A 57,671-nucleotide genomic window follows, 5' to 3' on the forward strand; every position below is an offset into this window, starting at 1 on the left:
AAAATGGCGTTGTCCAGCCGATTGACGGCGGCATTCACGACGCGAACGAGGTGATTTTCCGGGATATCTTCTTCCAGATCCATTGGCAAGCAAAGTTGGTCCATGGTATATTGAATGTACAAAGAAACCTCTCCTTTGAAATGGTTGTGTGGTAACTCCATTTTAACAAAAGAGAGGTTTCTTTTTGTGATTTTAGAAAGATTTGAAGAAACTTTTCCCGCTTAAACAGCGGAGAGGACGGAACGATTGTGAAAAAGCGGCAGCGGTCGCCTTGGTCTCCGGATTTTCACCGCTAAGGGGAATGAAAAAAATCTGGAGACCACAGCGATTGAAACAACGGTCCGTTCGCGCAGCGTCCACCCAAGTGCTCACGTTGATCCTACTCCAAAATAAAAAGCTGTCCCAAGCAGCCATTTCATGGCTTTTGGGACAGCCCCTTGCCGTTGTACCTATCTTCGCCTATTCACTTATCCATGCCTGGACTAACTTATCTGAGCAGAGCAGCAATGAAGGCCGCCTCTTCTTCCGTCGGTGAAACCAGCGGCAGGCGGACCGAGCCGACATCCATCCCGCGCAGTCCGAGCGCATACTTCACGGCCGAGGGGTTCGGCAGCGGCTGCGGACACTCGAACAGTCCCTTGAAGACCGGAAACAGCTGCCTGTGAAGCTCGCCTGCACGGCGGACATTCCCGGAGGTGAAGGCCTCGATCATCTCTGACATCTGCGCTCCGACAACATGGCTGGCCACACTGATAATACCGTGTCCTCCCACAGCAAGCGTCGCGAGACCGGCGGAATCATCTCCGGTGTAGACATGGAAGTCTTCAGGACAAGCTGAGGCAATCCATGTAATCTGGTCTACCGAAGCACATTCCTTCGTAGCCACAATATTAGGGATCTCCGCCAGACGCAGGGTGGTAGCTACACTCATGCTTACTGTCGTTCGTCCTGGCACATTGTACAAGATGCATGGCAGTGAAGTCGCAGCAGCAATGGCAGAGAAATGCTGGTAGAGCCCTTCCTGATTCGGTTTATTGTAATAAGGGACGACCAGAAGCACACCGTCCACGCCGATTTTCTCGGCTTCCTTAGTAAGCTCGGTGGAATGTCTGGTGCTGTTGCTGCCGGTGCCGGCAATAATTTTACAACGTCCGGCTGCCTGCTGCTTCACGAAGGAGAACAGCTTCAGCTTCTCCTTATCGGTTAGGGTCGGCGATTCGCCGGTGGTTCCGCAGACTACGAGCGCAGCGGACTTTTGTTCCTCGATCAGGTAATCGACCAGCCTTGAAGTTGCTTCCCAGTTGATTTCTCCTTCCCCGTCAAACGGGGTAACCATTGCGGTGATCAGTCTTCCGAAATCCACTTTGAATTCCTCCTTGTCAGCGGTGCAATTCAAACTTGGCATGCAGGGCGCGAACCGACTGCACCATATCTTCTTTTTTCACGAGAACCCAGATCGTTGTGTTGGAATCAGCAGACTGCAGAATCTGGATGTTCTGCGAGCTGAGCGCCTCGACGATATGCGCCATAATTCCCGGAACACCGTTGATGCCCCCGCCGATGACGGAGACCTTGGCACAGCCGGACAAGCTCTTGGGACGCAGGCCCAGCTCCTGCAGCGCAGCAATCGCCTGCTCCGATTTGTCATCGAACACGGTATATACGGCCTCGGTCGGTGTCACATTGATGAAGTCCACGCTGATTCCGTTATCGGCCATGCTTTTGAAGATCTGCAGCTGCACCCCGGTTCCATTGCCCTCCGGACATTCCACCGAGATCTGCGTAATATTGCTGACATAGGCAACCCCTGTGACGAACCGGTCCACCACTCCATGGGATACATCACTGAAGCCCTCGGGATGGGTCACAAGCGTCCCTTCCGCTTCGGAGAAGGTCGAGCGTACACGCACCGGAATCTGCGCCTGCATGGCAATCTCCACAGCCCGTGGATGAATGACCTTGGCTCCCTGATACGCCATGTTACAAATCTCGGTGTAGCTGACATAAGTAAGCTGTCTTGCATCTTCAACAATCCGCGGATCAGCGGTGAGTATTCCGTCCACATCCGTATAGATGTCTACCATATCCGCACGCAGCGCAGCCCCAAGGGCTGTAGCTGAGGTGTCGCTTCCTCCGCGGCCCAGTGTGGTGAAATCACCCGCTTCAGTCTGACCCTGGAAACCGGTTACTATTACTACTTTATGCTCACGCAGTTCCCGTAGAATGCGTTCTGTGCGCACGTCCAGGATTCTGGCATTGCCATAGCTGTTGTCGGTCAGGAATCCGGCTTGCGCTCCTGTCAGCACCGTCGACCGGATACCCTCCTGCTCCAGCAGACCGCACAGATTGGCCGCCGAGATGATCTCCCCGCAGCACATCAGCAAATCCCGTTCCCGGTCCGGCAGTGAATTCCCGCTCTGAACCGCCAGATCAAGCAGTGTATCGGTAGCATAGGGCTCCCCCTTGCGGCCCATAGCCGAGACTACGACCACCAGGCTGAACCCGCTGGCCAGTTCCCGTTTGACATGACGGATTACGTGTTCTCTGGCCACTGGTGTGGAGAGTGAGGTTCCGCCGAATTTTTGCACCAAAATACCCATGTATAATTCCTCCATTGCTTCTCTCAGCAGACTTACTGAACCCTACGTGAAATAAATCACCCCGCGAGGCAGAAGTGTTCGTAGCCGCGATAACCTGACTCTTATTATAGCGTAAAATTGTTCGTGCCGCCCCCGGGATGAGGACGGCAGAAATGAAGCTTATGGGTCCGTCAGCTAAAATTCGCTCTTCCGGGCCAATCTTGTACTGATTATATAAGCTATGCAGAATGAAATCGTTGTACTAACATAGGCTGTAACTGGTGACCCTGCAGGGCGGCGTAACAGGCTTCGGGAATGAGATCCATCTGCGCCACCAGCGAATTCGGCTTCCCCTCGGGATTATCCTGTCCGAACGGGACGAAATAAATATGTTTGGCTACCAGGAGCTTCGCAATATTCGCAGCGTTAAGCCCAAGTCCGTCATTCGTCGAGATCGCCAGCACCAGCGGACGCCCGTTGCGCATCTGCGATTTGGCTGCCATCAGCACCGGACTGTCCGTCATCGCGTTCGCCAGCTTGCTTGTTGTGTTCCCTGTGCAGGGAGCAATCGTCAGCACATCCAGCAGCTTGGAAGGACCCAGCGGCTCCGCTTCAACAATTGTAGAAATGATATCATTCCCTGTTATATCTTTCAACTGTTTTAACCAATTTTCCGAGGTTCCAAAGCGGGTATCCGTGTTCAGTACCGAAGCAGACACAATCGGCACCACATTCGCTCCTGAGTCCATGAACCGCTGAATCTGCGGCATCACCTCAGCGAAGGTGCAGTGTGAGCCGGTAATGGCATAACCTACTGTTTTTCCGTGCCAATCCATTCATTCATCCCCCCTGATTAAAGTCTCGTCCGATATCGACTGTACCAGCGCACCTGCCATAATGATTCCGGCGCTCTTGGGGGCAACAATCCCGGGCAGGCCCGGTGCCAGCATCGCCTTGATCCCGCGCTTCTCGGCATAACGGAAGTCGCATCCGCCCGGTGCGGACGCCAAATCGATGATCACGCAGTGCGGCTGAAGCCGGGACAGGACCTGTGCGTTGATAATCATAGCGGGTATGGTGTTGAAGATCAGATCCGCCTCAGGTGCATGCAGCAGCAAATCCTCTGTCATAAAAGGCTTCCAGCCCATTTCCTCCGCCCTTGCAAAGTGCTCCTGCTTCCTGACGCCTACTTTGACCGTTGCCCCCATTCCCTGGAGGGTTCTGGCCATGGTGAAGCCGGTCCGGCCCATCCCCAGCACCATCGATGTGGAGCCGTGTATGGTAAAGTCCGTGTTCTGTACGGCCATCACCAAAGCTCCTTCCGCTGTCGGAATAGAGTTGTAGATCGCCACATCGTCCCTGTTCAGCAGCTCCACCAGCTTCAGCGAATGACCGGCACACAGGCCGCGCAAATAGCTTTTAGCCATGCCGGTGTATACCAATGCCCGGGACGGCAGTGCCGCGATATGCTCCTCCCGCAGCTGGAGGCGTTCCGAAGAATACAGCGCATTAATGTAACCCTCATCATCGCAGCCGACCGCCGGCAGCACCAGCACATCCGCTTCACCCAGCAGCTCGGGCGACAACAGTTCCAGGCTTACCCCCGGGCATGGGGCATCCCATGTATCGAATCCGGCAACGCTTACGGCCGCATCCAATTCCACACATTTCCGAATCACTTCAATTTGTCTCGCGTCCCCGCCCAGGAACACGATCCTGATGCCAGTAAGCATAGGGATGACGCTCCTTTCCACAACCACATTCGACTATAGAGCATCTTATGCCGGAAGCCGCCGATGGGTGAAGAGCGGAGAGGAATTCCTGAAGCACCGATATTAATCACAGAGTTTGCTGATATTTCAATCTATAATCAACTAAAAATGGATATGAAAGGAATGCTATGCGGAATAAATTCATTCGTTACATTGTAGCAGTCATCGCAGTTGCAGCAATTGCTACAGCAACAGTCTACATGAATCGGACCGGTATTAGCGGTCCAAAGAGTGAACAAGCAAACTCTTTCCCCGGCAATAAAGTAGCCATTTCTGCACATGCCCCTAGTCCTGCCATGACAGAGCTAAGTCCGGAGCAAATGAAAGAGGACCTCGATAAGCTTGTACATACACTTGTCCAGATGCACCCCCGTCTGATCAACGGTTGGACCAATGATGAGCAATCCGTTATTGACACTGCTTACGCCAACATTAAGCAATCCAAGACACGCGGTGAATTCTATTTCATTGCAGACACTATAGTCATGCTGCTTCATGACGGGCACACGACGCTCTACCCGCTCCCGGAGGTAAATATCCTTGATTTGCCTTTATTTTGGAGCCGGGAGGGTCTGCTGGTGAAGGATAGACGGGGAGCCTTTCAGCCAGGGGATCGGATTACAGCCATTGGAGGACGCAGTGTCAAGGATCTCGAAGAGGATCTGCAGCAGCTTATTCCGGCAGAGAATGAGAACTGGGTAAGAACACAAGCAGCCAGCCTGCTCCGGTCAGAATGGTTCCTGCAGCATTTAGGACTGGTCACCGAAGGTACAGTCTTGATAAACGCAACAAGGGCCGGACATCAAATTTCGGAGAGCATCCCCTTGTCATCAGACAGCGGACAGAAGGAATACAATCCGTACCCGGCACATTCTGCTGCGTTCACTTTTGAAATCAAGCCTGAGCAGTCCCTGGGAATCTTTCAGATAAATGACTGTGTGTATTCAAAGGATTATAAGTCAATGGTAAAACGTTTCTTTGACGAGGTCTACATACAGGGAATCAGCAATATAGCGGTTGATTTAAGGAATAATGGAGGTGGGGATTCCAGGGTGGTTGAAGAATTTCTCGCCTACACGGATGTCAGGAGCTACCGGAGTTTTGGAGGTGAGCTCCGCTTCTCCCCACAAGTTAAGCAGCAATTCCCAGACTTTCCGGACGACGGTACAGGCAGGAACGAACCTGCTCCCGTCCAAAATATCCGGCTGACCGATCATCCCTTCAACGGGCGCATCTATGTACTGACTTCTCCCCGTACCTTCAGCTCGGCGAACTGGTTCGCTCTGATCATACAAGACAACAAACTCGGTCAAATCATTGGTGAGGCGAGCGGAAATCAGCCGTCCGCTTACGGAAATGTTATCGGCTTCCAGCTTCCGGCATCGGACATCGGCTTTCAGGTCTCTTTCCAAAAATTCACCCGTCCTGATCCTTCCCGCGACCCGGCCACAGCCGTGATTCCTGATATTGAAGCCTATACAACTGCTAATGATATTATTGAGCGCAGGGATGCCCAGATGGAGAAGCTATATGAGGTCATTGTAAAGAAATAGACTGGGGGCTCTTCCAGCTAAACGATATATTTCAAAAAAAGCTTGCGGAAAGCGCACCTTAAGGTGCGTGTCCGCAAGCTTTTTTATAATTCCTATTTACTATTTGCCAGTATGCCCGAAGCCGCCGGCTCCGCGAACCGTGTCAGACAGCTCATCCACTTCCACCAGAGTCACTTCAGGCACAGCCTGGAATACCATCTGGGCGATCCGCTCGTTACGGGCAATCGCAAACGGCTCCTGTCCCAGATTGATCAGCAGCACCTTAATCTCGCCCCGGTAATCCGCATCGATGGTGCCCGGTGTGTTCAGGCAGGTGATGCCATGCTTGAGGGCCAGCCCGCTGCGCGGACGGATCTGCGCCTCCAGCCCGCCTGGCATCGCCAGGGATATACCGGTGGGGATCAGCGTCCGCTCGCCCGGAGCAAGCACCACAGGCTCTCCTACAGCGGCATACAGGTCATATCCCGAGGCCTGCTCGGACATTTTGCAGGGTAGCAGCACATCCTCATTCCCCGGTAGTTTGTTAATTTGAACGTAATGAGGCAAGATCATCTCTCCTAACATTGGCTATCGCTTTATCAGTGGAGCCTACCATCGCCAGGGACAACGGCTGTGCGAACATAAAGTCCAGCAGAGCATTGATATCATCCATGGTTACAGCTCCGATTTTAGCTATCATTTCATCCAACGTATCCTGACGGCCGAGCATCAGCTCATTTTTGCCCATCCGGTTCATCCGGCTGCCCGTGCTCTCCAGACTGAGAATCAGGCTGCCCTTGAGCTGCTCCTTGCCTTTACGCAGTTCGTCCTCGCTCAGACCGTTCACGGCCAGATCACGCAGCATCTCTTTGATCAGCTCTGTAACTTCCTTGGTCTGCTTCGGCGCTGTCCCGGCATACACCGTGAACAAGCCGCTGTCAGCCTGGGCGCTGTGGTACGAGAAGACAGAATAGGCCAGACCGCGCTTCTCGCGGATCTCCTGGAACAGCCGCGAGCTCATGCCGCCGCCGAACGCATTGTTGAGGAGTGCCATCGGATATTGCAGCGGCCCGCCGCTGCGGACGCCCGGCAAGGAGATGCAGATGTGATTCTGCTCGGTCTTCTTTTTGTGGAACACCAGCTCCCCCTGATATGCAGGCTCAGTCAGCACCGGCGCTTCACCATGATTCGTGAAGGAACCGAAATGCTGCTCCAGCAGCGGAATCAGACCGTCGTTAATATTACCGGCTACGCTGATGACTGTATTCTCGATGGTGTACTGCTCCTTCATGTAAGCACGCAGATCATCCGGCGTCATCTCCAGCAGGCGTTCCTTCAGCCCGAGAATCGTATAGGCCAGCGGGTGCTCACCGTAAGCGGCAGCACACATCAGCTCATGGACAAGATCATCCGGCGTGTCCTCGCACATGGCGATTTCCTCCAGGATTACATTCTTCTCCTTGGCCAGCTCCTCGGCATCCATCCGTGAGCGGAAGAACATATCTGCCAGCACATCCACGGCAATCGGCAGATGCTCATCCAGCACCTTCGCATAAAAGCATGTATATTCCTTCGAGGTAAACGCATTGACGTTCCCGCCAATGGCATCGAACTGTTCGGCAATATCCTTGGCGCTATAGCGGTCAGTCCCCTTAAAGAGCATATGCTCGATGAAATGGGAAATCCCGTTGTTCAGCGGGTTCTCGTTGCGGGAGCCCGTCTTGACCCAGATTCCGAAAGATACGGACCGGCCGGTCGGGATCTTCTCGGTCACCACCCGGAGTCCGTTCGATAATAATATTTTGTCCAATGTGTAATCCTCCTGGCACAGCCCCTGGTTCTGTCTGTATTTGTTATTCGCGCCTCTTATCCTATCAGAAATAGGGCGTTCACTCAACTTCCGCAGTCATGATACGCTCAGCGGAGAGTGTCTGACTGACGGTTCCCAGCTGCAGGCCCTTGGCTCTGATTCCCCGGATCATCCCTCTCAGCGCTTGCGAGGAGGATGCTGTCGGATGCATCAGGATTAACGTTCCCGGCTCTACCCGGCTGCTGATCTTGGCAACAACGGATTCGGGGGACGGATTGCGCCAATCGACCGTATCCAGCGTCCACAGCACCGTCTTCAGTCCCAGTGAGGCGGCGATCTCCACCGTCTGCTGGTTAAAGTCGCCTGACGGCGGAGCAAACCACTTGTTCGTCACACCCAGGCTTTCCTTCAGCAGCTTCTGCGTCTTCTCAATTTCGGCAGTAGCACGTGTCCGGCTTAGACTACTCATCTTAGGATGCGTATACGCATGGTTCTCCACCTCATGCCCGCGCTTCAGCATCTCTGCTGCAAGCTCCTTGTTGCGGCTTAACCAGCTTCCGTCCAGAAAAAAGGTAGCCTTCACCTTCTCTGCATCCAGAATGTCCAGCATCGGACGGATATACTCATTCCCCCAGGCCACATTAATCATCAGCGAGGCCATCGGCTTCGCCGGATTCCCCCGGTAAATCGGCTGCGCTCCCAGATCATCCAGTGATACCTTAGGCTTAATCTGGCGGTACAATAGCTTAAGGCCTGCTTCGGGTCCCCGTAAAAGCGCGCTCCGGTAGGTTGCCTCTACATCGACCTCTAGCCCGTTATACCCTGGTATGGCTTTCCATACCCGGTCCACAACAGCATTCACCGGCTGCGCATTCAGCGCCTCGGCACGGCGGGTAATCTGCGCGCGCAGATCATCCTCCGCCTGATTCATTGCATAGCTCATCACGGTGGCCTCCGCCTGAGGCTTAAGCCCGGCAATCATCTCTTTCACGGGTCCATTCGTGCTGCCAATTCCAATGACTACTGCGATGCAAGCCAGCACTAGCGCCGCCTTGTCCGTCTTCATGACGTTATACCTCCCCGGCACAAACGGTCTGTTCCGTCTCCGCACCAGGGTCAAGCCGTGCGGGGACGCTTTGTCCCAGCCTATGTATGAAGGGTGAAAATTATGCATACTGCATCAATGCTGCCTTCAAGCGGGTATGGTATAACCGTCAGTCAGGACGGTACTGCTGCATATACTTTTCCAAAAAAAAGAGGCAGAACCGTCCTGCTTCTGTCTCTTCTTCATCTCTATAGTTGGAATATCGGTGAAGCGGCGGCGTAAGAATTACGCCTTCGCTCCGCTCTCAGAAGTCAGAACTGCTTTGCGCGACAGGTTGACGCGGCCTTGCTGGTCGATTTCCGTTACCTTCACGGTAATGGTGTCGCCAATCGCCACAACATCTTCCACTTTCGCCACACGCTCAGTGGACAGCTGGGAAATATGCACAAGTCCGTCTTTGCCAGGGATCAATTCAACAAATGCGCCGAATTTCTCAATGCGTCTAACCGTACCCACATAAATCTCACCAACCACTACTTCCTTCACAATTCCTTCGATGATGCCACGGGCCTTCTGGATCATAGCTTCGTCAGAAGAACCGATAAATACGCGGCCATCCTGTTCGATGTCGATCTTCACGCCGGTTTCTTCAATGATCTTGTTGATGATTTTACCGCCGGCACCGATCACATCACGGATCTTGTCCGGATTGATATTGATGATAATGATCTTCGGAGCATATTTAGACAGGCTCGGTCTTGGAGCAGCAATCGCTTCATTCATTTTACCCAAAATGAACATCCGGCCTTCTCTGGCTTGCTCAAGCGCTTCATGCAGAATTTTGCGGTCGATGCCGTCGATTTTGATATCCATCTGAATCGCCGTTACGCCTTCTGCTGTACCTGCTACCTTGAAGTCCATATCGCCGAGGTGATCTTCCATGCCTTGAATATCGGTCAGGATGGACACATGCTCCCCGTCCTTGATCAGACCCATCGCTACACCAGCTACAGGAGCCTTGATAGGTACCCCTGCATCCATCATCGCCAGAATACTGGCACAGATACTTGCCTGGGAGGTGGAGCCATTGGATTCAATCGCTTCGGATACCAGACGGATGGTGTACGGGAATTCAGTCTCACTTGGAATCACCTTGGACAATGCGCGTTCACCGAGTGCCCCGTGGCCGATCTCGCGGCGTCCCGGTGCTCTTAGCGGACGGGCTTCCCCAACGCTGAACGGAGGGAAGTTGTAATGGTGCATGAAGCGCTTGGTTTCAGCCGGATCAATACCATCCAGAATCTGCACATCGCCCAGTGCGCCCAGTGTACATACGCTGAGGATCTGTGTCTGGCCGCGTGTGAACAGACCGGAACCGTGCGTACGCGGCAGCAGCGCTGTATCACATTCGATCGGACGGATCTCGTCCAGCTTACGTCCATCCGGACGAACCTTGTCATGTGTAATCAGACGTCTTACTTCATCCTTCACGATATCATGCAGGGCTTCCTTAACATCCTTAAGAAGCTCTGGGGTTTCTATGTATTTCTCTGCGAAATACGCCACCGCTTCATTGTTCACCAGATCAATAGCATCCTGACGGGCATGCTTCTCGGCAATTCTTACGGCTTCCACCAGACGACTCTCTGCAAAAGCACGAACCTCTGTATTCACATCCGCATTAACCGCATGCAGCTTCACAGCCATCTTCTCTTTACCGGCAACGGCTACGAGCTGTTCAATCACAGCCACAATCTTGCGGACCTCGTCATGTCCAAACATGATCGCTTCAAGCATCACTTCTTCAGTCACTTCATTGGCTTCAGCTTCCACCATCATGATGGCATCCTTCGTACCGGCCACAACCACATAAATATCGCTGATTGCCTGCTGGGCTTGATCAGGGTTGATGATGAATTCTCCGTTAATCCGGCCGACAGCCACGCCGCCGATTGGTCCGTTGAACGGCACATCGGAAATACTAAGCGCAGCGGAAGTACCGATCATGGCAGCAATATCAGGCGCACAGTCCTGATCCACGCTCATTACCAGGTTCAAGACTTGAACGTCATTGCGGAATCCTTCCGGGAACAATGGACGAATGGGACGGTCTGTCAGACGGCTGGACAGAATCGCTTTCTCGCTCGGACGTCCTTCACGTTTGATGAATCCGCCAGGGATTTTGCCTACTGCATATAATCTTTCCTCATAATTCACTGTAAGCGGGAAGAAATCCAGATCTTTAGGCTCACTGGATGCTGTAACCGTACACAATACTGAAGTATCTCCGTAACGCACCATCACGGCTGCGTTCGCTTGTTTGGCCAGACGGCCTGTTTCCAGCACAAGGCGTCTTCCGCCCAGCTGCATTTCCACACGTTGTTCCATAAAACCCCTCCTTGAATGGTAATAATACGTTCCTGTATGTTCTACAAGCAAAAACGGCTTGTCCTCCGCAGAAGTGCTATAGCCGTTTTTGCGAATGCTATCAACTTGTCAACTGTAAAAGTTTACCCTAAATTTTCAAAAAGCAACCCGGCTGTCCCGCTGTCGCTCGTAAGAAGGACATACGGTATACAACCAGGCTGCTTTTGGGCTTAGCTTATGGAAAATTAACGACGCAATCCCAGTTTTTCGATCAGGGCGCTGTAACGTCTGATGTCTTTGTTCTTCAAATACGCCAGCAGTTTACGACGTTGTCCAACCATCTTCAGCAGTCCGCGGCGGGAATGATGATCCTTCTTGTGCGTACGCAAGTGGTCAGTCAAATTAACGATGTTCTCCGTAAGGATAGCAACTTGCACCTCAGGGGATCCAGTATCGGATTCATGAGTTTTGTGCTCGTCGATCAATTGGTGTTTACGTTCTTGAGTCAATGCCATCCTGTTCACCTCCTTCATTATAATCGCCAGTAGCCTCGTCACCGTCGGTGAGAACAAGTAACCAAGCTAAGGTTCACATGCTGTCATTCCAGCAACGTTAATCAGTATAGCACCTTCACAGGCAAAAGTAAACGGCTTGTCCGGAAAGATTAGGAATGATATCCCAGCATCCCTTTGGCCGTCTCAGCATCTGCGCCGATCTGTGCAATTAAGGCCTGGATAGACTCAAATTTGCGCTCTGAGCGGATATAGGAGACCAGCTCCACCTTAAGCTCCTGCCCATAGATATCTGAGGCAAAATCAAACAGGTGTACCTCAAAGCTCGGAGTGGTCACGCCTTCGTGAAATGTTGGCTTCACGCCGACATTCATCACCCCGTACAAGACCTCGTCCCGGTAAAAGACCTTGACGGCGTATACGCCCTTGGCCGGAATCACATAGCGGTCTTCGAGCTGCAGGTTCGCGGTCGGAAAGCCGATGGTCCGGCCCCGCTTCTCCCCGTGACCGACGATACCGCGCAGGTGATAACAACGTCCAAACCAGGCATTGGCCTTATCCAGTTCCCCGCTCAGCAAGCTCTTGCGAATACCCGAGCTGCTGACCTTCTCTCCTTCAAGCAGGAACGGGGCGACCGTCTCTACCTTCATCGCACCCTGTCCCAGCTCCGCAAGCGTGTCCGCATCTCCCCCGCCCATGTAGCCGAAGCGGAAGTCGAACCCAACAACTGCAGTTATAATCTGCAGCGGAAGCAGCATTACAGAGACAAAATCCGCCGGACTCACCCGGGAGAGCTCTTCATTAAATTCAATTATATATAAAAGCTCAACACCCATCCCGGCAAGCAGCTCCTGCTTATCCTTAGAAGGGGTCAAATATCCCTCATAATCCCCCTTGCCCATAACATCCTTGGGATGGGGGTAGAAGGTCATCACCGCAGCGGGTACACCTGCCTCACGGGCAAGAGCAACAGCTGATGTGATGACACTGGCATGCCCGAGGTGCAGTCCATCGAACTGTCCCAGAGCAACTACTTGAGGCTGCGCGTACTGTGCTGCCGCCTCAGGCAGCATCGGATAGCTTAACGTTACGGTTCTCACGCTGTTTCTCACCTACATTCGCGAATAAATTAAAGTTTAGACCTGGGCAAACACCTTGACAGGTGCAATAGCTCCGGTAGCCTCCAAAGCATAAATACCGAGGAACTCCCCTTGCTGATCATAGAGACGGAAATCTCCGGCCTGCTTCACTTCCGGCATTACAAAACGGGACGACAGACGCTGCCCCTGCAGGGCTGATTTCTTCTTCTCTGCCGCAACGGTATGTCTGGGCAAATGTGAAATCGCCTCGTCGACAGCAATCAGATGCTCATCCAGTGTGCCGCCTTCCTTGTGTTCGGCAATTTGCTCCAGAGTCAGGCAATGACTGGCCGAGATCCCGGCCGACATCGTCCGCTCCAGCTTCACCATCACACCGGGAAGACCAAGCTTACGTCCGATATCTACACAGAGGGTGCGGATATAGGTTCCCTTGGAGCATAACGCCCGGAAAGTGATCTCCGGATAATTGCCGTTCCAGACCATTTCCTGCATCTCAATCTCATAAATCTCCACTTCACGGCTCTTGCGCTCTACGGTCTTGCCTTCCCGGGCCAGCTCGTACAGACGCTTGCCGTCCACCTTCACTGCGGAATACATCGGCGGTACCTGTGAGATCACGCCCTGAAAGGAGTTCAGCACAGCCAGCACTTCGGCTTCTGTGATATGAACCTCCTCCACAGATTCCGTAATCGTGCCGGTCAGGTCCTCTGTATCGCTGGCCATTCCCAGCCGCAGTGTGGCAACATATTCCTTGGGCAGTTCCTGGATATACTCAACTACTCTAGTAGCCCGTCCCAGACAGAGCGGCAATACACCAGTTACCTGAGGATCAAGTGTCCCGGTATGTCCAATCCGCTTCATGCCCAGAATGCGCCGCGCCTTGGCCACAACATCATGTGAAGTAAACCCAGCCGGCTTATATACAGCCAGAACTCCTGTAAGCTCACTCATAAATGACGTTTGACCTCCTCAAGCACCTGTGCCACAGCTTCTTCCAGACTTCCATTAATACGCGCGCCCGCTGCACGGGTGTGTCCGCCGCCGCCGAAGGCTTGCGCAAGTAGCGCCACATCCACCTTACCTGCTGAACGCAGGCTGGCCTTCACCGCATGGTCATCAATGACCTTGAACAGAATGCCTACCTCTACCCCGCGGATATTACGGGGATAGTTGACAATCCCTTCAAGATCCTCATTGGCCGCTCCAGAGTCCAGCATATCCTGAGGTGTAACATACACCCAGGCTATATCTCCTTCAGGACTAAGCTGTAATGTGCTAAGTGCGCGGTTGAGCACCTTAACCTGGGGAAGCGTCATCTCTTCCAGCAGGGTCTCTGCCAGGTCCGGTCCATTCACGCCCAGTGCCAGCAGCTCGGATACCGCCGCCATCACTTTAGGAGAAGTATTGCTGTAACGGAAACCGCCGGTATCCGTTAACAGCCCAGTATAAATGGCTGTGGCAATATCAATATCCCACTCCAGTTCAAAGGTCTTCAGCAGATCGAACAGAATCTCTGCTGTCGCTGCCGCATCCGGCTTGATGAGATTCACCGCGCCATAGCCGTTGTTCGTTGGATGATGGTCTATATTCAAGATCAGGGCATCACTGGTGAAATGCTGCTGGGTCAGTCCTACACGCTGGAAATCCGCACAGTCAACACATATCACATGGCCGTACTGGCGGGGCAAAGAACCTTCAGACAGATTGACAATCTGATCGGCATGCCACAAGTATTCCATCCGCTGCGGAATCTGGCCTTCATTCAGCATCAGATATTTTTTGCCCAGACATGAGAGAAGCCAGCCCACCGCGAGGGTGGAGCTGACTGCATCTCCGTCCGGCTGAACATGCGACACTACAAGATAATCGTCGTGTTCCAGCAGAAACTTACGCGTCTGCTGGAGACTTTGTTCATAGCTCTGCATTCGCCGTCTCCTTTATGTTCCGTAGCCTATTCGTTTTTGCCGATTTCGCCGAGCAGCTTCTCAATATGACTTCCGTAAGCAACGGATTCGTCAATCTTGAAGATCAGCTCAGGCGTATGGCGCAGGCGGATCGCTTTGCCAAGCTCCGAGCGGAGAAAGCCATTAGCTTTCTCAATCGCTCTAAGCGAGTCTGACTTCTGCTCCTCGTCCCCGAATACGCTCAGGTATACCTTGGCCTGTGACAGATCGTTCGTCACATCTACGCCAGTTACAGTTACGAACCCGACACGCGGGTCCTTCAGTCCGCTCTGGATGAGCTGGCTCAGCTCTTTCTTAATCTGCTCGCCAACCCGTCCCGCTCTGATTTTAGACATCTTATTTCACCTCTTCGCTTAGCGCTCTACCGTTTCCATGATGAATGCTTCGATGATGTCGCCTTCAAGGACATCATTATAGCGTTCCAAAGTTATGCCACATTCATAACCCTGTGCCACTTCTTTTGCATCATCTTTGAAACGCTTCAAGGTGTCGATTTTGCCTGTGAAGACAACGATACCGCTGCGGATCAGGCGCATTTCAGCATTGCGGGTAATTTTGCCGTCGGTAACCATACAACCTGCGACACTGCCCACTTTGCTGATTTTGAATACGTTGCGCACTTCAGCGTGGCCGATAACGTTCTCTTTAAAGATAGGATCAAGCATGCCCTTCATGGCACTTTCAATCTCTTCAATGACATTGTAGATGATGTTATGCAGACGCACATCCACCTTCTCCTGCTCAGCTGCCGCTTTCGTCTGGGCATCCGGACGAACGTTGAAGCCAATCACAATAGCATTGGAAGCTGCTGCCAGGGTAATATCGGATTCTGTAATCGCGCCGGCACCGCTGTGAAGGATCTTCACGCGTACGCCTTCCACTTCGATCTTGGCCAAGGAGCCCTTAAGCGCCTCTACCGAACCCTGAACGTCACCCTTGATGATTACGTTAAGATCCTTGATCTCGCCGTCCTTGATGTGCTTGAACAGATCATCCAACGTAACGCGGGTGTTCGTGTTCAGCTCGGACTGGCGCTGCGATGTAGAACGTCTGTCAGAGATTGCACGTGCTTTACGCTCATCTTCGAAGGCCATGAACGGATCGCCCGCCTGCGGCACCTCGGTCAGACCGGTAATTTCCACTGGAGTGGAAGGCCCTGCTTCTTTGATTTTGCGTCCCTTGTCATTCACCATGGCGCGTACGCGGCCGAAGCAGTTACCCGCTACAAATGCGTCTCCGACCTTCAGTGTACCGTTCTGCACCAGAATACGGGCAACCGGTCCACGATTCTTGTCAAGCTCAGCTTCTATAACAGTACCGCGTGCCCGTTTGTCCGGGTTCGCCTTGTACTCATTCACTTCGGCAACGAGCAGGATCATTTCCAGCAGCTCTTCAAGGTTAATGCGCTGCTTAGCCGACAGGTTGACGAAGATTGTATCGCCGCCCCACTCTTCCGGCACCAGCTCATAGCTTGTAAGCTCCTGCTTCACCTTGTCAGGGTCTGCGCCCGGCTTATCGATCTTGTTAACTGCCACAATGATCGGAAGTCCGGCTGCCTTGGCATGGTTGATCGCTTCTACAGTCTGAGGCATTACGCCGTCATCTGCCGCTACAACGATAATCGTCATATCCGTAACCTGGGCACCACGGGCACGCATTGCGGTGAACGCTTCATGGCCCGGAGTATCAAGGAATGTGATTTTTTTATGATTAATCTCAACCTGATAGGCACCGATATGCTGCGTAATTCCGCCTGCTTCGCCGCCGGATACATTCGTGGAACGGATAGCATCGAGCAAGGTTGTTTTACCATGGTCAACGTGACCCATGATCGTTACAACCGGTGGCCGTGTCATCAGATCGTCTTCGGAATCATTCTCTTCAACGGTCTCGAAGCTGTCTTCGTCAACCGGAATCTTCACTTCTACTTCTACGCCGAATTCGCCGGCCAGCAGCAGAATCGTATCGATATCAAGCTCCTGATTGATGGTGGCCATAACCCCCATCGAGATCAGCTTCTTAATCACTTCCGAAGCATCCTTGTGAAGCAGCTTCGCGGTTTCACCCACGGTCATGCTGCCACGGACAATGATTTTCTTAGGTGTGTTGTCAATCTTCTCACGATATACGGTCGGCTGGTTTCTGCCGCGGTTGTTCTTGCCGCCACGGCCGCGATAGTTGCCGCCCTTGTTGTCGTCGTAACGTTTCTGGCCGCTGTTGTTGCCGCCAGGTCTGCCGCCAGTGGTATTCTTCTTAGGGCCGTCATTGCGTGAGAAACCTCCGCCTGCATTGCCTTGACCTGACGGACGGTCACCTGTACGTGGTGCGCCGCCTTGTCCTTGCGGACGGCTGCCAGTAGAGCTGCCCTGTGGGCGGCTTCCGCTAGTAGAGCTGCCTTGTGGACGGCTTCCGCCAGTAGAGCTGCCTTGCGGACGGCTGCCAGTGGAGCTGCCCTGTGGGCGGCTTCCGCCAGTAGAGCTGCCTTGTGGACGGCTTCCGCCAGTGGAGCTGCCCTGTGGGCGGCTGCCGGTGGAGCTGCCTTGCGGGCGGCTTCCAGTCGAACTGCTTTGCGGACGGCTGCTGCTTGAACTGCCCTGCGGGCGGGAATTCTGAGCGGAGCCTGATGTTTGTGTTCTGCGGGAATCTTGTCCGCTTTGGGGCCTTGGGGACGTCGTCGATTGGTTGTTGTTTTGGTTACTGTTCATACCTACCTGCTTTTCCGAATGAATTTTGTTGGTATTCTGAGCACTGCGTACTTCGGCGGTTACCGCACCGGTAGTCACTACCGGACGGCTGCTGGTGCCGTTGTCCCGCTTGGCTGCAGCGTTTGACTTGATGTCCTTGAAGAATTGCTCAACTTTGTTCACGGAGCCATTCTCCATGACACTCATATGATTATTCACCGGGACATCCAAACGCTTCAGAATGGTAATAATTTCTTTACTGCTCATGTTCAAAGACTTGGCATATTCGTATACGCGCAGCTTATCCTTATTATCTTCTTTAGTCAATAACTCCACCTCCGACAGTATCTCCAAGCGTTCTGGAGATCATTTCCGCGAATCCTTTATCCGTAACGGCCAGCACCACGCGCTGGTCCTTACCAATACTTGCACCGAGTTCATCCCGGTGAAATGCGATTACTAGTGGAATATCGTAGGTTCCGCATTTATCGCGGAACTTCTTCTGGGTATTATCTGAAGCGTCACCTGCCAGGACGACCAGCTTCGCCTCTGAAGACCGCACTGCCTTAAGCACAGCCTCATCGCCGGTGACAATCTTGCCTGCTCTCATCGCAAGCCCTAAATAAGAAAGTGTCTTACTCATTGTCCTCACTATCCTTCGCTGCCAAAAACTGCTCCTCCACGGATGCAAAATCCCGGGCAAGCTGGGCATAGATTTCAGGACTGACCTGACATTTTAATGCCCGGTCAAGTGCTTTGGTCTTCTGTGCTAGCTTAAAGTATTCCAGTTTACCGCAGATATAAGCGCCACGGCCCGACTTCTTGCCTGTCAGGTCGATCAGCACCTCGCCTTCAGGCGTTCTCACCACGCGAATCAGCTCTTTCTTGGGCATCATCTCCTGGCTGGCAACGCATTTACGCAGCGGCACCTTTCTTTGCTTCATAACAAAGCACCTCCCGTCAGTCAGCATTCATTAATCGATGGAGACGGAATCCTGATGCATTTCATCATTGGACGATCTGGGTCTACCGTATTCCTGCTCCGCCTGCGTCTCGCTCTTGATATCGATCTTCCAGCCGGTCAGCTTTGCGGCAAGACGGGCATTCTGCCCCTTGATGCCGATAGCCAGCGACAGCTGATAGTCAGGAACAATGACGCGGGCCATTTTCTCAGCTTCAAAGACTTGAACCTCAAGCACCTTGGACGGGCTAAGCGCATTGGCTACGTACTCCTGCACCAGCTCGGAATATCTGACGATATCAATCTTCTCACCGCGAAGCTCAGTCACGATGGTCTGTACACGCGTGCCTCTCGGTCCTACGCAGGAGCCCACCGGGTCCACTTCAGGATTGCGTGAGAACACGGCGATCTTGGAGCGGAAGCCGGCTTCGCGGGCAACGGAACGAATCTCCACCACCCCGTCAAAAATCTCCGGCACCTCCAGCTCGAACAGACGCTTCAGGAGACCCGGATGACTGCGGGACAGCATGATCTGCGGTCCTTTGGTCGTGTTCTCCACCTTGGTGATATAAGCCTTGATGCGCTCGCTCTGCTTGAACTTCTCTCCAGGCATCAGCTCGCTCAGCGGAAGAACCGCCTCGATTTTGCCAAGATCCACATAGATATTGCGCATATCCTGACGCTGTACAAGGCCGGTAACAATATCATCTTCCTTGTCGATAAAAGCGTTATAGATCAGGCCGCGTTCCGCTTCACGGATACGCTGGGTAACCACCTGCTTCGCAGTCTGGGCGGCAATGCGGCCGAAATCACGCGGCGTGACCTCCTGCTCGGCGATGTCCTCCAGCTGGAAATGCGGGTTGATCTCCCGGGCAGCCAGGAGTGAGATCTCGGTCCGTGCATCGAGAACCTCCTCCACAATCAGCTTGCGGGCAAACACCTTGATTACGCCTGTGTTGCGGTTCATATCCACACGCACATTCTGCGCCGCATTGAAATTGCGTTTATAGCTGGAGATCAGCGCCGCTTCGATGGCTTCGAACAGCACATCCTTGCTGATGCCTTTCTCCCTTTCCAGTTCATTCATAGCTTCAATAAACTCCATACTCATGAAATTCCGGTCCCCCTTTCAAGACGTTAAAAAATAATGGCCAATCTCGCACTGGCGACCTTGGCGTAAGGTACCACATGTTCTTTTTTGCCCGCGGAGATGAGCAGTTCCTCGTTCTCGAACGAGAGCAACCGGCCTTCGAATTCTTTGAGTCCTTGAATCGGCTCATAGACCGTTACATATACGTCCTTGCCTACTGCCTTGGCGACATCCGCAGCTTTCTTGAGCGGACGCTCAGCTCCCGGCGAGGAGACTTCAAGGAAATACGCTTCGGAGAACGGATCATTCTCATCCAGCTTCTGGCTGATATATTCGCTGATGGTACCGCAGTCATCGATATCGATGCCGCCCTCTTTGTCTACGAATACGCGCAGAAACCAGTTGGAGCCTTCCTTCACGTATTCAACGTCCACCAGTTCGAAACCATTGTCCTCGAGATAGGACCCGAGCAGCTGCTCTACCGTTTGTTTAATTTTGGATTTGGGTGTGCTCAAAAGAAGATTACCTCCACGAACTTGTCTTTTGCTATATACCAAAGATAAAGAGTGGGTTTCCCCACTCTTTACACAACGGACTTATCTCATTATTACCAAAAAAATTATACCATAGTGAGGCAGCACTGACAAGTACCAGCCCTTGACTCCCCTTTTTAAAGGACTCTATATGCTATCACTTAAGCCGGTTGTTAGAACAGTGAAAGCTGGTTGCTCTCCGGCAATCCCCGGAAGCAGCCCATTCCCGTGAGCAGCTCAATCACCGTTTTACTGGCCTTGGATTTCTGCTGGAAATCCTCAATGGAGAGGAATTCTCCTGCGTCCTTGGCAGCGGCGATATTAATCGCAGCATTATCCCCGATTCCCGCAAGCGAGGAGAACGGAGGGATCAGGCTGGTACCGTCCACCGTGAATTTGGTAGCATCCGAGCGGTACAGATCAATGTTCTTAAAGGTGAAGCCGCGTGCGGTCATCTCCAGGGCCATCTCCAGTACCGGAAGCATGGCTTTTTCCTTAGGCAGCGCCTGGAAGCCCTTGGCTTCGATCTCTACCAGCTGGCGCGCAATGGCTTCGTAGCCTTTGCAGCACAGCTCGATATCGAAATCCGCCGCGCGGACCGAGAAGTAAGTCGCATAGTATTCTATCGGATGATACAGCTTGAAGAAGGCTGTGCGCACCGCTGAAATAACATAAGCCGCGGCATGGGCCTTCGGGAACATGTACTGGATTTTGAGACAGGAATCAATGTACCACTGCGGCACCTTGCAATTCTTCATCTCTTCAATCCACTCCGGCGGCAAGCCCTTCCCTTTACGCACGCTCTCCGTAATTTTGAAGGCCAGACTGGCATCCATGCCCGCCTTATAGATCAGATAGAGCATAATATCATCACGGCAGCCGATTACCGTCTTAATGTTGCAGGTGTTGTTCTTGATCAGCTCCTGGGCATTTCCCAGCCACACGCCGGTTCCATGGGACAGCCCCGAAATCTGCAGCAAATCGGCAAAGCTGGACGGCTTCGCTTCGACAAGCATCTGGCGGACGAACTTCGTCCCCATCTCGGGCACTCCATAAGTGGCTACCGGGGTGCGGATCTGATCCGGCCTTACCCCGAGCGCATCCGTAGAGTTGAACATACTCATCACCTTCGGATCATTCATTGGAATGGTCGTCGGGTCGACGCCAGTCAGATCCTGCAGCATCCGCATCATCGTCGGATCATCGTGGCCGAGAATATCGAGCTTGAGCAGGTTGGCATCGAAGGCGTGATAGTCGAAATGGGTAGTCTTCCACTCGGCTGTCACATCATCCGCCGGGAACTGCACCGGAGTGATATCTTCGATCTCCATGTAGTCCGGCAAAACAACGATACCGCCGGGATGCTGCCCCGTACTGCGCTTCACACCGGTACAGCCGGCAGCAAGCCGTCCAACCTCCGCGCCGCGCCAGCGCTTCTGGTGATGCTCCTCATATTTCTTAGTGAAGCCGAAGGCGGTCTTCTCCGCCACTGTACCGATGGTTCCCGCGCGGAATACATTGTCCGGACCGAACATTGTTTTGGTAAAATTATGGGCGTTCGGCTGATACTCCCCGGAGAAGTTAAGGTCGATATCGGGAACCTTGTCCCCTTTGAAGCCCAGGAAGGTCTCAAACGGAATATCCTGCCCTTCTCCCTTAAGCTTGCCGCCGCAATCCGGACAGTCCTTATCCGGTAAGTCAAAGCCGCTCGGCACACTTCCGTCCAGGAACCATTCGCTGTGCCGGCATTCGGAATTGGTGCAGATATAGTGGGCCGGAAGCGGATTAACCTCCGATATTCCAAGGAATGTTGCCACTACCGACGAGCCTACCGAGCCACGGGAACCGACGAGATAACCGTCCTGGTTCGACTTTTTGACCAGCCGTTCCGAGATCAGATAGTTGGCGGAGAACCCGTATTTAATAATCGGGGCAAGCTCCTTCTCCAGACGGGCAACCACAACCTCCGGCAGCTCCTCGCCGTAGATCGATTTGGCAGTGTCATAGCAGGTATTGCGGATCTCATCATCCGCACCTTCAATAATAGGTGTGAAGAGATCGCTTGGGAACAGATCGTATTCCTCGAACCGCTCAGCCAGCTCAACAGTATTCGTGACCACGACTTCCTTCGCTTTGGCTGCACCCAGGTATTCGAACTCGGCAAGCATCTCATCGGTTGTACGGAAGTGGGCATCCGGCTTGTTCTGGTCCTTCAGCGGACTGAACCCGGTAATCCCGTGGATCGTAATATCGCGGAACAGCTTATCGCGCGGCTCCAGATAGTGCACATTCCCAGTGGCTATCACCGGCTTGTTTATCTGCTCGCCAATCTCACAGATTTTGCGTACAACTCCCCGCAGGTCCTCTGGACTCGCTACGAACCCTTTATCCACCAGATGCATGTACATGGTCAGCGGCTGGATTTCCAGCACATCATAGAACTGGGCAACCTCAATCGCCTCTTCTACGGTCTTGTTCAGCACAGCCTCGAAGAACTCGCCCCGCTCACAGCCGGATATGACGAGCAGTCCGTCCCGATGCTCTTCAAGCTTCGATTTCGGAATGCAGGGTACCCGCTTGTAGTACTCGGTATGCGACATGGAGATCAGCTTGTAGAGGTTCTTTTTGCCGATGGGATTCAGTGCATAGATGCCGCAGTGAAACGGCCGCACATTCGACAGGTCATTGCCTACATAATCATTCAGCCGGTCCAGCCGGGTCATCCCCTTCATCTTCTCCGCATCAGCCAAGAGACCGTTCAGAATCCCGCCCAGTGCTATCGTATCATCCACCGCACGGTGATGGCTCTCCAGCAGTACCTTGTACTTGTCAGCAAGCGTATTGAGCCGGTGGTTCTTCATTTTGGGGAAGAGCAGACGCGCCAGCTCCAGCGTATCCAGTGAAGGATTCGGCAGCTCCGGCTGCCCCAGCTTCTTCAGAGAAGCTTGAATGAAGCCCATATCGAACCGCGCATTGTGCGCAACGAGAATGCTGTCTCCTACAAACTCCACGAATTCCTTAAGTACCGGTTCCAGATCCGGTGCATCCTTGACCATTTCATCCGTAATGTTCGTCAGCTGCTGGATGTGGTAGGGAATTTTCTCATGCGGATTGACAAAGGTGGTGTAGCGGTCCAGCTCCTTGCCTTCGCACATCTTGATCGCCGCAAGCTCCGTGATGTTATTGCGCGTGATGGACAGCCCCGTGGTCTCGATGTCAAAAACGACATAGGTTGCCGTCTTAAGCTCCAGCGGCTGCGCATTCTCCACGATATTGACCGCGTCATTGACGACATTAGCCTCGACACCGTAGAGCATCTTGAGCTTATGCTTATGGGCGGCATGATTCGCATCCGGGAAGCTCTGAACATTGCCATGGTCGGTAACTGCAAGTGCCGGGTGGCCCCATTTCGCAGCTGTTTTGACATAGGCATCAATCGGTGCTACCGCATCCATCGTGCTCATGGTCGTATGCAAGTGGAACTCCACGCGCTTCTCCTTAGCATTGTCCTTACGTGCAGGCGGTGCCGACACCTCGGTCAGATCCGAAGGAATCATCACCAGCTCGGGAATCTGCATGAACCGGTCATATTCCACTTTGCCGCGCGCCCGGACCCATTTGCCGTTAGCCAGCTGACCCATGATCTTCAGCTCTTCCTTGGTCTTCGCGAACATCTTCATCTGCAGGGAATCTGTAAAGTCTGTGATGCAGAAGGTGAACAGCGTATTCCCGTTACGCAGCTCCTTGCTGTCCAGCCCGAAGATCGTCCCCTGGATTGTAATCTTCTTCTCTTCATCCTGAATCTCCAGAATGGAGACGGCCTGCTCCTTAATGTCATTCCCGATCTGAAGCTTAATGACCTCGCCCGGGTCCCCCGCTTCTTCAGGCTCGTCCGGCTCACTGTTCATCATCATCAGCTCTACCAGCTCACGCTGCTCCTGCTGGAGCTTCTGCTGGAATTCCTCATAGGCATCCGCTTTGTTCTTGGTCTCATCCTCGGACATCTGCAGCTTGACCTTGAGAGGGAGCGCGAAGTATTTATCATAATATTTAATAATGGCGGCTTCGATACCCTTTTTGCGGGCCAGTTCGAGCGACATGGAATCGTTCAGGCTTAGGATGAGCGTGCCGTCCTGCAGCTCCTGGCTGGAGCGCGTCAGCCAACCGTTGACGGACGGAATCTCACGCTGGACCCACTCCAGGAACATGCCCCAGTACTCCTGTACAATATCAGCTCTGCTTACAGTATCATCATATAGGAACAAGAAGCTGACCTTGGCAATATGCTGCAGCTTCTCACGCATTCTAAGGATAAATGCCCGGTAGGTCTGGGCGGGAATCAGGGTTGTCTTCGCAATCACGATATGCCAGTCATGGTTGCCGCGGCTAATCTCCACCCGTTCAATCTGTCCGTCTACAAAATAGGGATCAATCATGGCAGGCGGAATCTCCCCCTGCTTCATCAACAGCTCAAACCTCTTTCTTCTCTCCACGTTCTGCTCCATGCATTCCCCACCTAACTCGGCAATAATTGGCGTAAGATTTCGACGTCATTCTAATAAGATCTATTGTAAGAAAAAGCCTCCGGCTTAAAAAGCATTGGGTACTTGCGGCCCGCCGACTCCTTTCGCCAGAAGCTGATATAAAAAATAACAAATATAAGGTTGCCGATTAATATGCTTTGGCAAATACAACCGTATGCTGAGCAGGCTTGCCGCAGCAAATACAGGTCTCTTTCGTTTCTGACGGGTGGAACGGAATATTACGGCTGCCTGCGCCGGTCTCTTCCTTGACCTTATCTTCACATTCCTCAGAGCCGCACCAGCCTGCAAGCGCAAAGCCGCGTTTCTCCTCCATGGAATCCTTCATCTGCTCAAGAGTGTCTACGGAATAGAAATGATCCTCACGGAATTTCAGTGCCCGCTCGTACATTTCCTGGTGGACCTGCGCAAGCATCGCATTCACTTCTTCAACCAGGTTCTCCTGCTGAATGACCTTCTTCTCGCCGCTGATCCGGGATACGAGCACGCAGACGCCATTCTCCATATCACGCGGTCCAAGCTCCAGACGGACAGGGACGCCGCGCATTTCATATTCATTGAACTTCCAGCCCGGGGTTACATCCGCACGGTCATCTACACGCACGCGGATTCCGGCGCTCTTAAGCTCACCAAACAGTTCGTCGGTACGTCCGATGACTGCTTCGCGGGTCTTAGGCGGTCCGATTGGAATCATAATGACTTGCGTAGGCGCTACCTTCGGCGGCAGAGCCAGTCCGCGGTCGTCACCATGCACCATGATGAGGGAACCGATCAGACGCGTGGTAGAGCCCCACGAGGTGGTATGTGCATGTTCCAGTACATTCTCCCGGTTCAGATATTGGATATCAAAAGCAACCGCGAACTTGGTGCCCAGATAATGGGAGGTAGCGGCCTGTACAGCCCGTCCATCCTTCATCATCGCTTCAATGGAATACGTATCCACAGCACCGGCAAACCGCTCGGATGGCGTCTTCTGTCCGGTCACTACCGGAATAGCCAGAAAGGTCTCCACGAAGTCGCGGTAGTTATCAAGCATCTTCATCGTTTCTACGCGTGCTTCCGTCTCATTCTCATGCGCGGTATGGCCTTCCTGCCAGAGGAATTCCGTCGTACGGATAAACGGCAGGGTACGTTTCTCCCAGCGGACCACGTTGGCCCATTGGTTGATCAGCACCGGAAGGTCGCGGTAAGACTGAATCCACTTGGAATACATATGGCCGAACATCGTCTCGGACGTAGGACGGATTGCCAGACGTTCTTCCAGCACATCGCCTCCGGCCTCAGTCACCCAAGGCAGCTCCGGGTTGAAGCCCTCCACATGTTCCTTCTCCTTCTGGAAAAAGCTCTCGGGAATGAACAGCGGGAAGTAGGCATTCCGGTGACCGGTCGCCTTCAGGCGGCGGTTCATTTCCTCCTGAATATGCTCCCAGATTTCATAGCCGTCCGGTTTGAACACGATACAGCCGCGGACCGGCGAATAATCCATCAGGTCCGCTTTTTTGATAACATCGATATACCAGCGTGAGAAATCCTCGCCCTGCGGCGTGATCTCTGTAACGAACTGCTTGTCTTTGGCCATGTGAAGAAATCCTCCTATTATTCGCCCCTCAGATTGCACATTAGGTATGAAGCCCAATCAAATGCATCACGGGATAAAAAAGATATGACATCCGTCAGCCGCTTATGAGGCGTAAAATATCATTATACGTAACAGCGATCATCACCAGGAACAGCAGGGCAAAGCCTACAAAGTGGACCATGCCTTCCCTACTCGGGTCCACCGGCTTGCCGCGCAGTGCCTCAACGCCCAGGAATACAAGCCGGCTGCCATCCAGTGCAGGAATCGGCAGAAGATTGAAGATCCCCAGATAGAGGCTGAGAATAGCCGCCCAATAGGTCAAATACTGAATCCCCTGCTGGGCAATCTGCCCGGTCAATTGGAACGTGCCCACCGGCCCGGAGATATCATCCATATTAAATTTGTTGATCAGCTGCTTGAAGCCGATAAAAATCAGCTTGGTGGTGTCGACCATAGCAGTACCGGACTTGGTAATTGTCTCCCCCACTCCGGCCTTGCGGGTAGGAAGCTCCGGCGTAATTCCAACCTTACCGCCTTGCTCCCCTTCCATTCCACGGGGAATCATGGTCACATTCAAGGTCTCTTCGCCGCGCTTCAGCGTCCAGTTCATTTCTTTGCCTTTGGAGGCTGAAGTCAGCTTGATCATCTTCTGGTAATCTCCGCCGATGGCCTGCCCGTCCACAGTGACGACGATGTCGCCCTTCTGAAGACCTGCTTCCTGCGCAGGCATCCCTAAGCTGACATCACCGATCTTCACATAGGTCGGATTCTCCACCGGGATTCCGGCCATCTGCAGATGAAGTGCAAATAGCACAAACGCCAGAATGAAGTTCATCACCGGTCCGGCCAGGATCGCTATCGCACGCTGGCCGACGGTTTTGCTGCCGAACTGGCGGTCCTTGGGCGCAATTTGCGTCTGCTGGGTGCCTTTGATCATCATCGCCTGCGGATTCACATCATAGGTGGTCACTTCACCATCTACATCAAGGCGGATCTTCAGTTCATTCTCCAGATCCGTGAACTGTGCTTCACCGCGTATAACATTTCTGCGCGTATCCAGGGAATCGAGGTAAATATTCTTTACCTTGTTATCCTGGCCCAGCCGGACAGCAATGGTCTGCCCGGGGCCGATCTCAACCATCTCCGGATCTTCGCCGGCCATACGGGCGTATCCCCCGAAGGGCAGCAGGCGGAGCGTGAACTGGGTTTCACCGCGTTTATAAGAGAACAGTTTCGGACCGAAACCGATCGCAAATTCCCGTACAAGAATTCCGGCGCGTTTGGCAAAATAATAATGTCCCCATTCATGGACAGTCACCAGAACAAAGAACATAAACACCGTTAAAAAAACAACTCTTACCATCTCCATAGCGCAACATTCCCCCTTAAGGTGTAAGACCGAAGTATGTCCTCTTAATTTATCATTATTCCAAGGCAGGGCACAAGAGAATCAACAGTCCACACCTATTTTTCAGGGTACAGCCATATTCACCGTTTCCAAAGGCCTCTTATCCCTTTACAGGACAGCCGCAAGCTCCCGGGAAGCTATATCGCTACTGTGAATCTGTTCCAGACCGGGGTTCGCTTCACCCTGATGACGCTGAAGCACTTCATCAATAATCTCATCAATCCGCAGGAAGGGAATCTCACCGCGCAGGAAGCGGGCCACGGCGACCTCATTGGCTGCATTGAAGGCTGTTGTGAATGTGCCGCCCGCTATGCCGCAGTCAATAGCCATCTTCAGCGCCGGATAGCGCTCATAATCCATCTCCCGGAAGGTCAGGCTGGCTACCTGAGCCAGAGACAAACGCTTCGCAGGAGACGGCCAGCGGTCGGGATAGGTGAGCGCATATTGAATGGGAACCCGCATATCAGGAGTCCCAAGCTGAGCAATAATGCTGCTGTCGCAGAACTCCACATAGGAGTGAATGATGCTCTCCGGATGCAGCACCACATCAATCTGCTCATACGGAAGGGCGAACAAATGGTGGGCTTCAATAACCTCCAGGCCTTTGTTAACCATGGTTGCCGAGTCAATAGTAATCTTGGCCCCCATGCTCCAATTGGGGTGACGCAGTGCGTCCGCTACGGTAACATTCGTAAGCTGTTCACGCTTATAATCACGGAACGAGCCACCCGAGGCAGTAATGGTAATTGAAGCCACATCTTCACGGTTCTCCCCATTTAAGCATTGGAAAATCGCCGAATGCTCGCTGTCCACTGGCAGCAGCTTCACGCCTTTGCGTCCAGCCAGCTCTGTAACCAGATGTCCGGCGGTCACCAGTGTCTCCTTATTAGCCAGTCCAATATGTCTGCCGGCTTCAATCGCCGCCAGCGTAGACTGAAGCCCTACACTGCCTACAAGCGCAGTTACGACCGTCTGTGCATCGCCTCCGGCAGCAATCTCCACCAGACCTTCACTTCCGCTGTACAGCTCTACACCGGCGGGCAGACTGGATCTGATCCCCTCTGCAAGCTCCTTCGTGGATACCGATACACGGCGAGGCTTGAAACGGCGGACCTGTTCCAGCAGCAGTGAAGTATTACTTCCCGCCGCCAGTCCATCGACTTCAAAAGCTTCCGGATGCATAGCTACCACATCCAGCGTCTGGGTACCGATGGAACCCGTGGAGCCGAGAATACTAATTTTTTTCACAGTTGCTTTCCTTCTCCCTGTCGTTAATAGTAAGGCATCAGCATTACGATATGTACGAAAGGAAATACGATGATCCAGCTGTCGCAGCGGTCCAGGATGCCACCGTGACCCGGCAAGAGTGAGCCTGAATCCTTAATACCGTACACCCGTTTATAGGCAGATTGTACAAGATCTCCAAGCTGACCCAGCACAGCGCAGGCAATTCCAATCAGCAGCGCGCGTCCGATAGTCAGCAGATCAGGAACCAGTATAGCAAACACAATCGATATGACAGCAGAAATCAATACTCCGCCAAGCGCGCCCTCTATAGTCTTGTTAGGACTGATCGCAGGCCACAGCTTGTTCTTCCCGAAGCTTCTGCCGACAAAATAGGCTCCGGCATCACTGCCCCATATACAGCACAGCAGCAGGATCGTCCAGAAGAGGCCATGGCCATCCCCCGCACCGCGGGCGATTCCCATATACGAGAACCCCATTCCTATGTAAACAATGCCAGTGAACATCATCGCGGTGATTTTGATATCAAGCTTATTCTTACTGAAGACAGTGACCAGCAGGAACAGCAGCAATACCAGCCAAATCCCCTGTTCCCAGGAGAATAGCTTATTCGTTCCCAGGAGATCCCAAGGAATCATAAAGCCTACTACAGAGGCATAACCAAATACAGCAGTCAGCCCGAAGGTTGCTGTACCTGTCATTTTCACAAATTCATAATAGCCGATGAGGGCCATCGCAGTCAGCATCAGCTGATACGGCCAGCCACCCCAATAGCATAACCCTAAAAACAAGGCCCCGGCAACAATTCCGGTAATCAATCGCTGCTTCAAAGAATCCCTCTCCCATCAGGCTACTTCAATCCACCATAACGGCGTGTGCGGCGCTGATATTCAGCCACAGCCTGCATCAGATGCGTCTTGTCGAACTCCGGCCAGTACGCATCCGTAAACCAAAATTCACTATAGGCGATTTGCCACAGCATAAAGTTACTGAGCCGCATCTCCCCGCTCGTACGGATGAGCAGGTCAGGATCGGGTAAACCGCTGGATGACAGTCTGTTGTCAATCAGCTCTGAAGTGATCTCTTCAGGTGACAGAATTCCTGCCTGGATATCCTTGCCCAGAGCGCGCATACAGTCCTCAATTTCCTTACGCCCGCCGTAGTTCAGAGCAAAATTAAGTATAAGTCCGGTATTGCTTAGTGTGCGGGCGACCGCTTCTTCCATCGCCTTGCGGGTATGGGAAGGCAAAGCCTCCGTGTTGCCCATTACGCGCACCTGTACATTCTTCTCAATGAGTTCATCCAGTTCAATCGCCAGGAATTCTACGGGGAGGCGCATCAGGAAATCCACTTCATCCTTAGGCCGGGTCCAGTTCTCCGTAGAGAAAGCGTACAGAGTCAAAAATTCTACTCCGAGGTCATTCGCTGCAATCGTAGCACGTTTGACTGCCTTCATCCCGTTCTGATGGCCCACAACCCGGGGCATACCGCGCCGCTTCGCCCAGCGCCCGTTGCCATCCATAATTATCGCTACGTGCCGGGGAATATTATCCGGTGAAATCTCGACTGGCTCCTGCCTGTCTTTACGGCTCAGCCATTCTTGAATCCGTTTGATCATTTCCGTTTCCTCCAAGCTCTTATCAGAAAGAGACAAACCCCACCATTAACGGAGGGGCCTGAAGTCTCATGAATTTCGTTATACTTCCATAATCTCTTTTTCTTTGGACAAGAGCACTTTGTCGACTTCAGCTATGAACTTATCCGTTGATTTCTGGATATCTTCCTGATGTCCATGTGATTCATCTTCTGAAATGCCGTTCTTCTCCATCTTCTTGATGTCATCATTGGCATCGCGGCGGATATTGCGGATCGCTACCTTCGCTTCTTCACCGAACTTCTTGGTGAATTTCACCAGCTCAGTGCGGCGTTCTTCGGTAAGCGGAGGAATCGACAGGCGGATGATTGTACCGTCATTGGCTGGAGTAATCCCAATGTCGGATTTCATAATCGCCTTTTCGATGTCTGACATTGAAGTTTTGTCCCACGGCTGGATCAGCAGGGTCCGGGAATCCGGTGTGCTGATGTTGGCCAGCTGATTAATAGGAGTTGGAGCACCGTAATATTCAACCTGGATGCGATCCAGCAGCGACGTCGAAGCGCGTCCCGCCCGCAGTGTTGCCAAGTCGCGTTTCAGCGAGAGAATCGCTTTTTCCATACGCTCTTCGGCATTCTTCTTAACCGATTGTGGCATTTAATTTACACTCCCTTTAACGATCGTCCCGATCTTTTCGCCGAGAACGACGCGTTTAATATTGCCTTGCTCTGTAATAGCAAACACAATGAGCGGTATATTATTATCCATGCAGAGTGAGGAAGCGGTAGAATCCATAACCCCCAGGTTTTTGTTCAGAATATCCATGTAAGTAAGCTGCTCATATTTCACGGCTGTGCTGTCCTTGAACGGATCTGCTGAGTAGACGCCGTCTACCTTATTCTTGGCCATGAGGATAACCTCGGCTTCAATCTCGGCTGCTCTAAGCGCTGCCGTAGTATCTGTCGAGAAGAACGGATTCCCTGTCCCTGCGGCAAAAATAACTACGCGGCCCTTCTCCAGATGCCGGATCGCCCGGCGGCGGATATAAGGCTCAGCAATCTGCTGCATGGCAATAGAGGTCTGAACCCGGGTAGGGACATCGATCTGCTCCAGAGCGTCCTGCAATGCCAGCGAGTTCATCACTGTTGCCAGCATTCCCATATAATCGGCTGTTGCCCGGTCAATACCGCTTGCACTTCCGGCGATTCCGCGCCAGATGTTGCCACCGCCGCATACAATCGCAACCTGAACTCCAAGCTCCACGACTTCCTTGACCTGCTCTGCAATAGAGATGATCGTATCGGCATCGATGCCATAGCCATTCTGTCCGGCGAGCGATTCACCGCTTACCTTAAGGACTACTCTCTTAAATACCGGTTGTTCCAATTATATACCCTCACTTTCTACAAAAGACGGAACACTACTTGTATGTGTTCCGCTCTTTTGATGCTTGCCTGTATTCAGTTCTTATTCAATGTCATGCAGTTATTATTGTTTTACTTGTGCCATAACTTCTTCTACGAAGTTGTCGACTTTCTTCTCAAGACCTTCACCCAGTTCGAAACGAACAAAGCGGCGGATTGTGATGTTCTCGCCGATCGTGCTGATTTTTTCATTCAGCAGCTGGGAAATTGTCTTGTCCGGGTCTTTAACGAAGGATTGCTCCATCAGGCAGTATTCTTCATAGAACTTGCTGATGCGGCCTTCCACCATTTTTTCAACGATCTTCTCAGGCTTGCCTTCGTTCAGCGCTTGTGCCTTAAGAATTTCTTTTTCCTTCTCTACGTCTGCAGAAGGTACTTCTTCACGGCGGACATACAGCGGGTTCGCTGCTGCGATTTGCATAGCGATGTCACGTGCGAATTCTCTGAAGGAATCGGTTTTGCCTACAAAGTCAGTTTCGCAGTTAATTTCTACCAGAACGCCAATACGGCCGCCAGCGTGGATATAGGATTCTACAGTACCTTCAGTAGCAATACGTCCTGCTTTGTTGGCTGCTGCGGACAGACCTTTTTCACGAAGCAATTCTGCTGCTTTGGTGATATCGTTGTTTGCTTCTTCCAAAGCTTTCTTACAATCGAGCATTCCTGCCCCGGTTCTTTCACGAAGTTCCTTCACTGCTTTTGCATCTACTGCCATTGTTATTCCCTCCAGGATCATAGTCGTTGTCATACGCAGGCATAAAGTGATACTCGCATGCATTTTAAAAAAAGGGCAGTGAGAGGTTATCCACCTGCCAACCACCCTTTTTCATTTAAGTTTATGTTTTATGTTCCGGTTACTACTTAAGCTGTAGTTGTGTCTTCGCCCTGATGAGCTTCAACAACGGCATCAGCCATCTTACCAGTCAAGAGCTTCACGGCGCGGATAGCGTCGTCATTGCCTGGAATTACGTAGTCAATTTCATCCGGATCGCAGTTAGTATCAACGATAGCTACGATAGGAATACCCAATTTGCGAGCTTCTGCTACAGCAATGCGCTCTTTACGCGGGTCAATGATGAACAGCGCGCTTGGAAGACCTTTCATGTTCTTGATACCGCCCAGGAATTTCTCAAGACGATCTTTCTCTTTGCGGAGAAGGATAACTTCTTTCTTAGGCAATACTGCAAAGGTACCGTCTTCTTCCCAAGCTTCCAATTTCTTCAGGCGGTCAATACGCTTCTGAATAGTCTGGAAGTTAGTCAGGGTACCACCGAGCCAACGCTGGTTAATGAAGAACATACCCGAACGTTCAGCTTCTTCTTTTACGGAATCCTGTGCCTGCTTCTTTGTTCCTACGAATAGGATTGTGCCGTTGTCGCCAGCGACGCTCTTTACAAAGTTGTAAGCTTCCTCTACCTTTTTGACTGTCTTTTGCAAGTCAATAATGTAAATTCCGTTTCTTTCAGTGAAGATATAACGATCCATCTTTGGGTTCCAACGACGAGTCTGGTGACCGAAGTGTACCCCAGCTTCGAGAAGCTGCTTCATGGAGATTACTGCCATCTTCACACACCTCCTAAGTTTGGTTTATTGTGTGTCTCCTCCGCCGCGCGTCATCTTTCAGCAAGACTTTCTTCAGAAGAAAGCACCCCTTGTCGAAATCAACCGGCGTGTGTTTTAACACCGTCAATTAATATATCATAATAAAACAGCCTATGCAACGATTACTTTTTTACGGTAATCAGCTTGTCAATAATGGAGTTGATGCTCTCTCCCTTGGTGAAGCTGTAGCTGCCGTATTGAATGATAGTATTCACCTTACGGCTGTTTGCCGTCTGGAGGAACTTATTCTTATCCTCAATAACCCCGGCTTCCGCAAGTAAATCTGCCGTCTGGGCGAGAGTAATTCCAGTGGGAATCTTAAGAGATATTACCCCGTCAACCGCAGCCACAGGCGCTTCAGGCGTAGCCGGAGCCTTGGTAACAGGTGCTGCGGTGCTCTGCGGCTGTGCAGGAGCTGAAGGCTTGCCCGGAGTCGTTGCGGCGCTTGGCACTGCAGCCGGCTTGGGCGGGACAGCAGGCGTAGATGCCGGTGTTGCTGCTGGCGCCCCGGAAGCCTGGGTCTTGGCCGCTTCCTCCGGGGACGGCGTTGCTGTTCCAGCAGCTTCTGCCGGATCTACAACATTCAGGTTCAGGCTAGCCGCTTGCCGGATCAGCTCTTCTTTGGTCAGAGGCGCCGTCCGTCCGGCTATCATCAGCTGCAGCAGCAGCGCGCCGGCTATCAGCCCGACCCCTAGTCCCAGCATAAAGAATCGGTTCTTCATCATACGGATTCCTCCTGCTGGGCAAGCTGCAGGATCAGTTGCACCTCACCCCGCTGCAGACCGGCGGTCTTGGCGATAGAATCGATTGATTTCCCTTGCTCATGCAGCTCGAACAGCCGGGGATACCGCAGCTTAATGGAGCTGACGGGTCTTGGCTTAACAGGAGGTACTGCCTCGGCAGCCTGTTCCCTGCCCTGGGGCTTCTCCGCGTGGCCGGACGAAGCTTCCCGCGAGAAGGTGGCTGCCAGCTGAAGCAGTCCCTTCTCTTCTGCGGTCAGCCGCGCATCCATCAGCAGCAGGCTCTTCTGCAGCTCGCCCACCTGCTCCCGCAGTCCACCGATCTCTTCCTGCAGGGCCGCCTTATTGCTCTGTGACTGTGTCTTAATACTGCCCACCAGCTTCAGCAGCTCGGAGTTCTCATGCTCGATATCGGCCATGTAGAGCTCCAGAGCCGCCTCCGTCTCCTTCAGGCTCTTCTTCTCCGAGTCTTCCTTACCCGTCCTGGCCGGCAGCCGCAGGGCATAAACAATAGCAACTGCGCCTACCAGCACGATGTATACCCATGGTTCCAAGTGTGTAATCTCCTTCTGCGTTTAATTCATAGGATGCCTTAACTGCATTTGCGGTTATTCTGTCCCAATCAGAGACTGAAATCTATACGGTGCCCTTTATAAGGGTGTTCGGCATCATGGGTGTTCTCCTGATTGCCCTGCTTACGTGTGTGAGGCTGACTCCCGGAGCCGTTCCCCTTTCCGCCGTCCCGCAGCGCGGATTCTGCGGACTCGTCCACCTCGCTGCTGCGCTGCGCAATCTCCTGGGTCTGCTTGACATTCTGGCCTGCCAATTGCTGCTGGTCGAGTGCAGGACGCTGCTGAAGGTTGTTCTGAACTTTGCCCGCATCATGGGTACGGGGCAAAGCAATTTGCAGTTCCACCGGTTTCAGACTCATAAGATCCCTCTTTTCCACTCATTGGTTACAGAATCAAGGAATAGCAGGCCGCCTCAGCTGCCTGCCTGATTATACATACGGTATTATGGATATATCCCCTTCACTGTAAATGAAGGATACCCGCTCCGTCGGGTCCTTGACGAACCTGGTATATCTGCCGATTACGATCTTAGAGCCTCCATAGATCGTCTTGACGACATCAACCTTAGCTCTGCCGGTGTCCTCCAGCATGCGCTCGATCTCCAGCACACGCTCTTTAATTCTCTTTTCATCACGCATATGGGATTGCTTGGTTGCATTAAGCTTGACGCGAAGCGCCACCTTATCGGGCGATAGCTGGCCATTGTTCGCCAGCTGATTAAGCAGATACAGCGCCTTATTGGTCTTGTCCTCATTCTCAAGAAGCTGACGAAGCTCCTGGCGCAGTTCGTTGATCTCATTTCTCAGCTCGGGAACAACGCCCACTTCAATCGCTGTAGCTGTAGACATGGTATTGCCGATGGTGCGGGCAATCACGTGTTCACCCGCCTGCACAATACCGCCAACAATTAAGCCTTTGGCACCGTTGCACAACACGTCGCGGCCTGCCCGGATGCTGGAATGCATGATGCTTTGTGAGACTATAACATCCTCCCCGGCCACAACATTGCCATCCTGGATGAACGAGACCTTAACATTTTTACCGGCATGAACGAGCCCTTTATTATATCCGATGATGCCGCCCGTAATCTCGATGGACCCGCCCGATATCAGCTCGGCCCCTTCTACCCCGCCGACCACCCGGATATCTCCTGCGGATTTGACGGTGAAGCCGGTAAGCACATTGCCGCGGATGACCACAGTGCCCACGAAATCAATATTGCCCGTGCTGTAATCCACATCCCCATTGATTTCATACACCGGAAATACATTGATCTTGCCCTTGTCTGTCAGCGTGACCAATCCGTCAATCGCCGAATACATGGAGGTCTCTTCCTGATCCACCACCACATTCTTGCCTACCTTGAAATGAGCCTCCTTCCCTGCCCGGAACGGAAGCTCCTCCCCGGTTACCGTTTTGCCGCTCACACCGTTCTCTGCCGGAATAACCTTGGCAATAAGCTGGCCCTTTCTTACGTTATGCAGCCGGACCAGCTCTTTGTAATCCACCTTGCCATCCTCTTTCTCCAGAGGCTTGCGGTCCTCCTCCATATCAACGGTCAGCAGAATACGGCCATCCTTACCGTTGACAGCAGGCTGTCCTATCGCGATCGGCACCCGGTTCCAGAAGTATTCTTCCGGGTTGCTGCTAATCCGCTGTACAATATCATGCTGGATACCGAAACGAATATTGTGACTGGACAGGAAGCTCTCAAGGTCCTCGACCGAACAGGTGAAATTCTCATCCTTCTTGGTGAACTGAAGGTAAGCAATCCCCTTATCCTCCGAAAAAGTAATGCTCAGGTATTGGCTCAATACATATTGACCGATCAATTTCTGCTCCCCCTTGTCACCGTCACCCGGTTAATCATTTTGCATCAGAAGGTCCCGGTTCTTCTCAAGTGTTCCTCTTAGCCGCAAAATAGCTTTGGAATGAAGCTGGGAGATTCGCGAAGGAGACAGTGACATCACTTCCGCAATCTCGCTTAAAGATAAATCCTCATAATATAAAAGGGACACGACGGTCCGTTCTTTCACTGTTAGTTTCTCGATGCCTTTGGTTAGCGTATCCCGCAGGTAGAACTCATTCACTTTACGGTCCGGATTCTTGGCCTTGTCATCTACCAATATGGACATTCGTGTCTCTGATTCTTCTTCACGTATAGGATCTTCCAATGAACAGAGCGACATTACTGCGACATCCTGCAGCATCGTCTGAAACTCCGTTTCCGAAATATTCAGATACTTGCTCATTTCATCGTCACTTACCGATCTCAAATACTTCTGCTCCAGCTGCTGGTAGGCATCCTCGATTTTTTTCGCTTTTTCGCGTACGGATCTGGGAACCCAGTCACTTTGCCGCAGAGAATCAAGGATTGCTCCCCGAACCCGCCACGAAGCATAGGTCTGGAATTGAAGCCCCCGCTTGTAGTCGAATTTTTCGATCGCATCAATGAGTCCCATGACACCGTTGCTGGCCAAATCGTCCTTGGAGACGTTTTTGGGCAGCCCTACTGCCAGACGGCTGGACACGTAATCAACAATATGGAGATAACTCTCAATCAGCTTTTTTTTAGCTTCAGAATCGCCGTGCTCTTTCCACTGCTCCCAAAGCAGGTCTGTTTCCGACTGAGCTGCTTTACGCTCGTTCAACGGCTTTCACCCTTCCCAAAGTTTAGTCAGCGGGCAAACATGCGGCGCAAGATGACGGACTTTCGCCGCAGTACTCGCTTATTCTTCTTTCAGGTGACGAACGGCCTTGGCCAATTCTTCAGGATCTTTCATAGAGACTAGCTTCGGAGGCTGCAAAGGCGTGAACCCCCCGGGCTCTTCACTGACCGCCTCCCGTTTTGGGGTTAACAAGTCTTTGAGCTCCTGATCCTCTTCAGGTGTACTAATATCAAGCTTCCCGCCAAGAGACTCTCCGTTATCGAACAAACCGGCTTCCGGGTCTGAGGCTTCTTTTCCGATAATAAAACCCAATACCCATCTCAGGAAGAAAGCAAGCACAAACCAGATAATAAATCCGTACATGCCCCGGATCAGGCTGGTACCCAGCAGGTTCTGTCCGTTGTTCGCAAGGAAGGTTAGTACAAATCCGATCAGTCCGGCCACAATATTCAGCAATAGTTTCCTGCTCATGGCTAAATTTCCTTCGGGCCTTTTTGAACGCTGCGGATAAAAATCACTCCGGTATTGCAGGAGATTTCTATCGTGCGCCCATAATTGCCGCCCGTGTCCTCCGCGATAAGCGGAATATGAAGGCTCTCAAGAGCAAGCTTGCAGGATTCCACATTCCGAGGCCCGATCCTCATGGTGTCACTCCCTCCGGCAAAAGCAAACATCTGCGAGCCTCCGGCCATTTTGGCCACAATCCGGCTTCTAACCGCCCCCAGCCCCAGAAGGCGGGCCAATAGCTCAGGCACAGCAGTATCTGCGAACTTGGCGATATTCAGCTGTCCCTCCCTGGCAATCTCTGAAGAGGGCAGCATGACATGAGCCATCCCCGCCAGCTTTTTACCGGGATCAAACAGAGTCAGACCTACGCAGGAGCCAAGACCGGTCGTACGAATAAGGCTGTCCTGGCTGCCTACGTTCAGATCCGCCATACCCACTTTAATGATGCTCTGCTCTTCAATCATTGTCGAACGGTACTCCTAAAGCCTTGAATATTTTGGGGAACGATTCCGGATCGGGAATAAGGAAGAATTGTCCTTCAATTTCATTTTGGCCTTCTAAAAAAGTCGTATCGATCAGCAGCGCATCATCGCCCATCTGACCGAACTGCAGCAGCCCGTAGCCAAGAATGGCTCCGGCCATATCCATTGCAAGCGCCGGCACTGTCGGATACATGGTCAGGGAGGTGAAGTCCGCCAGGGAAGAGAGATAAGAGCCGGCCAGAATATTGCCGATCTCGCTTAGTGCGGATAACTCCATCTCACTCAGCTCATCGCCGCCGGAGACTTCAATACCGGCAATCCGGCTGAGCAGGTTGCTTGCCGCCTCCGGGGTAAGAATGAAGAACAGGTTGCCCGGGGCTTCACCTTCCACACGCAGGAATACCGCATATACCAGTTCCTCCGCTCCGCCCACCTTATCAGTGATCTCCTCGAAGCTAAGCAGCTGTACCTTCGGAACCGCCATATCAATCGGCTTATTAAGCAATTGAGATAAGGCGGTGGCAGCATTGCCGGCCCCGATATTTCCGACTTCCTTAAGCACATCCATTTTGAAGTCTTTGAAGTTCTTGAATAGCTCCATAGGCTAGCCCTCCAGGCTTTCCAGCTGCACGATTTCACTCTTGTTCAGCACTTCAGACAGGTTAAGCATAATCAGCAGGCGGTCATCACCAATTTTGGCCACCCCGTCCAGATACTTCGCCTTGATTCCGCCCACGACATCCGGCGGTACATCAATAATGTCACGGTTCAGATCAATGACATCGTTGGCTGAATCAACAATGAAGCCCACTTCCATCTCATTCACATTGACGATGATGATCCGGGTCTGGTCGGTGTGCTCCGCTTCCTCGATGCCGAACCGTCCGCGCAGATCGATAACCGGAATCACGACACCGCGCAGATTGATCACACCTTTGATAAAGGAATAGGTCTTCGGTACGCGGGTAATCGGCATCATACGTTCAATCGTCTGGACCTTCTCTACTTCAATGCCGTATTCTTCAGTGCCAAGCTTGAATACAATTACTTTGATATCTTCAGCCATGGAATGACCCTCCCTGTTCTAACCTGATTATTTGATAAAAGCATTCGGATCGATAATAAGCGCTACCTGTCCGTCTCCAAGAATCGTGGCTCCGGAAATTCCCTGCACCTCTGGGAGATACTTGCCGAGGTTCTTGATTACAATTTCGTTCTGGCCAATGAAGTCCTGCACAGCCAAGGCAACCAGCCGTTCTCCCTTGCGGACAACCACGATTTCCGTCTCCTCTTCCGTGCTTTCATCATAGTCCGGAATGGAGAAGATCTTGCTCAGGGAGACCAGCGGAATATGGCTGCCCCGGAACTCCAGCATCCGGTTGCCGTGAATGGTGCGGATCTGGGATTGCTTCACAATTCCAGTCTCCACGATAGAAGAGAGCGGAATAGCATATTTCTCTGAGCCAAGCCGAACCAGCATCGCTGCAATGATCGACAGGGTCAGCGGAAGCTGAACGGAGAAATTCGTGCCCTTGCCTGGTGTAGAGTAGATGGTGACGTTACCGCCCAGGGAAGAGATTTTGGATTTGACCACATCGAGACCCACACCCCGGCCCGATACGTCAGAGATGACCTCAGCTGTACTGAATCCAGGCGCGAAGAGCAGCTGGTACGCTTCGTCATCTGTCATCGTGCCCGCCTGCTCTTGGGTAATCACACCCTTTTTGACAGCAGAGGCTAAGACATTCTTCGGATAGATGCCCTTGCCATCCTCTTCAATCTCGATGAACACATGATTGCCGCTATGGAAGGCCCGGAGCTGGACGGTCCCGGTCTCCGGCTTTCCAGCCGCAATCCGGTCTGCAATAGATTCAATCCCGTGGTCAACCGCATTGCGCAGCAGATGGACCAGCGGATCGCCAATCTCATCAATCACGGTACGGTCAAGCTCTGTATCTGCTCCAGTGATGATTAAATCCACCTTCTTGTCCAGCGATTTCGCCAGATCGCGGATCATCCGCGGGAACCGGTTAAATACGGTGTCTACCGGAACCATGCGGAGCTTCATAACGATATTTTGCAAATCTCCGCTCACCCGGCCCATATGCTCGACCGTTTCTGTAAGATCCCCGTTCTGGACCTCGGAGGCCAGCTGCTCCAGCCGGACACGGTCAATAAGCAGCTCGCTGAACAGATTCATCAGCACATCCAGCCGCTCAATATCCACACGGATGGTCCGGGAAGGTGACGGCGACCCTCCTACCCGGGCCGGGGCTGCTTTGCCGTTCTCTTCCTTGGAATGCAGAGAAGCCGCAGGGGAAGCATTACCGGCAGCAACGGGAGCAGCTTCCTGCACCGGAGCCGGAGCGGGCGCTTCGGCTGTAGCTGCTGCAGTGTCTTGCCCCATTTGGCGAAGTGACTCCTGATCAAGCGCCACAGCGGTAACCGCTTCGATCTCTGACAGATTCAGAATCATCTTCTGAATCTCGCTGGCATCCTTTTGGGTTATGTAGTAGAGGGAGAATCCGTAATCGAATTTCTCCTGCTCTATGTCCTGAACCGAAGGGAAGGATTTCACGACTTCTCCTGAACGCTCCAGAAGGTCGAAGACCATGTAGGCACGTACAGCCTTGAGCTGACAGTCCTTGCGGATCGCCACATCCACATACAACACCTGATGGCCTTCCTGAAGGGATTGCTCCAGCACTGAGTACTGGAACTCATCCAGGAACACCTGGGCCGCGCTGGCATTGCCGGACGCAGCAGCAGTAACTTCAGCAGAAGCATTGCCGGCAGAAGGAACCTCTCCGCGTACGATGGCCTGCAGGGAAGAGACAATCTCTGTTACATCAGCCTTGCCCGCTCCCCCGCCGGTGATATCCTCCACCATGGATTCCAGAGCGTCAATACTTTTGAACAGGGTATCAAAAATGAAGTCCTGCATCCGCAGTTTGTTATTGCGCACCAGATCGAGCACATTCTCCATTTGGTGCGTAAGCGAAGCCAAATCTTCAAACCCCATTGTAGCCGCCATACCTTTCAAAGTATGGGCGGAGCGGAAAATCACCTGAACAATACTCAGATCCTCCGGATTCGCTTCCAGCCCCATCATGCTCTCGTTCAAAGACTGCAGATGATCATTTGACTCATCAATAAACATGGATAAGTATTGGTTCATGTCCATGAGCGGGTACCTCCCCTTCGAGTTCGCTATTCCATTATTTAACGGCTTGTACCAGCCTTGGAGCAATTTCTTGCAAAGGCAGGATGTGTCTTACACACTTCAACTCTACTGCAGACCTCGGCATTCCGTATACCACACAGGTTTCTTCACTCTCCGCAAAGGTTGATGTCACCCCCGAATCATAGAGTGCTTTCATCATACGGGCCCCGTCGCTGCCCATCCCCGTCATAATGACGGCATGACGTTCCAGCGAGGTAAGCTGCAATACCGATTCAAACAGTGTATCTACAGAAGGACGATGTCCATTACGGACCTCTTCCTTAGTAAGCTCTATCATGTATTGGCCGCCAGGCACAGGAACCACTGTCAGGTGATAACCCCCGGGGGCAATATACGCCGCACCCTGCCGGAGAATCATACCGTGCTCCGCTTCCGCGACCTCCAGCGCGCTGAAGGTATTCAGACGCTGGGCCAGCGATTTGGTGAAGTTAGGCGGCATATGCTGGACAATGACAATCGGTGCCGGGAAGTCACCGGGGATGTTCTCCAGGAATGCCTTCAGCGCTCTCGGACCTCCGGTTGAGCAGCCTACAGCAACCAGCTTACGCACGCTCCGGCTTCCGCTTGCCTGGCCTCCTGTTGCTGCAGGAGGTTCAACGAACGAGCCTGCAGCAACTTCAGAAGCCGCACGTTGTACAACCCTTCCGGCGCCCTGCGCCTCCTGGAAGCGGCCTTTCAACCTGTCGGGAGCCGGTTTAGGCACTGCCGGCGCAGGCTTGGCTACCCGCTTCGCAGCCGCCGGCTCAGTGCCGGTCTCCGGCTTCCGTTTGTCAGCGGGCGGTTCAAGCGGCGCCCTGACCCTTGGCTTCTCCGTGCCCTGAAGCGGCGCTTTATCCGCTTCTTTCTTGGACGGCTCCAGCTTCCTTCTTACCGGTTCCACAACAGCCCGCGGAGCAGGCGGTTCAGCAGCGGGAGGAGGAGGCTCAGGCGATTTGACGGCGGAAGCGCGGGCTTCACGGCGCTCGCGCGCCAGCATCGCTTCCTTCATTTGCTCCCGGAGGGACTCTCCGACAGCGATGATATCCTGGGAGTTTGAAATGGACGGCTTTCGGATGAAATCGAAAGCCCCCCACTCCAAGGCCAGAATCGTCTCCTTCATACCCTCTTCATTGATGCCGGACAGCATAATCACCGGGAGCGGACGCTGGGCCATGATACTTTTGAGCGCCTCCAGGCCATTCATCTCAGGCATCTCCACATCCATGGTTACGAGATCCGGACGAAGCTCGTTAACCTTCTCAATCGCCTCGCGTCCGTTGGCAGCTGTCGCTGTGACTTGAAAGTCGGCATCATTCTCTATTAAATCGGAAATAATCTTGCGCATAAATGCAGAATCATCAACAACCAGAACTTTATATGGCCTCATAGCTTTTCCACCTCTGTCCCTCAAATTCAGAACAATTATCTGTTTCGTTTCAACCACTTGCTGATGAATCCCTTGATGCCTTGAACTTTAGCGGTTTCTACTGAATCCACAGCCAGATAGCTCTGCGCAAGCCTCTGCACATCCCTGGCTGCAATACTGTTCGGAAAAGCCACTGAGAATGGAATTTGTTTCTTAACGGCCTGTACTACATGCGGATCACTGCTGATGTAACCGAGAAAGGGAAGCTCAAGCTGCAGAAACCGGCTGGCCGCCATCCGGATTTTGTCACTGGTGGCGCGTGCCTCCCGTTCATCCCCTGCCTGATTGACAATCAGCCTGAACGAAACCTCAGGATGCGAATTATGAACAACCTTCATCAGCGCATATGCATCTGTAATTGCGGTAGGCTCAGGCGTGGTCACCACCAAGCAGTCATCGGCAGAAGTGATGAATTTCATCGTTTCCTTGGACAGCCCCGCCCCTGTGTCGAACAGGATGAAATCCATGGTATCGGCAATGCTGGCAATCTGTGTGGTAAAGTAATTCAGATCCGACTCCGAGAGTGTGAACAGCTCGTCCATCCCGGAGCCCCCTGCAATGAAGGGCAGTGCCTCCGGTCCGAGCTGGATGATCTGTCCGATATCCGCTTCCCGCTTGAGCAGGTGGTACAGATTGTATCTGGAGGAGACACCCATAAGGACATCAATATTGGCCATGCCGATATCGGCATCGAACAGAAGAACTCTGCGTCCCATGGCCTTCAGTGCAAGCGCGAAGTTAAGGGTGAAATTCGACTTTCCGACTCCCCCCTTCCCGCTGCATACCGTGATGATCCGGGCGGAGGCACCGCTTCCGGGAGCCTGCCTTGTATCCTGGCTGGAGACCAGCCGTCTTAATGCCTGCGCCTGGTCCATCACCCGCCCCCTGTTCCCAGCAGCATGCCGCCAATCTGTTCCCCTGTGGCCATAAGAAGATCATCAGGAACATTCTGTCCGTTGGTAATATAAGAGAGCTTCAGCGGATAATCATTCAGGACATTGAACAGCGGGCCGTAGCTCCCCGTTTCATCCAGCTTCGTGAATACAACCTTATCCAGCTGGTATCTGCCGAAGTGCTCCGCGATTTTTTTCATATCACGGCTCTTCGAGGTGAGGCTCAGCACCAGCAAGGTCTCGCTCTTAAGCTCCTTGGCCAGCAGGCTCTGCAGTTCAGCCACCAGCATTTCATTGCGGTAATTCCGTCCGGCGGTATCCATTAGCACCAGATCACAGCTCTCCAGCCGGAACATCGCCCGCTGCAGGTCTCCCGGCGACTGGACAACCTCCAGCGGCATGTTGAGAATGGAAGCGTAGGTTCTGAGCTGTTCAACGGCAGATATCCGGTAAGTATCCGAGGTAATCAGGCCAACCTTGCGGCCCTGCTTGAACAGCTGCTCCGCTGCCAGCTTGGCAATCGTTGTCGTCTTGCCGACCCCAGTCGGCCCGGCAATATATACAATCCGGGTATCCGGGGCAATACCGCCGGCAATGCGTCCTGACAGAAATTCATCAATCTGCTCTCTGAGCACAACCTCGAATTGTTCCGGCCCCCAGCTGCTTCCTTCCTGACGGTAACGCTCCAGAACATGTCCGATCCATTCCTCCACGAGAACAGCGTCAGTCTCCTGGTCAATCAGGCGGCTGCGTAAGGATTCCAGCGCATCAGGCAGCTCGGCTGCCCCTGAGGAATAACGTGCGATACGTTCCATCCATTGCTTCATATCCCGGATCTCCCGCAGGACATCACTCTCAGTTGCAGCGGCAGTATCAGGTTCAGGCTGTTCTGCAGCAAGCGATTCATAGATGGCAGCAAGTTTCTTCCGGTTCTCCTCCGGCTGCGGTACAGACGGCTGGTCTGCTGCAATATCCTCAGTGCGGATATCCGGCGGCTCCGTCTTGACTAAAGGCGGCATCACAGCGACACCTCCGCCCTGCTCCAGCGGATCAGCCAGCGCTGCGGCAATCTCGGCAAACGACTTGGCTGCTGCCGCATCTCTTACCGTCACAGGCGGCGGGAGAGGAGGAGCAGCGGCTGAGGCAGCCTTTTGATAGGCCTCTGGCACTGCATTTCGCGGTACATTCATTGGCGGTGCAGGAACCTTCTCCTGCGCGGCTGCCTTTGCACCGTTCTCCACAGCAGCCACAACCTCAATCTTCTTTTTAGAGAACATGCCCATGAATCCGCCAACCTTTATTTCTTTGGTGCTTAAAATAACGGCATCGCTTCCAAGCTCGCTGCGGATCGAATGCATGGCGTCAGGCATCGTATCGACCACATAACGCTTCACTCTCATAAGTTCACCACCCCGACGCTTTGAATTTCAATGTTTGGCTCCAGCTCGCTGTAGGAGAGCACCGGGATATCCTGCATGGTTCGCTCAATCACCTGGCGCAGATACATGCGAATCGTTGGAGAGGTTAGTACAATCGGCTGCTGGCCGGATTGCAGGAGACGGTTGATCTGCTCCGTAAGCCGCTGATAGACGGTTTGGGTAGATACCGGATCAAGCGCCAAGTAGCTGCCCTGCTCCGTCTGCTGCACGCTCTCGGAAATTTTTTTCTCAAGTCCGGGGCCTACAGTAATAACACGCAGGGTCTCCCCCGTCTGAGAGAACTGCTGGGTAATCTGTCTGGAGAGGGATTGCCGCACATATTCAGTCAGAATGTCAGGGTCCTTGGTATACGTGCCGTAATCGGCAAGCGTCTCGAAGATAGTGACCAGATCGCGGATGGATATTTTCTCCCGCAGCAGCTTGCCCAGCACCTTCTGAATATCCCCGACAGCAAGAATGGAAGGGATCAGCTCGTCCACCAGCACAGGGTAATTCTCCCTGAGGTTGTCGACCAGTTGCTTCGTCTCCTGACGGCCCAGCAATTCGTGTCCATACCGTTTGATCAGCTCGGTCAGATGTGTCGCTACAACGGAAGGCGGGTCAACCACGGTATAACCGGATAATTCAGCCCGCTCCTTCACCGACTCATCAATCCATAGGGCAGGCAGCCCAAAGGATGGTTCAATAGTCTCAATCCCGCTAATCGACTCATCATCATAACCGGGGCTCATGGCGAGATAGTGATTAAGTAATAATTCACCGCCGCCAACGTTATTTCCTTTAATTTTGATGACATATTCATTCGGTTTTAGTTGAATATTGTCGCGTATGCGAATAACCGGCACGACAAGACCCATCTCCAGCGCACATTGCCGTCGAATCATGATGATGCGATCGAGCAGATCGCCGCCCTGTCCCGTATCCGCCAAAGGAATCAGACCATAACCAAATTCGAATTCGATCGGATCCACCGTAAGCAGATTGATGACACTTTCGGGACTTCGCACCTCTTCGATCTGCTTCTCCTCGACCAGTTGTTCATCAGCAATCTGCTGCCTGCTGGCCTTCTGCCCCATACTGTAAGCCGCGTAAGCCATCAGCCCTGCCAAAGGAAGCGTGGACATAATCGTAATCGGGGTGAAGAAACCCAGAAACGCAATAGTCGCAGCCACTATGTATAAAAGCTTCGGATAAGACAGCAATTGTCCGGTCAGATCCTCGGCCAGATTGCCTTCCGAAGCCGCCCGGGTAACGATCAGACCGGAAGCCGTGGAGATCAGCAGGGCCGGAATCTGGCTGACCAGACCGTCACCGATGGTCAGTACAGAGTAGGTTGAGAGTGCTGTCTGGAACGACATACCGTGAACGGTCATACCGATAATGAAGCCGCCGATCAGGTTGATAATGAGGATGATGATACTGGCAATGGCGTCACCTTTGACGAACTTACTCGCACCATCCATGGCTCCGAAGAAATCCGCCTCGCGTTCGACATTACGGCGGCGTTCCCGTGCCTGCTGCTCATTGATCATCCCCGCATTCAGATCCGCATCAATACTCATCTGCTTACCGGGCATCGCATCCAGTGTGAAGCGGGCGCCTACCTCGGCCACGCGCTCAGAACCCTTGGTGATAACAATGAACTGAACCACAACCAGGATCAGGAAGACAATGAACCCGATCGCGATCTGTCCCCTGGCAATCCAGCTTCCGAAGGTCGCTACGACCTCCCCGGCATGGCCATCAGCCAGAATCAGCTTGGTTGTTGACAGGTTCAGCGCTAAGCGGAACAGCGTTGTGATCAGGAGCAGTGAAGGAAATATTGAGAACTGCAGCGGATCTCTGGTATTCATAGCGACCAATATAATGGTCAGGGCTATCGAGATATTGACAATTAACAGTACATCCAAAAGCCAGACAGGGATGGGCAGAATCATCATCAGCACGATACCGATAATGCCCAGTAGAACTGTTAGATCTTTAGCTTTCAATGTCCTTAACCTCCCCCGGCTTATCTCCTCTTGCCTTTAAGCTTGTATACATAGGCCAGCACTTCGGCAACTGCCTGGAACAGATCGGCCGGCACTACATCACCGATCTCCGCTCTCTGGAACAATGCCCGTGCCAGCGGCTTATTCTCCATCGTTACAACACCATGCTCCTTGGCCAGTTCCCTGATGCGGAGTGCCACATAATCCTGACCCTTGGCTATAATCTGAGGAGCCTCCATTGTGGAACCGTCATACTTCAGGGCGACTGCAAAGTGGGTCGGGTTCGTGATGATAACATCGGCCTTGGGGACCTCCTGCATCATCCGCTGCATCGCCATTCTGCGCTGACGTTCCCTGATCTTGCCTTTGATGATGGGGTCGCCCTCCATCTTTTTGTACTCATCCTTAATGTCCTGCTTGGACATCTTGAGACTCTTCTCATGCTCGTATTTCTGATAGATATAGTCCAGTACAGCCATTATAAAAAGAGCCGCTGCAATCTTGATGCCCAGGCTCATGGTCAGCTTCGCAACGAAGCTGTATGTCCCTTCCGCATCGACATGCGAGAGGCGTGCAAAGCTCTCCTTCTGTCCCCAAAGCGTACTGTAGACCAGATAGGCAATCAGGATGAGCTTGAAGACAGATTTGAGGAACTCTACTACGGAACGCATGGAAAAAATATTTTTGAAGCCTTTGATGGGGTTGATCTTGCTGAACTTAGGCGTAATTCCTTCGCCTGAAGCCATAAAGCCTACCTGTGCGAAGTTGGACACAAGCGCCAGCAGGAAGGTGATGCCCAGCAGCGGAGCGAGCAGAATGAGGATCTGCAGCCCGTACTGGTTGAACAGCGCCGAGATATTCTCTGGTGTTACCTCAAGCATCATCCGGTTCTGGAACACATCTGTATACAGCTTGATAAACCGTTCTTTCATGAAGCCGCCGAAGACGCTCAGTGACAGCAGCGCCGAGAAGAGGACCACTGCACCTGACATTTCAGCACTTTTGGCAACCTGCCCCTTCTTGCGGGCATCCTGCCGTTTCTTCGGAGTGGCCTTCTCTGTCTTATCTCCCCCGAACAGCTGAAGGTTCAGTTTGTATCTTGCCTGTTTTGCCAAGACAATCTCTCCTTACCGTAGCCTAAGGACTCTTCCCAATGAGGCCAAGCAGATTGTGCATGGACTCGAACATAATCTCGAAGAGATTCTGGAACAGCGCAGCCAGCCCCGGCATCAGTATAAGAAGCAGCGCCAGACCGATAATGATTTTGAGCGGAACACCGATGACAAACACATTATATTGCGGAGCCGTTCTGGCCAGGAAGGCCAGGCCTACATCCGTCAGGAACAGAGCAGCGACCAGCGGAGCCGACATTTGGAAGGCCAGCATAAAGGATTGTGCAAAGGTGCGGATCAGAAACTCAGACAAGCTTCCGCCGATCATTTTGAGGAACAGATCATTATCTATAGGCACCCATTTATAGCTGTATACGATAGCATCCAGCAGGTAGTGGTGGCCATTCATGCTCAGGAACAGCAACAGTGCAATCATATACTTGAAGTTGCCGATAATCGGCGCCGAGGCCCCGGTCATCGGGTCAATGACGTTCGCAATCCCGAACCCGATCTGAATATCGATAAAAGAGCCCGCAGTCTGAATCGTCATAAACATCAGGTAGGCGATAAACCCAAGCAACAGCCCGATTAATGCCTCCCTGATAATCAGGAGGATAAACCCCAGATCCTGCGGAACCGTAATATTCATGCTGCCTGAGCTGAAGATGACCATGGACACAAAAAAAGACAAACCAATTTTGAACGTTGTCGGCACGCTTTGCGACGAAAAGACAGGAACGACAACAAAAAAGGCGGTAATTCGACAAAAAATCAACAGAAAGACAGGAAAACTTTGCAGCAGGGTCTCTATATTCATAGAATCAACCGATATACATATAGAGACTGCCCAGAATTTGGCTGGTGAAATCCACCAGCTTCGTTATAATCCACGGACCGAACAGCAGTAAAGCAAGCAGTACGGCAACGATTTTGGGAACAAACGCCAGGGTCTGCTCCTGAATCTGGGTTGTGGCTTGAAAAATACTGACGATCAGTCCTACCACCAGACCAAGAATCAGCATGGGGGCGCTGGTCTCCAGCACTAAATATACGGCTTGGCCGGCCAGACCGATAATAAACTCCGCATTCATCCCATGTGCCTCCTCTTATAAGTCAGGTGTTAAAACTCAGCAGCAGTGATTTGACTACTAGGTACCAGCCGTCCACCAGCACAAAGAGCATAATTTTGAAAGGCAACGATATCATTACCGGCGGCAGCATCATCATCCCCATGGCCATCAGGGTGCTGGACACCACAATATCAATAATAAGAAAAGGAATAAAAATCATAAAGCCCATGGTAAAAGCCTTCTTCATCTCGCCGATTGCAAAAGCAGGTACCATTACTGTTAAAGGAATATCATTATAGCTGGCTGGCTTTACTGTAGCGTTATTGCCGGTATAGTTCATGAACAGCAGCAGGTCCTTCGTGTTCGTCTGCTTGAACATAAACTCCTTAATCGGCTCCTGCGCTTTGTTCAGTGCTTCACTCTGGGTCAGAGTCCCCTTCATATAGGGCTGTAAGGCCGTCTCGTTCACGGTTGCCAGCGTCGGCGACATAATGAACAGGGTTAAGAATAGAGCCAGTCCTACAAGCACCTGATTCGGGGGCATCTGCTGTGTACCCAGTGAGGTTCTTACGAACCCAAGTACGATCACGATCCTCGTGAAGCTGGTCATCAGCACCAGGAATGAAGGAGCAATGCTAAGCACCGTTACCAGCAGCAGGATGGAGATGGAGCTTGTCCCCCCGCTTGAAGCATCGTTGTCCCCCACCGAGATATTGATATTAGGAATCGGGTCGGCATGAACCGGATGCAGGAGCAGCACACTGAAAATACCAAGCAGCATAAAAGAAAGAATCAGCTTTTTTTTCATAAATCCTCCGACTCTTTCCTGAGATCCTCATCCCTGCGCAGTTCTTCCAGCTTCTCTTTGCGCTCTGGCGCCAGGGCAAGCTTGGATTGCAGCGTCTCATAGAAAGACGAAGTCTCATGAATCTCAATTTCCTGGGACGGCACCTCACCGCGCAGCTTGGACTTGATTTTGGCGATAAGCGGTGCAATGAAGTTGTCCGTTCCTGGGGCCTGGTCTTCAAAAGCGGATATAATCAGCGCCACCTCTGCCGGATCGGTGATCTTATCCATCATAGTGATGTCCTCGCCCACTCCGATCAGATAGAGGCTGCCGCCCAGCTCAATGACCTGAATCGACTTATTCGGACCCAGCCCCAGCGCACCCAGCGTACGGATGGAACGGCCGCTCATCAGAGTCTGATTGCGGCGTCCCAGAAAACGGATCAGCAGCACGATAAGAATAACAATGACTGCCAGAAAAAAAACAACCTTCAATAAATTCAGCAGGGCATTACTACTGTCTCCGAGCGTTCCGGAAGCAAATAACATACCTGGTTCCTATATACCCAGCGTTTTATTGATGGCTTCAATGACACGGTCTGCCTGGAAAGGCTTCACAATAAAGTCCTTGGCACCGGCCTGGATTGCATCAATAACCATAGCCTGCTGACCCATGGCTGAACACATAATGACTTTGGCATTGGCATCTACTTTTTTGATCTCCTTAAGGGCGGCGATCCCGTCCATTTCAGGCATGGTGATATCCATCGTGATCAGATCCGGGCGCAGTTCCTTAAATTTCTCTATAGCCTGTGAACCGTCCTGGGCTTCACCCACTACCTCAAATCCGTTCTTCGACAAAATGTCCCGGATCATCATTCTCATAAATGCTGCATCGTCCACGATTAGAATTCGGTTAGCCATTTTTACAAAATCCTCCCTAAGTATGCTTATTGTAATTTTTGTATACGGTCCCACTGGCTGACGATATCCGTAACGCGGACACCGAAGTTCTCGTCGATAACTACGACTTCCCCCTTGGCAATGAGCTTGTTGTTAACCAGAATGTCAACAGGCTCACCTGCCAGCTTGTCCAGTTCAATAATTGAACCTTGCGACATTTCCAGAATATCTTTGATCTGCTTCTGGGTCCTTCCTAATTCTACGGTTACCTTCAGTGGTATGTCCATTAATAAATTTAAATTATTTTCGTCAATATTGCCAAAAGCCCCTGCACTCAGATTCGCAAATTGCACAGGCTGCACATTCACATTACGGCCCTGTGCCGGATTCTGCGGCTGAGCCTGCGGATAAGGCGTGCCCTGAGGCGGCATTCCGTAAGGCGGCATGCCCTGCATCCCATACGCCGGCATCCCTGCCGGAGGATAATAATATCCCCCTTCCGGCATTCCCGGATAAGGTGGCATGCCCTGACCCTGCGGCGGATATTGCGGCGGGTACCCTCCCGCCTCCGGCGCAGGCATCTGCTGCTGAGCTGTAGGCGGCGCCTGCGCTGGTTCCGGTGCAGGCGCTGGTGCGGCTGCCGCAGCCGGAGGCGGTGTAGCTTCCGCAGAGGAGACTGCCGCTTCCTGGTCAGCCTGGCTGACATCGCCTAGCAGCATGGTCACCATATCCTTGGCGAATTGTACCGGCAGCAGCTGCATGATGGTGGAATCAATCAGATCGCCGATCTTGAGGCGGAAGGAAATCTGGATCAGAGTCTCATCATCCGGCAGGCTACCTACACCTTCTCCGCTGGACATGTTAAGAATATCAATGCCAGGCGGAGAAATGTTGACGAATCTGTTGAAGATCGTTGACATTGAGGTAGCGGACGAGCCCATCATCTGGTTCATCGCTTCCTGCACGGCACTGATATGAATCTCGTTCAGTTCCTCGTCTTTGGGATCTCCTTCCCCGCCGAGCATCAAGTCGGCAATGACCTGTGCATCCCTGATCTTGATCACCAGAGAATTGATTCCCTGGAAACCGTCGACATACTGTACGTGAACAGCTACATGAGGTTTGGGAAAGGCTTCCTCGAACTCTCCGCGTGTAATAATGGATACCTTAGGGGTAGTAATGTCTACCTTCTTACCCAGCAAGGTAGAGAGTGCGGTTGCCGCACTTCCGAAGGTGATATTGCCGATCTCTCCCAATGCATCCTGTTCAAAAGGTGTTAAGTAATCATCCACGGTCTTCGGTGAAGGAGCCAAATTGCCTTCCGCAGACTGTCTAAGAAGAGCATCTATCTCTTCCTGGGACAAATAATCTTTACTCGTCAAACTCTTCAACCCCTTCGCTGACAATCTCGTCTATTTGCACAGCCACACGTTCTTTGATCATCCCCGGACTTCCAATGAATTTCAGCTTGTCCCCCACCTTAATCGACAGACCGGAATCCACCGTCTTGTTAAGAGAAATCACGTCGCCGATGCTGAGCCCGAGAAATTCAGCAATGGATAAATTCGATTCGCCCAGCTCAGCCACGATGGGAAGCTGCGCCCGGTGCACTCTTGCCCGGATGGCTTCGAGCTCTACCTCATCCCGCACCTTTTTCTCAGAGACAAACCACTGGTGCACCGAGAGTCTTGACATAATCGGCTCCAGCACAACGTGCGGGATACAGAGATTGATCATCCCCGTTGTGTCTCCTATTTTGGTACTGAGGGAGATCAGGGCAATCGTTTCATTAGGCGATACAATTTGCATAAACTGCGGATTCGTTTCCAGCGCCTCCATCCGGGGATGGATATCAAGCACCGTCTTCCAGGCTTCCTGCAGACTTTCAAAGCATCTGCTGAAAATCCTCTCCATAATGGTCGTTTCGATTTCAGTCAATGCGTTGATTTTGGAGGGTGCCGTTCCGAAGCCGCCAAGCAGACGGTCCAGCATGGCAAAAGCAATATTCGGATGCACCTCCATCACCATTCGGCCCTCCAGCGGCTCGGCCTCAAAAATATTCAATATCGTCATTTTGGGAATGGAGCGGATAAACTCGTCATAAGGGAGCTGCTCTACTTGAACGACATTGATCTGCACGAAGGTGCGCAATTGGGCCGAAAAGTACGTTGTAAGGTAGCGGGCAAAGTTATCATGAATCCGGGTTAAGCTGCGGATATGATCTTTGGAGAAGCGTACGGCCCGTTTGAAATCATAAGAGCGGATCTTTTTAGTAGTTTCCTCTTTTTTAAGTTCGTCGGCATCCATTTCACCGGATGAAAGTGCAGCAAGCAGAGCATCAATTTCGTTTTGTGATAGTACATCAACCAATTCAATCACCCCCCCCATCAAAGAATTGACCCGCCTGCAGCTACATTGGTGCCATTATGAATTTGGTGAATTCAATCTGGGTAATCGAACCTTCTGTCAGGTTTTTGTTGATAATGTTCACCAGTTTGCTGCTGAACTGATCTTTGCCGCTGGCCCCATTCAGCTCCTCGGGTTTGGCATCGGCAATCGCTTTGATAATCAGCGGTGTTATTTTAATCGATTTTATCTTTTCGAATTCTTCCTTGGACGCCGCTGAATCTAATTGAAGCGCGATGTCAACTGAAAGGATGTAATCGGGATCGGCGAGATTAGTTTTGATATCCTGGATTTCGGCCGTCATCTTAACAATTTCATCAGCAGTCATCTTCTTCGTCTCCACGTTCTGGACAGCCTTGTTCACTTCATTCCCGTCACTCGGGAAAAATCTGTCCATCAGCAAAAATGCAGCGACTACGATAAGGGTAACGGCCAGCAATATCGTGATGAGCCATGGCAGCATCTTTTTCATGAAAGCTCCTCCATTGACTGGACTTTAATGGTGGCAGCGTGTGTGCCTATGTCCCTGTTATATTCCTTGATCTTGCTAATGACTTCATCGGCCTTCTCAAGCACGATCAGCCTTTTGCCGGTTACCAGCGTAATATACGTGTCCGGTGATTCTTCAACCATTTCAACCAGCAGGGCATTCAGCCACATCCCCGCCCCGTTCAATCTTGTTACCGAAATCATGACAGGCCTCCTAACCTAAATAGGGGGAGGAGATCCTCCCCCACGACTGCAATAACATTTCCGCTGCAGGCAAAACGTTATTATTCAGCAAGTTACATATTACGGTTCAGGCTTAACGCTTCAGATTAACTACTTCCTGCAATACTTCATCGGAAGTGGTGATAATCCGTGAATTCGCCTGGAATCCACGCTGGGTAACAATCATTTCTGTAAACTCGCCGGTCAGATCCACATTGGACATTTCCAGCTGGCCGGTAACGATGGTACCTGTTCCGGCTTCTGGATCATTGGCAGTTGTCGGCTCCAGTGCACCTCCATCATTTGCATTTAAGGTCACCCGGTACAGATTTCCGCCGATTTTCTCAAGCCCCTGCGGATTGCTGACTTTAGCCATGCCAATCTGTACACCAGCCTCAGTAGTGCCGTCTGCCATTGTCTGCACAATCGTTCCGTCACTGGAGATGGAGAATGCCGTAACATCGTCAGCGATCTGAATGGGTCCGCCTCCGGAGTCAACAACATGCAGGCCATCCGATGTAATCAGATTGCGGCCCGCATCCACATGAAAATCTCCGGCACGGGTCAGGAATGGAACCTCCTGATCACCCGAAAGCTTCACCAGAAAGAATCCGTCTCCATCGATTCGCAGATCTGTAGGGTTATTCGTTGTCATCGCACTACCAGCTGTGTGCAAAGTGTCAATGGAACCAATGGATACCCCAAGACCGATTTGCTTGGCATTGACACCGCCTTGTCCCTCTTCTCCGGGTGCTGTAACCCCAGAGACCGTCTGGCTCATAATATCCTTGAACATCACGCGTCCTGACTTGAAGCCGATGGTATTGACATTCGCAATATTGTTACCAATGACATCGAGCTTAGTCTGGAATCCGCGCATACCTGAAACCCCTGAATACATAGATCTTAACATTATTAATCGTCCTCCCGGTTATAGAGTCTTCTGACTCTTAAGAATTGAAAGATGAAGCTGGAGCGGTGGCCGCGTCAGTCGGTCGGCAGCCACGATCGGCTCTCCAGTAAGGACCAGCCGAAGTCAAGATATAATTACCGCACTGTCAATCTGCGTAAATACATTGTCTTTCATTGAATTGCCGTCCATCGCTGTAACCACTGTCCGGTTCTTTACACTTACAATCAATGCCATGTCCTTCATAAGAATCAGAGATTCTTTGCTGCCCTTAGCGGCTGCTTTGTCTACCGCAGAGGAGATCTGATCCAGCTGGCGGCTGCCAAGCTCGATTCCGCGCTGCTCTAGACGCTTCGCTGCATGATTGCTGAACTTCAGCATATTCTTCTGCAGCACACTCTCGAACGACGCTTCAGGACTTGAGGAACCCTTAACAGATTGCTGACGCTGCAAGGCGGAAGGATGTACAGCTGCCGGATATAATTGTCCGATAGTTATTCTGTCACTCATGATGTCTCCCCGCTCTCCCCGCCGCTTGTTTCAGTCTCGCTGGCTGCCGGAGTCTCACTGGCCGCTGGTGTCTCGCTACCGGCTGGAGTCTCGCTGCCCGCTGCAGGTGTAGTGCCGGCGTTCTGAATTTGCGTAATATCCGTCAGAGCAATCCGCTCCTTGCCTACCACTGCATATTGCACACCGCTGCTGACAACAATCGATTCAACATTGCCTGATTTCGGCAATTTCGTCTCGGCATCCGTCCAGGTAATATCCTTCCCGATCAATCCTGACACAGAGCCAAGGGACTGATTCAGTGCTGTAAGCTGGGTGGATATGTTCATAAGCTGCTCTACAGATGAGAACTGAGCCATTTGAGCGATGAATTCCTTATCCTCCATCGGCTGCATCGGGTCCTGGTTCTGCAGCTGGGTAATCAGTATCTTCAAGAACTGATCCTTGCCCAGTGTAGAGGTGCCTGTGGTCTTGGGTGTCTTATCTTTCGCTACATAATTCCACTCGTTGCTGTTAGACACGGGATTCGTTGCCATATCATTTCACCTCGCTTATCCTGTAGATCAAATCTTGGTTGAGAATCCGCCGCTCTGGTTACTGTCCTGCTGAGCTGCTGACACCCAGTCCTTCCATTCTCCATTAAGCTCTGCGGCAAGCACGGCATCTACCGATTCTTCCTGGCGTTCCCGTGAACGTCTGCCTTGCTGCTGTCCGCCCGCGCCTGTCTGCTGACCCTGCCCTCCGGTCCACTGTGACTGAGGGGAGCTGTTGTTCTGCGTAACTTCCAAGCGCTCTACTTGAAGTCCCTGGGACTGCAAGGCCAATCGAAGCTGACTCATCTGCTGCTCAAGCATATCCTTGGTTCCGGCATGCTGGGTCACAAACTGTGCCACCAGATTACCATTTTGCATGGAAATCTTCACATCCACTTGTCCCAGATTCTCCGGGAATAAGGTAATTGTAGCTTCAGCCACTCCGCCCTTCTTGACAATCTCAAGCTTGCCGCTGATGAAGGTGTTCATCTCCTGGGCGAATTGCTGAACCGGCACTGGCGCGGCTCCCGCCTTGAGCGGTGCAGTAATTCCGTGCCGCAGGGATAATTGGCCGGCCGTTACAACCTCCGGCTCCGCGGTCGCTGCTTCGCCAGCGGGCAAAGCCTCCTCGGCTGATTCGGTCTTCTTCATCGAAGCCGCCATTCCTGCAAGAACAGGAGTGGAGCCCTCATCTGCAATTACAGCTTCGGCGGTACCGGCTGCTGCTGCATCCAACATGGAACGAGTGCTGGCTGAAGCCCCCAATAACCTACGGACATCCGTTGCCAAATCTGCTTTGCTATACATTTCCACCTTGGGCTCGCTTCCCGTTGCCTGCTTAAGCGACACCGCTGGAGCATCCACAACTGCTGGAGCCTTGTTAGCCATGGACTTGTGATTAACAGGCGCACTCTCCGCCATAATAGCCGAGAATTGATTCAGAAGCACCGCTCCTTTGGCAGCAGTCTCCTGATCCCCGCTGACAGCTGCCGTCTGAACCTGTTGAAGCAGGCTGTTCAGTTCATCTTGAACGGCAAAGCGCAGGGTTTCAGGGTTCTTGGCAAGCGGCGACAAGCTGATGGATGTATCAGCAGCAGTAGGCGAGGCATCCTGTGAACCTGTAGAGGGATTGCCGGACACAAGAGCAGATACTTGAAGCAGCCAGCCTTGAAGCGCTGCAATCAGCGCCGGATCAGCCGCAAGGCTGGTGTCCAGCTTCTCTATATCCTGCACAAGACCTTCCAGCAGTTTCGTTTGCTTGACATCTACGCTGCCTGCCTCTTCTCCCTTAGCCTGAACAGCACTCAGGAGTCCCTGCAATAATGAAGCCAAATTACCGGCTGCAGGAGTCTCAGTGCCTTTGACAGCGGTAACTCCCACCATGCTCTGCACAAGCGTCTGGGCAAATGGCGTTGCCGGATTAACCGTTCCGGTTGTTCCCTGCGTTGT

57 protein-coding genes (1 of these 57 running past the window's edge) are annotated in these 57,671 nt (G+C 52.3%); 1 reads left to right on the forward strand and 56 read right to left on the reverse strand.

Features of this window, described 5'->3' with window-relative positions; genetic code table 11:
• Nucleotides 1–487: 487 nt before the first annotated feature.
• The 4 genes from dapA to dpsA all read right to left on the reverse strand — a co-directional run bounded on the left by dapA (nt 488) and on the right by dpsA (nt 4,312).
• Complete coding sequence (dapA, locus tag J2Z70_RS29835; protein WP_036724741.1) at nt 488–1,363, reverse strand: 4-hydroxy-tetrahydrodipicolinate synthase; 876 nt, start codon at nt 1,361–1,363, stop codon at nt 488–490.
• A 16-nt stretch (nt 1,364–1,379) separates the two neighbouring features.
• Complete coding sequence (dapG, locus tag J2Z70_RS29840) at nt 1,380–2,600, reverse strand: aspartate kinase (protein ID WP_036692638.1); 1,221 nt, start codon at nt 2,598–2,600, stop codon at nt 1,380–1,382.
• A gap of 218 nt (nt 2,601–2,818) precedes the next feature.
• Complete coding sequence (locus J2Z70_RS29845) at nt 2,819–3,415, reverse strand: dipicolinate synthase subunit B (protein ID WP_036724740.1); 597 nt, start codon at nt 3,413–3,415, stop codon at nt 2,819–2,821.
• Nucleotides 3,416–4,312 (reverse strand): dipicolinate synthase subunit DpsA, encoded by an 897-nt coding sequence (gene dpsA, locus J2Z70_RS29850; protein WP_036724738.1) that lies wholly within the window; start codon nt 4,310–4,312, stop codon nt 3,416–3,418.
• 167 nt (nt 4,313–4,479) lie between these two features.
• On the opposite strand from dpsA, the gene J2Z70_RS29855 reads away from it, so the two are divergent.
• Nucleotides 4,480–5,904 (forward strand): S41 family peptidase, encoded by a 1,425-nt coding sequence (locus tag J2Z70_RS29855; protein ID WP_209879019.1) that lies wholly within the window; start codon nt 4,480–4,482, stop codon nt 5,902–5,904.
• Nucleotides 5,905–6,003: 99 nt separating this feature from the next.
• On the opposite strand, the gene dut is transcribed toward J2Z70_RS29855, so the two are convergent.
• The 52 genes from dut to J2Z70_RS30115 all read right to left on the reverse strand — a co-directional run.
• Complete coding sequence (dut, locus tag J2Z70_RS29860; protein WP_076078657.1) at nt 6,004–6,456, reverse strand: dUTP diphosphatase; 453 nt, start codon at nt 6,454–6,456, stop codon at nt 6,004–6,006.
• Nucleotides 6,428–7,693, reverse strand: coding sequence for a M16 family metallopeptidase (locus tag J2Z70_RS29865; protein ID WP_036724735.1), 1,266 nt, complete (start codon nt 7,691–7,693; stop codon nt 6,428–6,430). Before J2Z70_RS29865 ends, dut begins: the two co-directional genes overlap by 29 nt.
• Nucleotides 7,694–7,772: 79 nt before the next feature.
• A complete protein-coding gene (locus tag J2Z70_RS29870; protein WP_209879023.1) occupies nt 7,773–8,759 on the reverse strand; it encodes a polysaccharide deacetylase family protein in 987 nt (328 codons plus the stop codon).
• Nucleotides 8,760–9,023: 264 nt separating this feature from the next.
• Entirely contained in the window at nt 9,024–11,126 is a 2,103-nt protein-coding gene (gene pnp, locus J2Z70_RS29875; protein WP_209879026.1) for a polyribonucleotide nucleotidyltransferase, read from the reverse strand.
• A 224-nt stretch (nt 11,127–11,350) separates the two neighbouring features.
• Nucleotides 11,351–11,620 (reverse strand): 30S ribosomal protein S15, encoded by a 270-nt coding sequence (gene rpsO, locus J2Z70_RS29880; protein ID WP_019910460.1) that lies wholly within the window; start codon nt 11,618–11,620, stop codon nt 11,351–11,353.
• A gap of 149 nt (nt 11,621–11,769) precedes the next feature.
• Entirely contained in the window at nt 11,770–12,717 is a 948-nt protein-coding gene (locus J2Z70_RS29885; protein WP_036724731.1) for a bifunctional riboflavin kinase/FAD synthetase, read from the reverse strand.
• 36 nt (nt 12,718–12,753) lie between these two features.
• Nucleotides 12,754–13,668, reverse strand: coding sequence for a tRNA pseudouridine(55) synthase TruB (truB, locus tag J2Z70_RS29890; protein ID WP_209879028.1), 915 nt, complete (start codon nt 13,666–13,668; stop codon nt 12,754–12,756).
• Entirely contained in the window at nt 13,665–14,642 is a 978-nt protein-coding gene (locus J2Z70_RS29895) for a DHH family phosphoesterase (RefSeq protein WP_209879030.1), read from the reverse strand. The genes truB and J2Z70_RS29895 overlap by 4 nt, the downstream gene beginning before the upstream one ends.
• A 26-nt stretch (nt 14,643–14,668) precedes the next feature.
• Nucleotides 14,669–15,016, reverse strand: coding sequence for a 30S ribosome-binding factor RbfA (rbfA, locus tag J2Z70_RS29900; RefSeq protein ID WP_036692621.1), 348 nt, complete (start codon nt 15,014–15,016; stop codon nt 14,669–14,671).
• 18 nt (nt 15,017–15,034) lie between these two features.
• Nucleotides 15,035–17,692 carry a translation initiation factor IF-2 gene (gene infB / locus J2Z70_RS29905; RefSeq protein WP_209879032.1) on the reverse strand — a complete coding sequence of 886 codons (2,658 nt, stop codon included), beginning with the start codon at nt 17,690–17,692 and terminating at the stop codon, nt 15,035–15,037.
• The gene (locus J2Z70_RS29910) at nt 17,685–18,008 is read right to left on the reverse strand and encodes a YlxQ family RNA-binding protein (protein WP_036724725.1); all 324 of its coding nucleotides are present in this window, start codon (nt 18,006–18,008) and stop codon (nt 17,685–17,687) included. The genes infB and J2Z70_RS29910 overlap by 8 nt, the downstream gene beginning before the upstream one ends.
• Nucleotides 18,001–18,309 (reverse strand): RNase P modulator RnpM, encoded by a 309-nt coding sequence (gene rnpM / locus J2Z70_RS29915; protein ID WP_036692616.1) that lies wholly within the window; start codon nt 18,307–18,309, stop codon nt 18,001–18,003. Before rnpM ends, J2Z70_RS29910 begins: the two co-directional genes overlap by 8 nt.
• Before the next feature lie 30 nt (nt 18,310–18,339).
• Nucleotides 18,340–19,437, reverse strand: coding sequence for a transcription termination factor NusA (gene nusA, locus J2Z70_RS29920; RefSeq protein WP_036724723.1), 1,098 nt, complete (start codon nt 19,435–19,437; stop codon nt 18,340–18,342).
• Between the two features lie 26 nt (nt 19,438–19,463).
• The gene (gene rimP / locus J2Z70_RS29925) at nt 19,464–19,931 is read right to left on the reverse strand and encodes a ribosome maturation factor RimP (RefSeq protein WP_036724721.1); all 468 of its coding nucleotides are present in this window, start codon (nt 19,929–19,931) and stop codon (nt 19,464–19,466) included.
• 191 nt (nt 19,932–20,122) lie between these two features.
• Complete coding sequence (locus J2Z70_RS29930) at nt 20,123–24,454, reverse strand: PolC-type DNA polymerase III (protein WP_036724720.1); 4,332 nt, start codon at nt 24,452–24,454, stop codon at nt 20,123–20,125.
• Nucleotides 24,455–24,620: 166 nt separating this feature from the next.
• On the reverse strand, nt 24,621–26,069 hold the full coding sequence (proS, locus tag J2Z70_RS29935; RefSeq protein WP_209879034.1) for a proline--tRNA ligase: 1,449 nt from the start codon (nt 26,067–26,069) through the stop codon (nt 24,621–24,623).
• Nucleotides 26,070–26,163: 94 nt separating this feature from the next.
• On the reverse strand, nt 26,164–27,438 hold the full coding sequence (gene rseP, locus J2Z70_RS29940) for an RIP metalloprotease RseP (RefSeq protein WP_036724717.1): 1,275 nt from the start codon (nt 27,436–27,438) through the stop codon (nt 26,164–26,166).
• Between the two features lie 147 nt (nt 27,439–27,585).
• Nucleotides 27,586–28,725 carry a 1-deoxy-D-xylulose-5-phosphate reductoisomerase gene (locus tag J2Z70_RS29945; protein ID WP_209879036.1) on the reverse strand — a complete coding sequence of 380 codons (1,140 nt, stop codon included), beginning with the start codon at nt 28,723–28,725 and terminating at the stop codon, nt 27,586–27,588.
• A 23-nt stretch (nt 28,726–28,748) separates the two neighbouring features.
• Complete coding sequence (locus tag J2Z70_RS29950) at nt 28,749–29,552, reverse strand: phosphatidate cytidylyltransferase (protein WP_076078640.1); 804 nt, start codon at nt 29,550–29,552, stop codon at nt 28,749–28,751.
• A gap of 20 nt (nt 29,553–29,572) precedes the next feature.
• Complete coding sequence (locus tag J2Z70_RS29955; protein WP_036724712.1) at nt 29,573–30,340, reverse strand: undecaprenyl pyrophosphate synthase; 768 nt, start codon at nt 30,338–30,340, stop codon at nt 29,573–29,575.
• Nucleotides 30,341–30,418: 78 nt separating this feature from the next.
• Nucleotides 30,419–30,973, reverse strand: a complete 555-nt coding sequence (gene frr / locus J2Z70_RS29960; protein ID WP_036724711.1) for a ribosome recycling factor — start codon at nt 30,971–30,973, stop codon at nt 30,419–30,421.
• Entirely contained in the window at nt 30,974–31,702 is a 729-nt protein-coding gene (pyrH, locus tag J2Z70_RS29965) for a UMP kinase (RefSeq protein WP_036692582.1), read from the reverse strand.
• Between the two features lie 102 nt (nt 31,703–31,804).
• Nucleotides 31,805–32,455 carry a translation elongation factor Ts gene (gene tsf, locus J2Z70_RS29970; RefSeq protein ID WP_036724710.1) on the reverse strand — a complete coding sequence of 217 codons (651 nt, stop codon included), beginning with the start codon at nt 32,453–32,455 and terminating at the stop codon, nt 31,805–31,807.
• 146 nt (nt 32,456–32,601) lie between these two features.
• A complete protein-coding gene (rpsB, locus tag J2Z70_RS29975) occupies nt 32,602–33,303 on the reverse strand; it encodes a 30S ribosomal protein S2 (RefSeq protein WP_036692565.1) in 702 nt (233 codons plus the stop codon).
• A gap of 161 nt (nt 33,304–33,464) precedes the next feature.
• The gene (locus tag J2Z70_RS29980; RefSeq protein WP_209879038.1) at nt 33,465–34,067 is read right to left on the reverse strand and encodes a hypothetical protein; all 603 of its coding nucleotides are present in this window, start codon (nt 34,065–34,067) and stop codon (nt 33,465–33,467) included.
• Nucleotides 34,064–34,636, reverse strand: coding sequence for a hypothetical protein (locus J2Z70_RS29985; protein WP_036724708.1), 573 nt, complete (start codon nt 34,634–34,636; stop codon nt 34,064–34,066). Before J2Z70_RS29985 ends, J2Z70_RS29980 begins: the two co-directional genes overlap by 4 nt.
• 68 nt (nt 34,637–34,704) lie before the next feature.
• On the reverse strand, nt 34,705–35,013 hold the full coding sequence (locus tag J2Z70_RS29990) for a hypothetical protein (RefSeq protein ID WP_076078632.1): 309 nt from the start codon (nt 35,011–35,013) through the stop codon (nt 34,705–34,707).
• 69 nt (nt 35,014–35,082) lie between these two features.
• On the reverse strand, nt 35,083–36,486 hold the full coding sequence (locus J2Z70_RS29995) for a flagellar assembly protein A (protein WP_209879040.1): 1,404 nt from the start codon (nt 36,484–36,486) through the stop codon (nt 35,083–35,085).
• A 30-nt stretch (nt 36,487–36,516) separates the two neighbouring features.
• Complete coding sequence (locus J2Z70_RS30000) at nt 36,517–37,305, reverse strand: FliA/WhiG family RNA polymerase sigma factor (RefSeq protein WP_209879042.1); 789 nt, start codon at nt 37,303–37,305, stop codon at nt 36,517–36,519.
• Nucleotides 37,306–37,383: 78 nt separating this feature from the next.
• Nucleotides 37,384–37,794: a hypothetical protein gene (locus J2Z70_RS30005; protein ID WP_209879044.1), complete on the reverse strand. Its 411-nt coding sequence runs from the start codon at nt 37,792–37,794 to the stop codon at nt 37,384–37,386.
• Nucleotides 37,795–37,796: 2 nt separating this feature from the next.
• Nucleotides 37,797–38,294: a chemotaxis protein CheD gene (locus tag J2Z70_RS30010; RefSeq protein WP_036724701.1), complete on the reverse strand. Its 498-nt coding sequence runs from the start codon at nt 38,292–38,294 to the stop codon at nt 37,797–37,799.
• Nucleotides 38,287–38,913 carry a chemotaxis protein CheC gene (locus J2Z70_RS30015; protein ID WP_036724698.1) on the reverse strand — a complete coding sequence of 209 codons (627 nt, stop codon included), beginning with the start codon at nt 38,911–38,913 and terminating at the stop codon, nt 38,287–38,289. The genes J2Z70_RS30010 and J2Z70_RS30015 overlap by 8 nt, the downstream gene beginning before the upstream one ends.
• A 3-nt stretch (nt 38,914–38,916) precedes the next feature.
• The gene (locus J2Z70_RS30020; protein ID WP_036692546.1) at nt 38,917–39,378 is read right to left on the reverse strand and encodes a chemotaxis protein CheW; all 462 of its coding nucleotides are present in this window, start codon (nt 39,376–39,378) and stop codon (nt 38,917–38,919) included.
• Nucleotides 39,379–39,405: 27 nt separating this feature from the next.
• Complete coding sequence (locus J2Z70_RS30025; protein WP_209879046.1) at nt 39,406–41,496, reverse strand: chemotaxis protein CheA; 2,091 nt, start codon at nt 41,494–41,496, stop codon at nt 39,406–39,408.
• A gap of 34 nt (nt 41,497–41,530) precedes the next feature.
• Entirely contained in the window at nt 41,531–42,922 is a 1,392-nt protein-coding gene (locus tag J2Z70_RS30030; protein ID WP_209879048.1) for a protein-glutamate methylesterase/protein-glutamine glutaminase, read from the reverse strand.
• Between the two features lie 35 nt (nt 42,923–42,957).
• The gene (locus tag J2Z70_RS30035; RefSeq protein ID WP_209879050.1) at nt 42,958–43,839 is read right to left on the reverse strand and encodes a MinD/ParA family protein; all 882 of its coding nucleotides are present in this window, start codon (nt 43,837–43,839) and stop codon (nt 42,958–42,960) included.
• Complete coding sequence (flhF, locus tag J2Z70_RS30040; RefSeq protein WP_209879052.1) at nt 43,836–45,254, reverse strand: flagellar biosynthesis GTPase FlhF; 1,419 nt, start codon at nt 45,252–45,254, stop codon at nt 43,836–43,838. The genes J2Z70_RS30035 and flhF overlap by 4 nt, the downstream gene beginning before the upstream one ends.
• Nucleotides 45,251–47,284 (reverse strand): flagellar biosynthesis protein FlhA, encoded by a 2,034-nt coding sequence (gene flhA, locus J2Z70_RS30045; protein WP_036724686.1) that lies wholly within the window; start codon nt 47,282–47,284, stop codon nt 45,251–45,253. The genes flhF and flhA overlap by 4 nt, the downstream gene beginning before the upstream one ends.
• Nucleotides 47,285–47,304: 20 nt before the next feature.
• Entirely contained in the window at nt 47,305–48,399 is a 1,095-nt protein-coding gene (gene flhB, locus J2Z70_RS30050) for a flagellar biosynthesis protein FlhB (protein WP_081751116.1), read from the reverse strand.
• A gap of 22 nt (nt 48,400–48,421) precedes the next feature.
• Nucleotides 48,422–49,213 carry a flagellar biosynthetic protein FliR gene (gene fliR, locus J2Z70_RS30055; protein WP_036724682.1) on the reverse strand — a complete coding sequence of 264 codons (792 nt, stop codon included), beginning with the start codon at nt 49,211–49,213 and terminating at the stop codon, nt 48,422–48,424.
• A gap of 4 nt (nt 49,214–49,217) precedes the next feature.
• On the reverse strand, nt 49,218–49,487 hold the full coding sequence (gene fliQ, locus J2Z70_RS30060; protein ID WP_036692523.1) for a flagellar biosynthesis protein FliQ: 270 nt from the start codon (nt 49,485–49,487) through the stop codon (nt 49,218–49,220).
• A gap of 22 nt (nt 49,488–49,509) precedes the next feature.
• The gene (gene fliP / locus J2Z70_RS30065) at nt 49,510–50,274 is read right to left on the reverse strand and encodes a flagellar type III secretion system pore protein FliP (protein WP_076078620.1); all 765 of its coding nucleotides are present in this window, start codon (nt 50,272–50,274) and stop codon (nt 49,510–49,512) included.
• Entirely contained in the window at nt 50,271–50,801 is a 531-nt protein-coding gene (locus tag J2Z70_RS30070) for a flagellar biosynthetic protein FliO (RefSeq protein ID WP_036724678.1), read from the reverse strand. Before J2Z70_RS30070 ends, fliP begins: the two co-directional genes overlap by 4 nt.
• A gap of 9 nt (nt 50,802–50,810) precedes the next feature.
• Complete coding sequence (locus J2Z70_RS30075; protein WP_036692515.1) at nt 50,811–51,176, reverse strand: response regulator; 366 nt, start codon at nt 51,174–51,176, stop codon at nt 50,811–50,813.
• 26 nt (nt 51,177–51,202) lie between these two features.
• Nucleotides 51,203–52,537 (reverse strand): flagellar motor switch phosphatase FliY, encoded by a 1,335-nt coding sequence (fliY, locus tag J2Z70_RS30080; protein ID WP_036724675.1) that lies wholly within the window; start codon nt 52,535–52,537, stop codon nt 51,203–51,205.
• Nucleotides 52,527–53,525, reverse strand: coding sequence for a flagellar motor switch protein FliM (fliM, locus tag J2Z70_RS30085; RefSeq protein WP_036692509.1), 999 nt, complete (start codon nt 53,523–53,525; stop codon nt 52,527–52,529). The genes fliY and fliM overlap by 11 nt, the downstream gene beginning before the upstream one ends.
• A 40-nt stretch (nt 53,526–53,565) precedes the next feature.
• Nucleotides 53,566–54,033, reverse strand: coding sequence for a flagellar basal body-associated FliL family protein (locus J2Z70_RS30090; RefSeq protein WP_036724673.1), 468 nt, complete (start codon nt 54,031–54,033; stop codon nt 53,566–53,568).
• Nucleotides 54,030–54,254: a flagellar FlbD family protein gene (locus tag J2Z70_RS30095; RefSeq protein ID WP_036724671.1), complete on the reverse strand. Its 225-nt coding sequence runs from the start codon at nt 54,252–54,254 to the stop codon at nt 54,030–54,032. The genes J2Z70_RS30090 and J2Z70_RS30095 overlap by 4 nt, the downstream gene beginning before the upstream one ends.
• A 112-nt stretch (nt 54,255–54,366) precedes the next feature.
• Nucleotides 54,367–55,185, reverse strand: coding sequence for a flagellar basal body rod protein FlgG (gene flgG, locus J2Z70_RS30100; protein WP_036724668.1), 819 nt, complete (start codon nt 55,183–55,185; stop codon nt 54,367–54,369).
• 123 nt (nt 55,186–55,308) lie between these two features.
• On the reverse strand, nt 55,309–55,692 hold the full coding sequence (locus tag J2Z70_RS30105) for a TIGR02530 family flagellar biosynthesis protein (protein WP_076158282.1): 384 nt from the start codon (nt 55,690–55,692) through the stop codon (nt 55,309–55,311).
• A complete protein-coding gene (gene flgD / locus J2Z70_RS30110) occupies nt 55,689–56,225 on the reverse strand; it encodes a flagellar hook assembly protein FlgD (protein WP_036724663.1) in 537 nt (178 codons plus the stop codon). Before flgD ends, J2Z70_RS30105 begins: the two co-directional genes overlap by 4 nt.
• Before the next feature lie 27 nt (nt 56,226–56,252).
• On the reverse strand, nt 56,253–57,671 hold the 3' portion of the coding sequence (locus tag J2Z70_RS30115; protein ID WP_209879054.1) for a flagellar hook-length control protein FliK. The gene runs 54 nt beyond the window's last position; 1,419 of the gene's 1,473 nt are visible here — the last part of the coding sequence; its start codon lies beyond the right edge, outside the window — the gene reads right to left on this strand; it ends in the stop codon at nt 56,253–56,255.

The sequence above is a fragment of the Paenibacillus silagei genome (genome assembly GCF_017874735.1).
GTDB classification, from domain to species: Bacteria; Bacillota; Bacilli; order Paenibacillales; family Paenibacillaceae; genus Paenibacillus_AQ; species Paenibacillus_AQ silagei.

Coding starts and splice junctions, on each gene's coding strand:
- dapG (WP_036692638.1), bottom strand. CDS start 2,600: ATGGGTATTTTGGTGCAAAAATTCGGCGGAACCTCACTCTCCACACCA.
- J2Z70_RS29845 (WP_036724740.1), bottom strand. CDS start 3,415: ATGGATTGGCACGGAAAAACAGTAGGTTATGCCATTACCGGCTCACAC.
- dpsA (WP_036724738.1), bottom strand. CDS start 4,312: ATGCTTACTGGCATCAGGATCGTGTTCCTGGGCGGGGACGCGAGACAA.
- J2Z70_RS29855 (WP_209879019.1), top strand. CDS start 4,480: ATGCGGAATAAATTCATTCGTTACATTGTAGCAGTCATCGCAGTTGCA.
- dut (WP_076078657.1), bottom strand. CDS start 6,456: ATGATCTTGCCTCATTACGTTCAAATTAACAAACTACCGGGGAATGAG.
- J2Z70_RS29870 (WP_209879023.1), bottom strand. CDS start 8,759: ATGAAGACGGACAAGGCGGCGCTAGTGCTGGCTTGCATCGCAGTAGTC.
- pnp (WP_209879026.1), bottom strand. CDS start 11,126: ATGGAACAACGTGTGGAAATGCAGCTGGGCGGAAGACGCCTTGTGCTG.
- rpsO (WP_019910460.1), bottom strand. CDS start 11,620: ATGGCATTGACTCAAGAACGTAAACACCAATTGATCGACGAGCACAAA.
- truB (WP_209879028.1), bottom strand. CDS start 13,668: ATGAGTGAGCTTACAGGAGTTCTGGCTGTATATAAGCCGGCTGGGTTT.
- J2Z70_RS29895 (WP_209879030.1), bottom strand. CDS start 14,642: ATGCAGAGCTATGAACAAAGTCTCCAGCAGACGCGTAAGTTTCTGCTG.
- rbfA (WP_036692621.1), bottom strand. CDS start 15,016: ATGTCTAAAATCAGAGCGGGACGGGTTGGCGAGCAGATTAAGAAAGAG.
- J2Z70_RS29910 (WP_036724725.1), bottom strand. CDS start 18,008: ATGAGTAAGACACTTTCTTATTTAGGGCTTGCGATGAGAGCAGGCAAG.
- rnpM (WP_036692616.1), bottom strand. CDS start 18,309: ATGAAGCAAAGAAAGGTGCCGCTGCGTAAATGCGTTGCCAGCCAGGAG.
- nusA (WP_036724723.1), bottom strand. CDS start 19,437: ATGAGTATGGAGTTTATTGAAGCTATGAATGAACTGGAAAGGGAGAAA.
- J2Z70_RS29930 (WP_036724720.1), bottom strand. CDS start 24,454: ATGGAGCAGAACGTGGAGAGAAGAAAGAGGTTTGAGCTGTTGATGAAG.
- proS (WP_209879034.1), bottom strand. CDS start 26,069: ATGGCCAAAGACAAGCAGTTCGTTACAGAGATCACGCCGCAGGGCGAG.
- rseP (WP_036724717.1), bottom strand. CDS start 27,438: ATGGAGATGGTAAGAGTTGTTTTTTTAACGGTGTTTATGTTCTTTGTT.
- J2Z70_RS29955 (WP_036724712.1), bottom strand. CDS start 30,340: ATGATCAAACGGATTCAAGAATGGCTGAGCCGTAAAGACAGGCAGGAG.
- frr (WP_036724711.1), bottom strand. CDS start 30,973: ATGCCACAATCGGTTAAGAAGAATGCCGAAGAGCGTATGGAAAAAGCG.
- tsf (WP_036724710.1), bottom strand. CDS start 32,455: ATGGCAGTAGATGCAAAAGCAGTGAAGGAACTTCGTGAAAGAACCGGG.
- rpsB (WP_036692565.1), bottom strand. CDS start 33,303: ATGGCAGTAATCTCCATGAAGCAGCTTCTCGAAGCTGGGGTACACTTC.
- J2Z70_RS29980 (WP_209879038.1), bottom strand. CDS start 34,067: ATGATGAAGAACCGATTCTTTATGCTGGGACTAGGGGTCGGGCTGATA.
- J2Z70_RS29990 (WP_076078632.1), bottom strand. CDS start 35,013: ATGAGTCTGAAACCGGTGGAACTGCAAATTGCTTTGCCCCGTACCCAT.
- J2Z70_RS30005 (WP_209879044.1), bottom strand. CDS start 37,794: ATGAGCAGGAAACTATTGCTGAATATTGTGGCCGGACTGATCGGATTT.
- J2Z70_RS30010 (WP_036724701.1), bottom strand. CDS start 38,294: ATGATTGAAGAGCAGAGCATCATTAAAGTGGGTATGGCGGATCTGAAC.
- J2Z70_RS30015 (WP_036724698.1), bottom strand. CDS start 38,913: ATGGAGCTATTCAAGAACTTCAAAGACTTCAAAATGGATGTGCTTAAG.
- J2Z70_RS30020 (WP_036692546.1), bottom strand. CDS start 39,378: ATGGCTGAAGATATCAAAGTAATTGTATTCAAGCTTGGCACTGAAGAA.
- J2Z70_RS30025 (WP_209879046.1), bottom strand. CDS start 41,496: ATGGACATGAACCAATACTTATCCATGTTTATTGATGAGTCAAATGAT.
- J2Z70_RS30030 (WP_209879048.1), bottom strand. CDS start 42,922: ATGAGGCCATATAAAGTTCTGGTTGTTGATGATTCTGCATTTATGCGC.
- flhF (WP_209879052.1), bottom strand. CDS start 45,254: ATGAGAGTGAAGCGTTATGTGGTCGATACGATGCCTGACGCCATGCAT.
- fliR (WP_036724682.1), bottom strand. CDS start 49,213: ATGAATATAGAGACCCTGCTGCAAAGTTTTCCTGTCTTTCTGTTGATT.
- fliQ (WP_036692523.1), bottom strand. CDS start 49,487: ATGAATGCGGAGTTTATTATCGGTCTGGCCGGCCAAGCCGTATATTTA.
- fliP (WP_076078620.1), bottom strand. CDS start 50,274: ATGAAAAAAAAGCTGATTCTTTCTTTTATGCTGCTTGGTATTTTCAGT.
- J2Z70_RS30070 (WP_036724678.1), bottom strand. CDS start 50,801: ATGTTATTTGCTTCCGGAACGCTCGGAGACAGTAGTAATGCCCTGCTG.
- J2Z70_RS30075 (WP_036692515.1), bottom strand. CDS start 51,176: ATGGCTAACCGAATTCTAATCGTGGACGATGCAGCATTTATGAGAATG.
- J2Z70_RS30090 (WP_036724673.1), bottom strand. CDS start 54,033: ATGAAAAAGATGCTGCCATGGCTCATCACGATATTGCTGGCCGTTACC.
- J2Z70_RS30095 (WP_036724671.1), bottom strand. CDS start 54,254: ATGATTTCGGTAACAAGATTGAACGGGGCGGGGATGTGGCTGAATGCC.
- flgG (WP_036724668.1), bottom strand. CDS start 55,185: ATGTTAAGATCTATGTATTCAGGGGTTTCAGGTATGCGCGGATTCCAG.
- J2Z70_RS30105 (WP_076158282.1), bottom strand. CDS start 55,692: ATGAGTGACAGAATAACTATCGGACAATTATATCCGGCAGCTGTACAT.
- flgD (WP_036724663.1), bottom strand. CDS start 56,225: ATGGCAACGAATCCCGTGTCTAACAGCAACGAGTGGAATTATGTAGCG.